This window comes from Brumicola blandensis (assembly GCF_031846165.1).
GTDB lineage: Bacteria > Pseudomonadota > Gammaproteobacteria > Enterobacterales > Alteromonadaceae > Glaciecola > Glaciecola blandensis.
On the sequence record NZ_JAVRIE010000002.1, the window covers coordinates 633,976 to 691,646 of the forward strand.

54 protein-coding genes (1 of these 54 running past the window's edge) are annotated in these 57,671 nt (G+C 42.7%); 32 read left to right on the plus strand and 22 right to left on the minus strand.

The genetic code is table 11. The features are described from left to right. Window positions 1–60 precede the first annotated feature (60 nt). Window positions 61–732, plus strand: coding sequence for a nitroreductase (locus RM544_RS07980; RefSeq protein ID WP_311361234.1), 672 nt, complete (start codon window positions 61–63; stop codon window positions 730–732). A gap of 25 nt (window positions 733–757) precedes the next feature. Here RM544_RS07980 and RM544_RS07985 read toward each other — a convergent pair whose 3' ends face one another. Together RM544_RS07985 and RM544_RS07990 are read right to left on the minus strand one after the other, a co-directional pair. Continuing rightward, window positions 758–2,269, minus strand: coding sequence for a polysaccharide lyase family 7 protein (locus tag RM544_RS07985; RefSeq protein WP_311361235.1), 1,512 nt, complete (start codon window positions 2,267–2,269; stop codon window positions 758–760). A 183-nt stretch (window positions 2,270–2,452) separates the two neighbouring features. Continuing rightward, a complete protein-coding gene (locus tag RM544_RS07990; protein ID WP_311361236.1) occupies window positions 2,453–3,166 on the minus strand; it encodes an SOS response-associated peptidase family protein in 714 nt (237 codons plus the stop codon). A 242-nt stretch (window positions 3,167–3,408) separates the two neighbouring features. Here RM544_RS07990 and RM544_RS07995 point away from each other — a divergent pair, with 242 nt between their 5' ends. The 3 genes from RM544_RS07995 to RM544_RS08005 all read left to right on the plus strand — a co-directional run bounded on the left by RM544_RS07995 (window position 3,409) and on the right by RM544_RS08005 (window position 4,993). Then, on the plus strand, window positions 3,409–3,831 hold the full coding sequence (locus tag RM544_RS07995) for a hypothetical protein (protein ID WP_311361237.1): 423 nt from the start codon (window positions 3,409–3,411) through the stop codon (window positions 3,829–3,831). A 225-nt stretch (window positions 3,832–4,056) separates the two neighbouring features. After that, window positions 4,057–4,557 carry a zf-TFIIB domain-containing protein gene (locus RM544_RS08000; protein WP_311361238.1) on the plus strand — a complete coding sequence of 167 codons (501 nt, stop codon included), beginning with the start codon at window positions 4,057–4,059 and terminating at the stop codon, window positions 4,555–4,557. 10 nt (window positions 4,558–4,567) lie between these two features. After that, entirely contained in the window at window positions 4,568–4,993 is a 426-nt protein-coding gene (locus RM544_RS08005) for a hypothetical protein (protein WP_311361239.1), read from the plus strand. Window positions 4,994–5,298: 305 nt separating this feature from the next. Here RM544_RS08005 and RM544_RS08010 read toward each other — a convergent pair whose 3' ends face one another. After that, window positions 5,299–5,691, minus strand: a complete 393-nt coding sequence (locus RM544_RS08010) for a VOC family protein (protein ID WP_311361240.1) — start codon at window positions 5,689–5,691, stop codon at window positions 5,299–5,301. Between the two features lie 115 nt (window positions 5,692–5,806). Here RM544_RS08010 and RM544_RS08015 point away from each other — a divergent pair, with 115 nt between their 5' ends. Then, window positions 5,807–6,490 (plus strand): helix-turn-helix transcriptional regulator, encoded by a 684-nt coding sequence (locus RM544_RS08015; protein WP_311361241.1) that lies wholly within the window; start codon window positions 5,807–5,809, stop codon window positions 6,488–6,490. A 72-nt stretch (window positions 6,491–6,562) separates the two neighbouring features. Here the strand turns inward: RM544_RS08015 and RM544_RS08020 are convergent, their stop codons facing one another. Genes RM544_RS08020 through RM544_RS08030 form a run of 3 tightly spaced genes read right to left on the minus strand, consistent with a single transcriptional unit; the run spans window position 6,563 to window position 8,215 of the window. After that, window positions 6,563–7,027 carry a hypothetical protein gene (locus RM544_RS08020; protein WP_311361242.1) on the minus strand — a complete coding sequence of 155 codons (465 nt, stop codon included), beginning with the start codon at window positions 7,025–7,027 and terminating at the stop codon, window positions 6,563–6,565. Between the two features lie 31 nt (window positions 7,028–7,058). Then, the gene (locus RM544_RS08025; RefSeq protein ID WP_311361243.1) at window positions 7,059–7,520 is read right to left on the minus strand and encodes an acyl-CoA thioesterase; all 462 of its coding nucleotides are present in this window, start codon (window positions 7,518–7,520) and stop codon (window positions 7,059–7,061) included. Then, entirely contained in the window at window positions 7,520–8,215 is a 696-nt protein-coding gene (locus tag RM544_RS08030; RefSeq protein ID WP_311361244.1) for a rhomboid family intramembrane serine protease, read from the minus strand. The genes RM544_RS08025 and RM544_RS08030 overlap by 1 nt, the downstream gene beginning before the upstream one ends. A 180-nt stretch (window positions 8,216–8,395) precedes the next feature. Between RM544_RS08030 and RM544_RS08035 the strand changes: the two genes are divergently transcribed. The 5 genes from RM544_RS08035 to RM544_RS08055 all read left to right on the plus strand — a co-directional run bounded on the left by RM544_RS08035 (window position 8,396) and on the right by RM544_RS08055 (window position 12,870). Further along, window positions 8,396–9,295 (plus strand): putative porin, encoded by a 900-nt coding sequence (locus RM544_RS08035; RefSeq protein WP_311361245.1) that lies wholly within the window; start codon window positions 8,396–8,398, stop codon window positions 9,293–9,295. Between the two features lie 105 nt (window positions 9,296–9,400). Continuing rightward, window positions 9,401–10,012 (plus strand): paraquat-inducible protein A, encoded by a 612-nt coding sequence (locus RM544_RS08040; RefSeq protein ID WP_311361246.1) that lies wholly within the window; start codon window positions 9,401–9,403, stop codon window positions 10,010–10,012. Next, window positions 10,002–10,631, plus strand: a complete 630-nt coding sequence (locus RM544_RS08045) for a paraquat-inducible protein A (RefSeq protein WP_311361247.1) — start codon at window positions 10,002–10,004, stop codon at window positions 10,629–10,631. The genes RM544_RS08040 and RM544_RS08045 overlap by 11 nt, the downstream gene beginning before the upstream one ends. Next, a complete protein-coding gene (gene pqiB / locus RM544_RS08050) occupies window positions 10,631–12,292 on the plus strand; it encodes an intermembrane transport protein PqiB (RefSeq protein ID WP_311361248.1) in 1,662 nt (553 codons plus the stop codon). The genes RM544_RS08045 and pqiB overlap by 1 nt, the downstream gene beginning before the upstream one ends. Further along, window positions 12,292–12,870, plus strand: coding sequence for a PqiC family protein (locus RM544_RS08055; RefSeq protein ID WP_311361249.1), 579 nt, complete (start codon window positions 12,292–12,294; stop codon window positions 12,868–12,870). Before pqiB ends, RM544_RS08055 begins: the two co-directional genes overlap by 1 nt. A 168-nt stretch (window positions 12,871–13,038) precedes the next feature. Here the strand turns inward: RM544_RS08055 and RM544_RS08060 are convergent, their stop codons facing one another. Both RM544_RS08060 and RM544_RS08065 read right to left on the minus strand, forming a co-directional pair. Then, window positions 13,039–16,077: an efflux RND transporter permease subunit gene (locus tag RM544_RS08060; protein ID WP_311361250.1), complete on the minus strand. Its 3,039-nt coding sequence runs from the start codon at window positions 16,075–16,077 to the stop codon at window positions 13,039–13,041. A gap of 5 nt (window positions 16,078–16,082) precedes the next feature. Further along, window positions 16,083–17,150: an efflux RND transporter periplasmic adaptor subunit gene (locus RM544_RS08065; protein ID WP_311361251.1), complete on the minus strand. Its 1,068-nt coding sequence runs from the start codon at window positions 17,148–17,150 to the stop codon at window positions 16,083–16,085. Between the two features lie 154 nt (window positions 17,151–17,304). On the opposite strand from RM544_RS08065, the gene RM544_RS08070 reads away from it, so the two are divergent. After that, window positions 17,305–17,919 (plus strand): TetR/AcrR family transcriptional regulator, encoded by a 615-nt coding sequence (locus tag RM544_RS08070; protein ID WP_311361252.1) that lies wholly within the window; start codon window positions 17,305–17,307, stop codon window positions 17,917–17,919. A gap of 337 nt (window positions 17,920–18,256) precedes the next feature. Here the strand turns inward: RM544_RS08070 and zapE are convergent, their stop codons facing one another. Next, window positions 18,257–19,756 carry a cell division protein ZapE gene (zapE, locus tag RM544_RS08075; protein ID WP_311361253.1) on the minus strand — a complete coding sequence of 500 codons (1,500 nt, stop codon included), beginning with the start codon at window positions 19,754–19,756 and terminating at the stop codon, window positions 18,257–18,259. A gap of 439 nt (window positions 19,757–20,195) precedes the next feature. Here zapE and RM544_RS08080 point away from each other — a divergent pair, with 439 nt between their 5' ends. The 3 genes from RM544_RS08080 to RM544_RS08090 all read left to right on the plus strand — a co-directional run bounded on the left by RM544_RS08080 (window position 20,196) and on the right by RM544_RS08090 (window position 22,015). Then, complete coding sequence (locus tag RM544_RS08080; protein WP_311361254.1) at window positions 20,196–21,152, plus strand: acyl-CoA thioester hydrolase/BAAT C-terminal domain-containing protein; 957 nt, start codon at window positions 20,196–20,198, stop codon at window positions 21,150–21,152. A 346-nt stretch (window positions 21,153–21,498) separates the two neighbouring features. After that, window positions 21,499–21,735 carry a ribbon-helix-helix domain-containing protein gene (locus RM544_RS08085; protein WP_311361255.1) on the plus strand — a complete coding sequence of 79 codons (237 nt, stop codon included), beginning with the start codon at window positions 21,499–21,501 and terminating at the stop codon, window positions 21,733–21,735. Continuing rightward, on the plus strand, window positions 21,722–22,015 hold the full coding sequence (locus RM544_RS08090; protein WP_311361256.1) for a type II toxin-antitoxin system RelE/ParE family toxin: 294 nt from the start codon (window positions 21,722–21,724) through the stop codon (window positions 22,013–22,015). The genes RM544_RS08085 and RM544_RS08090 overlap by 14 nt, the downstream gene beginning before the upstream one ends. Before the next feature lie 47 nt (window positions 22,016–22,062). On the opposite strand, the gene RM544_RS08095 is transcribed toward RM544_RS08090, so the two are convergent. Next, window positions 22,063–22,704 (minus strand): TetR/AcrR family transcriptional regulator, encoded by a 642-nt coding sequence (locus tag RM544_RS08095; RefSeq protein ID WP_311361257.1) that lies wholly within the window; start codon window positions 22,702–22,704, stop codon window positions 22,063–22,065. A 157-nt stretch (window positions 22,705–22,861) separates the two neighbouring features. Between RM544_RS08095 and RM544_RS08100 the strand changes: the two genes are divergently transcribed. From RM544_RS08100 to RM544_RS08110, 3 genes are all read left to right on the plus strand, one after another. After that, complete coding sequence (locus RM544_RS08100; RefSeq protein ID WP_311361258.1) at window positions 22,862–24,310, plus strand: NAD(P)-binding protein; 1,449 nt, start codon at window positions 22,862–22,864, stop codon at window positions 24,308–24,310. 62 nt (window positions 24,311–24,372) lie between these two features. After that, the gene (locus RM544_RS08105; RefSeq protein ID WP_311361259.1) at window positions 24,373–25,485 is read left to right on the plus strand and encodes a DUF2855 family protein; all 1,113 of its coding nucleotides are present in this window, start codon (window positions 24,373–24,375) and stop codon (window positions 25,483–25,485) included. Between the two features lie 57 nt (window positions 25,486–25,542). Further along, the gene (locus RM544_RS08110) at window positions 25,543–26,601 is read left to right on the plus strand and encodes a 2-dehydropantoate 2-reductase (RefSeq protein ID WP_311361260.1); all 1,059 of its coding nucleotides are present in this window, start codon (window positions 25,543–25,545) and stop codon (window positions 26,599–26,601) included. A gap of 19 nt (window positions 26,602–26,620) precedes the next feature. Here RM544_RS08110 and RM544_RS08115 read toward each other — a convergent pair whose 3' ends face one another. Then, window positions 26,621–27,163, minus strand: a complete 543-nt coding sequence (locus tag RM544_RS08115) for a YaeQ family protein (protein WP_311361261.1) — start codon at window positions 27,161–27,163, stop codon at window positions 26,621–26,623. Between the two features lie 110 nt (window positions 27,164–27,273). Between RM544_RS08115 and RM544_RS08120 the strand changes: the two genes are divergently transcribed. Both RM544_RS08120 and RM544_RS08125 read left to right on the plus strand, forming a co-directional pair. Next, a complete protein-coding gene (locus RM544_RS08120) occupies window positions 27,274–27,840 on the plus strand; it encodes a DUF6942 family protein (protein WP_311361262.1) in 567 nt (188 codons plus the stop codon). Between the two features lie 159 nt (window positions 27,841–27,999). Further along, window positions 28,000–28,626 carry a hypothetical protein gene (locus RM544_RS08125; RefSeq protein ID WP_311361263.1) on the plus strand — a complete coding sequence of 209 codons (627 nt, stop codon included), beginning with the start codon at window positions 28,000–28,002 and terminating at the stop codon, window positions 28,624–28,626. Between the two features lie 21 nt (window positions 28,627–28,647). On the opposite strand, the gene RM544_RS08130 is transcribed toward RM544_RS08125, so the two are convergent. From RM544_RS08130 to gorA, 6 genes are all read right to left on the minus strand, one after another. Next, a complete protein-coding gene (locus RM544_RS08130; RefSeq protein ID WP_311361264.1) occupies window positions 28,648–29,856 on the minus strand; it encodes a DUF418 domain-containing protein in 1,209 nt (402 codons plus the stop codon). Between the two features lie 127 nt (window positions 29,857–29,983). Then, a complete protein-coding gene (locus RM544_RS08135; RefSeq protein WP_311361265.1) occupies window positions 29,984–33,100 on the minus strand; it encodes an efflux RND transporter permease subunit in 3,117 nt (1,038 codons plus the stop codon). Then, window positions 33,097–36,426: an efflux RND transporter permease subunit gene (locus tag RM544_RS08140; protein WP_311361266.1), complete on the minus strand. Its 3,330-nt coding sequence runs from the start codon at window positions 36,424–36,426 to the stop codon at window positions 33,097–33,099. The genes RM544_RS08135 and RM544_RS08140 overlap by 4 nt, the downstream gene beginning before the upstream one ends. 37 nt (window positions 36,427–36,463) lie before the next feature. Beyond that, window positions 36,464–37,546, minus strand: a complete 1,083-nt coding sequence (locus RM544_RS08145) for an efflux RND transporter periplasmic adaptor subunit (protein ID WP_311361267.1) — start codon at window positions 37,544–37,546, stop codon at window positions 36,464–36,466. A gap of 139 nt (window positions 37,547–37,685) precedes the next feature. Continuing rightward, on the minus strand, window positions 37,686–38,165 hold the full coding sequence (locus tag RM544_RS08150) for an acyl-CoA thioesterase (RefSeq protein WP_311361268.1): 480 nt from the start codon (window positions 38,163–38,165) through the stop codon (window positions 37,686–37,688). Window positions 38,166–38,238: 73 nt separating this feature from the next. After that, on the minus strand, window positions 38,239–39,588 hold the full coding sequence (gorA, locus tag RM544_RS08155) for a glutathione-disulfide reductase (protein WP_311361269.1): 1,350 nt from the start codon (window positions 39,586–39,588) through the stop codon (window positions 38,239–38,241). A gap of 196 nt (window positions 39,589–39,784) precedes the next feature. Here gorA and prlC point away from each other — a divergent pair, with 196 nt between their 5' ends. The 7 genes from prlC (at window position 39,785) to ubiB (ending at window position 47,462) form a co-directional block, all read left to right on the plus strand. Continuing rightward, a complete protein-coding gene (gene prlC / locus RM544_RS08160; RefSeq protein WP_311361270.1) occupies window positions 39,785–41,815 on the plus strand; it encodes an oligopeptidase A in 2,031 nt (676 codons plus the stop codon). After that, the gene (locus RM544_RS08165) at window positions 41,812–42,540 is read left to right on the plus strand and encodes a DNA-3-methyladenine glycosylase I (RefSeq protein ID WP_311361271.1); all 729 of its coding nucleotides are present in this window, start codon (window positions 41,812–41,814) and stop codon (window positions 42,538–42,540) included. The genes prlC and RM544_RS08165 overlap by 4 nt, the downstream gene beginning before the upstream one ends. A 43-nt stretch (window positions 42,541–42,583) precedes the next feature. Continuing rightward, window positions 42,584–43,243 (plus strand): ABC transporter ATP-binding protein, encoded by a 660-nt coding sequence (locus tag RM544_RS08170; RefSeq protein ID WP_311361272.1) that lies wholly within the window; start codon window positions 42,584–42,586, stop codon window positions 43,241–43,243. Between the two features lie 35 nt (window positions 43,244–43,278). Next, window positions 43,279–44,124 (plus strand): hypothetical protein, encoded by an 846-nt coding sequence (locus RM544_RS08175; RefSeq protein WP_311361273.1) that lies wholly within the window; start codon window positions 43,279–43,281, stop codon window positions 44,122–44,124. A gap of 135 nt (window positions 44,125–44,259) precedes the next feature. Next, entirely contained in the window at window positions 44,260–45,123 is an 864-nt protein-coding gene (gene ubiE, locus RM544_RS08180) for a bifunctional demethylmenaquinone methyltransferase/2-methoxy-6-polyprenyl-1,4-benzoquinol methylase UbiE (protein WP_432264477.1), read from the plus strand. 18 nt (window positions 45,124–45,141) lie between these two features. Beyond that, the gene (locus RM544_RS08185; RefSeq protein ID WP_311361275.1) at window positions 45,142–45,810 is read left to right on the plus strand and encodes a ubiquinone biosynthesis accessory factor UbiJ; all 669 of its coding nucleotides are present in this window, start codon (window positions 45,142–45,144) and stop codon (window positions 45,808–45,810) included. Window positions 45,811–45,830: 20 nt separating this feature from the next. After that, on the plus strand, window positions 45,831–47,462 hold the full coding sequence (gene ubiB / locus RM544_RS08190) for a ubiquinone biosynthesis regulatory protein kinase UbiB (protein WP_311361276.1): 1,632 nt from the start codon (window positions 45,831–45,833) through the stop codon (window positions 47,460–47,462). 4 nt (window positions 47,463–47,466) lie between these two features. Here ubiB and RM544_RS08195 read toward each other — a convergent pair whose 3' ends face one another. After that, window positions 47,467–47,943 (minus strand): LEA/WHy family protein, encoded by a 477-nt coding sequence (locus tag RM544_RS08195; RefSeq protein ID WP_311361277.1) that lies wholly within the window; start codon window positions 47,941–47,943, stop codon window positions 47,467–47,469. A 159-nt stretch (window positions 47,944–48,102) separates the two neighbouring features. On the opposite strand from RM544_RS08195, the gene RM544_RS08200 reads away from it, so the two are divergent. Further along, the gene (locus RM544_RS08200) at window positions 48,103–49,086 is read left to right on the plus strand and encodes a catalase family peroxidase (RefSeq protein ID WP_311361278.1); all 984 of its coding nucleotides are present in this window, start codon (window positions 48,103–48,105) and stop codon (window positions 49,084–49,086) included. A 12-nt stretch (window positions 49,087–49,098) separates the two neighbouring features. On the opposite strand, the gene RM544_RS08205 is transcribed toward RM544_RS08200, so the two are convergent. From RM544_RS08205 to rhlB, 3 genes are read right to left on the minus strand one after another with little or no spacing between them, the layout of a single operon-like run. Continuing rightward, the gene (locus tag RM544_RS08205; protein WP_311361279.1) at window positions 49,099–49,491 is read right to left on the minus strand and encodes a hypothetical protein; all 393 of its coding nucleotides are present in this window, start codon (window positions 49,489–49,491) and stop codon (window positions 49,099–49,101) included. An 18-nt stretch (window positions 49,492–49,509) separates the two neighbouring features. Next, entirely contained in the window at window positions 49,510–51,018 is a 1,509-nt protein-coding gene (locus tag RM544_RS08210) for a Ppx/GppA phosphatase family protein (protein ID WP_311361280.1), read from the minus strand. Between the two features lie 12 nt (window positions 51,019–51,030). Further along, entirely contained in the window at window positions 51,031–52,335 is a 1,305-nt protein-coding gene (gene rhlB, locus RM544_RS08215; RefSeq protein ID WP_311361281.1) for an ATP-dependent RNA helicase RhlB, read from the minus strand. Window positions 52,336–52,434: 99 nt separating this feature from the next. On the opposite strand from rhlB, the gene trxA reads away from it, so the two are divergent. The 4 genes from trxA (at window position 52,435) to RM544_RS08235 (ending at window position 56,018) form a co-directional block, all read left to right on the plus strand. Next, window positions 52,435–52,761 carry a thioredoxin TrxA gene (gene trxA, locus RM544_RS08220; RefSeq protein WP_311361282.1) on the plus strand — a complete coding sequence of 109 codons (327 nt, stop codon included), beginning with the start codon at window positions 52,435–52,437 and terminating at the stop codon, window positions 52,759–52,761. A gap of 347 nt (window positions 52,762–53,108) precedes the next feature. Beyond that, window positions 53,109–54,374, plus strand: coding sequence for a transcription termination factor Rho (gene rho / locus RM544_RS08225; RefSeq protein WP_311361283.1), 1,266 nt, complete (start codon window positions 53,109–53,111; stop codon window positions 54,372–54,374). A gap of 158 nt (window positions 54,375–54,532) precedes the next feature. Further along, window positions 54,533–55,459, plus strand: coding sequence for a prenyltransferase (locus RM544_RS08230; RefSeq protein WP_311361284.1), 927 nt, complete (start codon window positions 54,533–54,535; stop codon window positions 55,457–55,459). A 22-nt stretch (window positions 55,460–55,481) separates the two neighbouring features. Then, window positions 55,482–56,018 (plus strand): GNAT family N-acetyltransferase, encoded by a 537-nt coding sequence (locus tag RM544_RS08235; RefSeq protein ID WP_311361285.1) that lies wholly within the window; start codon window positions 55,482–55,484, stop codon window positions 56,016–56,018. On the opposite strand, the gene RM544_RS08240 is transcribed toward RM544_RS08235, so the two are convergent. Beyond that, window positions 56,009–56,845: a phytanoyl-CoA dioxygenase family protein gene (locus RM544_RS08240; protein WP_311361361.1), complete on the minus strand. Its 837-nt coding sequence runs from the start codon at window positions 56,843–56,845 to the stop codon at window positions 56,009–56,011. The genes RM544_RS08235 and RM544_RS08240 overlap by 10 nt on opposite strands. A gap of 309 nt (window positions 56,846–57,154) precedes the next feature. Here RM544_RS08240 and RM544_RS08245 point away from each other — a divergent pair, with 309 nt between their 5' ends. After that, window positions 57,155–57,671, plus strand: the 5' portion of a protein-coding gene (locus RM544_RS08245) for a M20 metallopeptidase family protein (RefSeq protein ID WP_432264478.1). 701 nt of this gene lie beyond the right edge of the window; the window shows 517 of its 1,218 coding nt (coding positions 1–517); it begins with the start codon at window positions 57,155–57,157; its stop codon lies beyond the right edge, outside the window.

Sequence of the window (57,671 nt, forward strand, 5' to 3'; positions counted from 1 at the left end):
GGTCTCTTTGCAAGTGTTTGCATTAATCTGGTTTTACTTTTTACAAGCATACGAGTACTTATGAATTTTGCAGAATTTGCAGCATCACGAAAAAGCGTGAGAGGATTTAGTCAAAAACCAGTTTCCAAAGAAACGGTTGATCAAATTATCAATGCCGCGAAGTGGGCGCCTTCCTCATATAATACCCAAACATGGAAAATTCATGCTGTAACGGGTGACGTTCTTGATCAAATTAGAGATGGCAACACCAAGGATACCTTGGCAGGAAAACCTCATGTGCGTGATTTTCCTTACAAAGAAGACTATGAAGGTATTCATCGTCAGCGCCAAATAGATGTTGCGATCCAATTGTTCGACGTGATGGGAATAAAAAGGGAAGACAAAGAAAAGCGCATGGATTGGATGATGCGTGGTTTTCGCCAGTTCGATGCACCAGTTTCCTTAGTATTGACTTATGATAAGTCGCTCGAGCCAGCAGGGATTACTCAGTTTAGTCTAGGTTCGCTAGCTTACGGTATCGTGCTTGCTGCGTGGGATATTGGTCTAGGCTGCGTTATAAATGGGCAAGGGATCATGCAGTCTGACGTTGTTCACAAATATGCCAATATTCCTGACTCAGAAGCGATCATGATTTGTATTGCTTTGGGTTATCCAGACGAAAACTTTGCTGCCAATGAGGTTCGCTCAACGCGCGCCGACAATAAAGATTTTGTAAGCTACCACGGCTTTTGATTTGCCGTGATAGCTTACTTGTAACTTATTGCGGACCGTGTTCGTTACTCAAAAAGTAATAGGTAATTAGATCAAAGTCAGAGCCGACGCCATTGGCGTCGCCACTATCACCCGTATTGTTTTGTGAGTAGGCGCCAGCCTTAAAATAATTCCATTCTTCGATAACATCATAGCCACTGTTTTCTTGTTGCATATCAACAAATTGGTGGGCAATGATAGGTCCGTTCAAGTCACCACGACGGATCAGAACATCGATACGTGGGCCTTCTTGTTTAATTTCATAAGAGAAAATTTCACCCAGTGCAATCCCTTGTTCAGGGTTGTTTAGGAAAATCGGTTGATTGCTATTATTAGTGTAACGAGGCCCTAACACCATTAACCAAATATCGTCTCCGCCTCGGTATTCATGTGCAAAGTAGATGTATCCACGGTCATTGTTCGGAAACTTCTTATAGTACAGACGAATAGGCTCGTCATCATCTGCGTGAATTTGTCCAAATATCACTCTTCCCGTATGAGATGTACTTCCATCAGTCGTTACGTGATCAATTTTCAAAGTACCTTTAAGAACACCAACACGCCCGCCAATATTGCGTTGCGGGTCGGGTTGATACCCTAAAATCCAATTATTCTGGTTCACACCCTGAGTACTAATTCCGGTATTGCCACGACGGAGCATTTCTCTTAGCTCTGAACGTGTAAAGCTGGTATTCGCTGAGGTCTTAGCACCAAAAATCGTGGAACGGAACACCATACCGCCATCTTCGCCTGTATAGAAATGGTCGTCATCTTCAAAGCCGTTGTCGAGTTCGCGCTCGCTGGCTCTTTGAGAGAAACCATCATCAGGATCTGTTCTCGGAGTATCAAGTGCCCAGGTCAGTAAATCGAAATTTTCGCCAGGAGGTGCATTCGGATCTAAATTATACTGGCTAATATCAACAGTTTGCTCCTGTAAAGGTGCTACATCGACATCTAAGGGACAACCGAAAACGGCAGCTTCTAACAGAGAGGTTGTTGTATTATTACTAGTAATCCTAACAAAGCGAGCGACGGTATCGGTGATATCAAAACGTTCGAAAGAATCTGTCACTTGTGATGTCGTTTCATTACTCAAAATACTGGTATATGTCTCGCCATCTTCTGACACTGAAACATCAAAGCTATAAGTCGTTTGATCACCATTGAGCCATGCAGTACCTATTTCTTTCACTAAATGACGATAGCCTAATTCGATGGTAATGCTTGCGGCATCTGTTGTGGTTTCCCAGCGGCTTTCATCAGCTAAGTCGCCATCAATTGCTTTGCTGGCCGCAAATTCACTGCTTGAGCTTGCGTCGCTATCTACGCTAATGAGTTGCAAGAAGTCGAGACCTGAGCAGCTTGTTTTAGATAAGTCGGGCGGATAAATTGGGTCAGCAACGCCATCAACGGGTGGCGGAACAACAGGTGTTGGAAGAACCGCGTTGTCGGCTTCGGAACCGCCACCACAGCCATTGAGAATGGCCAAACAAGCGAGGGGGAAAAGTAATCGTTTCACAGATAATCCTTAGTTCTGAGAGTGAGCTTTTTGATCAATAATATTAAATTGGCTTTATTTATTGGTAATACAATTTGGGTATATTGGTAGATCAAATATCGTCATTTGGTTGAACTTAAGGTTAAATGTAATTTATGTCAATAGAATTGAAAAATAATTGTTTTAATTATGTAAAGAGAATAACTACTCGTTATCTATGAGGTCTGAAATTAAGGTGACAGGAGGAGATGATTTCATTGCAACCTTGTCCTTGTAGGTTTTGACTCTTTGAACATGTAAGGTGGGGAACAAGCTCGGGTTATTCAGTAGAAAATCTATTTTAGGGTGGCTTTGGATGGTGGGATCTAGCCAAATATCTAAAAATTTGGGCGACATCGGTAAAAACAGTGGAAAGGCCTTGTCGTGAAAAGGCGTCATTTTTGGATGAGCATCGCGGGTAATAATTGCGCAGCTATAACGATTCTTATCAAACCTTCGATATAAAGCGCCCAGTGCAAAAACCTCATCACTTTGCATGTAGTATTGATGTTTCGTTTTCCCCACTAATTTTGATTCACCAATGCCTGTAGCGAAAACGACGCCGCGTTGATGAGCGAGTGAGTGCTTCCAGAAGGGACTTTGTAAATTTCGAGCATTAAACGTTGTGCGATTGCCCACCATCAAACCCTCGCTGGTGTCGAAGCAGTCATACCACCAAGTAGCAGACACTTTCTTTAATTGGCCGGCTGCATCTTTGTCACGCAGAACCATATCGATAGTACGATTGGGGTTTTGCCCAAATGCGGGATAAAAAACTCGGGTTTCTTCAGCAGGTACAAAGGGCAAGTACTCGGAAAATTCAGGCTGCTGCATCACTGGGGCAGCGCGTTCACCATTAATTTCAACATATCCGCACATGCTCAGTTTTCCTTATTTATGAATGTCTAAGAGTATAGTCCGTAAGTAACAACTTGTGATCTATAAAGAAATCGCAACAACTGTATTCAAACAAACATAAGATACGAGATAAGCGAGTTAGTTTCTAGTGAACAGTTTTGGCGCTATATTTTCGTTTATTCTTTTCATGGTCCTAAACTTGCTATCAATCCATTCCTTATTCTAAAAATACAAAAAATTAATCTAAATAAGTGAGGAATGAAATGAAAAAAATAATAATTGTTGGAATAATGCTAGTCAGTATTGCTTCATTCGCAAGCGGCGATAACTCCGAGTCAAGCGATGCTAGAACCGCTATCAATTTAACTGCACAAGAGAAGGATTTTGTTCTCGAAAGGATGCGTAGAATGCTAGAAACTCTTGCCGGAATTCAGCAGGCAATGGTTGAGGATTCACCGCAAAAAGCCGATAACTTAGTAGGCTTACTCTTTGAATATACGAGAGAAAATCACCCAGATGGCCTACATGAAAAAATGCCAATTGGTTTCAAGCAAATGGCCAAGCAAATGAACGGTCACTGGAAAAAGTTAAAAACAGAAAGCGATGATAAAGTATTTATCCAAAAGGAAGTGGTCGCTATTATGTCAACTTGTAATGCTTGTCATCGTACGTATAAAATTCAGTAAGAAATACGATTTGTTTGCCAACAATGGAAAGTAAAGTAATAAGGGTGATGCGCCATATTTGTCGCAAGCTCTGTTATTTTTGTCATCATTGCATTGGGCAAACTGCTGATTTAGACACTGATATTGTTGTTATTATTGAGTGACTATCTTGCTGGGATCAACTAACCGTTTTCGTCGAGGGCTTAGTAAGATAGTGTTGGTTTTAAAAGAGAAGGAGTAGCGTCTATGCAATGCCCAAGAACAGACACGCCATTGAAAACAATTAATGTTGGTAAAGTGCCTGTCTATGTGAGCGAAAATTGTGGTGGCGTTTTCCTAACACATCAAACACTACACCTATTCGAATGCCCTAAAGATGCTAGAGGAAATGCACTATCGAAGCATCTTAGCCAGTTTCATGATGCAAGACTTAATGTTGACCAAAGAGTGAGGTGCCCTGAATGCAAAGATACGGTCATGTTAAGGCGATTTTATAGTCCTTTACAGGTCGTTGAAATAGATGAGTGTCCTAGCTGTGGTGGAATTTGGCTAGATACTGGAGAGCTAAGTAAACTGCAGTCTTTAATGCTCAATGAAACTGATAAAGCGCGCCTTCGTGCAGAGCTGCTAGATGAACATAGACGAGCAGAGATCAATGGACTTCCTCACTTGCACGATTTTGGCAGTCGGTCTGACAGGATTGATAATTTTATGGAGCTTACTTCATACATTGCAATGTCAATTTAAGGAAGGTAAATTGAAAGCAAATGATACGAAGCAAAATAATCAATTAGTTAAGTTTGCCGCGTACATAGTAATCACAATTTTTACGCTGATATTCGGCTATTTTAAAAGTGTCGAAAACAATGAAAAGGTCAATGAAGAATTTAGTGAACAACTCTTCGATTTAGAGGGCGTAACTACTCGCATCGTGTATTTTTCGAAATCAACACCAAACGCTGAAATCAAGTTTGAATCAAGCGGTTTGCCCAATCGAGCGGATAGCTACAAACCAGAAATTTTAGCTTATGTTTGTTCGCAGCCCGTTTTACAAAAAGAGCTGAATAATGGGAAGGTGGTAGTGTTTAATATGTCAGCATGGGATAGAGAGGATGGAAACTTTGTTAACATGAGAATTGATGCAGAGCGTTGTAGGAATGCATCTGCGGACCCTGCTCATTAACGCTTTATCTCTATTGTGTATCTTGCGGTATACCCAGTTTAAATAAAAGTGATTGAAAGTTGAACAGCCTCAGCTAACTATTAGGGTAAGTCATCACGCTACTTTGGGCACAGCCATGTTTACCGCACCCTTCTTCGGGGGTCTATTTGTGAAGCTGGGCAGGGGACACACCTCAAAAAACGGCGAGGTGATATCTTTACTTCTATGTATAGCAATTGGTCTGGTTGTGATGGCTGGTGGGTATTTGGGTTTTTTCACCAGCTAACAGCCATGACTCAAGATGCGAAACTCAATGACTGACTAAATTAGTCACCAGCAACCATGCAGAATGCATTAAGCTTATTACCATCCAAATCTCTGAAGTACCCAGCGTAAAAGCCCGAGGTTGCTCCTTCCGGCCTAAAGCCCGGCTTGCCTTCACAACTGCCGCCTAATTCCAATGCTTTCGCATAGAAAGCATCTATTTGGGCTGGAGAATCCAAAGCGACGGCAACCATAGACCCATTGCCTACTGTCGCTGTTTTTTTATCAAACGGCACAGATACAGCAATTGAGGGTTCATCAGGATTTTTTGCCCAAGCAATAAAGTAATTCGGCTCCTCCATGAATCTTTTTGCACCTATTGTGCCTAACAGTGCATCATAGAATTCGCTAGATTTTGTTAGGTCGTTTGTACCAAGTGTGACATAGCCAATCATTATGTTCTCCAGTATGTGATTGTTTAAAGCCACTGTATCTTAGCTGATTGCTACTGACAGCTTTTGTCAGTAGTCTTTCACTATACTTAAGGATGAACACTGTTGAGATTTTGGAATGATTAGAGCTGAGAGGTTGAACGACATCGTTCACTATTTACGAAGAATGCATCAAGCGGTAACGGCGGAAACATTGGCGAAAACGTTTGAAGTATCGCCAAGAACTATTTATCGCGACATTCAGAGTTTAATCGATACTGGTGTGCCAATTAATGGGGAAGCAGGTGTGGGCTATGTTATTGATAAACACTATCACCTTCCTCCCATTATGTTTGATGCTGATGAAATTGAGGCTATTGCGCTGGGCATTGGAATGGTGAGCAACTGGACGGATCAAGCGTTCGCTAACAAAGCTCAAAGTGCGTTTAAAAAAATACAAGCAACCTTACCTCCTCTCTTGTTGCATGAACTTCATCAAATAAGCACATTTTCGGAGCCAAGCCATTACAAAATACCTTGGGAAGTCAGTTTTACTGAAGTAAGAGAATGTATTCGCCGAAAACATAAAATTCAATTCAACTATTTGGATTTACAAGACCGCACTACTCAACGCACTATTTGGCCTCTAGCTCTCGTTTCATTCAGTCCTGTTTGGTTGCTTGCGGGGTGGTGTGAACTGCGACAAACATTTCGCAACTTTCGACTTGATCGTATTTCTGGGTTTGAAACATTGAAGCAGAGTTTTCCTAACGAAAGAGATAAAAACCTCAAAGCGTATTTAGCACAAGTTGAGCATGATTAAGTTAAAAAGAACCGCTTACATTTGTGTTCCACAGGGTCATAGAAGGGTATCTGATTAGCGCTTCAGCTGGCGCTATCCAGAAGATACACTATGGTTTCGAGATTTTTCGTTGAGGTAGAAGTTAAATACAAACAAGAACTCGTCAAACGCGCTTTCTTCGACGCAATGTAAAACATATTTCGTTTTGCAAACGAGCCACTTATTCGAATGGATAAACCTGCCGATAATTTTTCCATTTTTCATGACCGACTGTATTTTTGCCTTCATTCGTTTGGACGGCTCACTTAGACTCAAAGTGTTGCTTGAGTTTGTTTCGAAAACCCAGGTATCGCTATTCGTCCATTTAGCTTCGACTCTGCCTCCCTTGAAACGAAGATTGTTCAAAAAGCGAGAACCCTCATAAATCGGTCTTTTGTCGACAGATATTTCAAACTCACCTTCATGGCCGCCGATACTAAAGCGCCTTTTTTTTCTATCGTCAATGATGAGTTCGTCACCCAAGATAAAGGATTTATGTTCAATGATGATTTTACTCAAGTATTCAACTCACGTTCTATCTTGCTTTTCATTATGAAAGCTCAACGCCGGCTAGGTTCATGGTTCTTCCTGCAGCCCCTTTCAATAAGGTTGCTTTAAATTCATTGGGCACTGGTTTCTTTTCAAATGTAAGCGAATCGACCATCACATAGACAATCTCTGCCGATGCCACGGCTTGTTTAGTTTGCCAATTTTGCATGTCAATTTGCATCGTAAACGACGTATTGCCAACCTTGCTAACATGCACCGATAAGCACAATATGTCATCGAATCTAGCTGGGCTTTGCCACGATATATTGAGATTGACTACCTGGTTATCTAAGCCTTGGTTTGTTAATGCTTGATACCCGCCTATTAAGGCTCGCATGAATTCAGTTGCTGCTAAATCTGCATAGTCAGCATATCTCGCATTGAATACAACTTCTTGGGCGTCACATTCGGCATAACGGACTCTGAGTAGCAATTCAAAGGTCTTAGGTTCAGCTTTGGTCATTAATGTCTTTCCTTTTCGTTCGGGACTGTTTGTATACTATCGTCATTTTCCTCAGTTTGCCCATCAATACGCCACTGGTCACCTATCACAGGATCTTCCGATTCGGGCTCTGCTTCCCAATGATAAGCTTTGACTGTCGGTTTTGGATCTAGCGAATGCCATAAACAAGCACAGAGAACACCAGCCAAAGCACCGAATAAGTGGTATTCAAACGAAATCCCCTCTTGGCGAGGGAATATGCTCATAATCATTCCACCATACATGAAAAAAGCGACCATCATAATCACTACGGAACGCTTATCTCTGCGGAATATACTCACCACAAACAAATAAAAAAATACACCGTGAGTTAAACCGCTAGCCCCAATATGATAGCTTTCGCGTCCAAACAACCACACACCAATACCAGATAGTAACCATACTGTTATTAACACCCGCCAACGTGTTTTCGGGTAACCGTAGATGAGAAATGAGCCAAGTACTAGCATGGGCAACGTATTGTTGAAAATGTGTTCTAGTGAGCCGTGTATCAGGGGCGCAGTGATGACCCCAATCAAGCCATGCAGCGTTAAGGGATAGACACCGAGCCAACTTAGGTCGACCTTGAAGTTGAGTTCGAAAGATTTAAAGCACCAGATAAAGCCAACGGCAAAAGCGGTGATCAATATACTGTTTTTAAGTGATGACGTGTTCATCTGTATTATTTATGGGCATGTGATGAAATAGCAATGCATGTTTATTCAGACTTCATTCAGCTAATATCTTTTACCCTTATCGCTATTGCGAAACAGCCAATTAATTATCGCAATGTTCCATTTTTCAGGTAACAACAATGAATCGATATTGATTCAACATAATTTTCTTAAAGGACTAAAATGTTAACTAGAACTCTTTGTTTTGCTGCCACTACGGCCGCTTTATTTTTTACTCAACAGGCGTACGCTGAAGATTACCAAACCTTTATCGGTGCGAGCGTATTATCAAATAAAAGTTCGTTTACGCAAGATGGACAAACAACATCAGACACGCGCGAGGCATGGAGTCTAAACGGCACATATTACTTAGATGCTCGACCAACCTTAGGCCCGCTCAATGAATTTGATTATATTAACCAACAAAGCTTTGTCAGTGCCGGTCTTTTCGGCACTGGTGGAAACCGTCAGTATTCAATAGGTGGCGAATACTTAGTTAATGACTGGGTTGTTTTCGGGGATACGGTATACGAATCAGATAGTGACACTGAATTTCTGACAGTAGGGTTTGGCTATTTCCTCACAAAGGACTTTAAGTTATCTATTTCCAATACAAGTGGTGATGGAATAAGTGGTTTAGTTGATTCTGATGAGTCAGTGTTCAACTTTGCGGCCGACTATGTACTGCAACTTGATGGTAAAGATTATGTTGGCTTCTCGTACAACACGGATGAAGATTTGATTGTGCAACAGTTTCGAACCAAATATTTTGGCTCACTAGCAGGTGGACGATATCTTGTTCTGAACGCAAACCTGAGTGTTTTTGACGATGACTTTTTCTCAGATGAAACTCTCGATCTAGGCGGCGCATACTACTTCAATCAGTTTACAAGTGTTGGTGCTGATGTGAATGTGATCGGAGATACTGATTCATATAGTATTTTTGCTAAGCATTTCTTCAATACACGCTCATCGCTGCAAGTCAGTTACTCTAGCAATGAACGCAGAAATGTCGACTCGGGATTTAGTCAGTTCTCATTCGAAAATGACATCTGGCAAATTAACTACGTTTATCAATATTAAGTAAGCCCTCAATGGGCATGCCCGCGTAGTTTCATCAAGTGAGTGCACTCGCTCATGGTTTCATTGTAGAATGAATAACTACAATAACAGGGAGTGTGCACGAACATGATAGATGAACATCAACATGCATGCTTAGAATGTGATTTGTTGATTACGATGCCTGAGCAAATCTCGCATCGTAGCAATGTCGTCTGTCCTCGATGTCATCATGTTATTGCGGTGGGGCATAACAATGCCCGCCACTACGTGTTAGCTTTGTGTATAACAGCGTTAATTTTGATGCTGATTGCCTGTAGTTTCGCCTTCATTTCTTTTGCCACTAGTGGGCAGCAACGCACCATCGGTCTATTACAAACATCAACAGAATTATACTCTCAGGGATATTGGCTGATTTCGGTCTTGGTATTTGTTTTTATTTTGTTGTTGCCAATATTGTACCTGTTGTCCGTGAGTTATATCATTTTATCTTCTCGCTTCGCCTTGCGCCTAGTGCCCATCGTTTGGCTTGGAAAAGTGATAGCCTATATTTTACCTTGGTCAATGGCAGAGGTTTTTTTGATTGGCGTCTTAGTCGCGCTCATAAAAGTCATTTCAATGGCTGACATCACTTTGGAAGCGGCGTTTTGGGCCTATGTACTGTTTGCTCCTTTATTTACTCATATTGTATTCATTGTCGATAATCACCGTCTTTGGCGTTGGATAGAAGATGCCAAGTAGCCATTCAAGTCCCTACCAAAAAGATTCCGCAGCAGCCCAGGGTTTGTTGAATTGTTTGGTGTGTCAGCAGTTAGCACCCATAGGCACTCAACATTGTAAGCGTTGTGGCACGTTTTTATCACCCAGAGTTAAGAACAGTGTGCAGATTTCTCTGAGCTTATTGATTACCGCAGCAATTCTATATATCCCGGCGAATATGTATCCTATTATGGTAACTGACCTACTGGGCGATGAAACAAAAAGCACTATCATTGGCGGCATTATTCTATTTTTAGAAAGTGAGTCATACTTTATTGCCGCGGTGATTTTTATTGCAAGTGTTATTGTGCCTATCGGGAAGATGGCAGCAATTGCTTGGCTTTGTTTTAGCGCCATGCGCAATAAACCAATTCAACAGCTAGAATTAACTAAAATGTATCGAGTGACTGAGTTTATTGGAAAGTGGTCGATGGTTGATGTCTTCGTGGTCGCGATCTTAGTTGCCTTGATTCAACTCGGTGGTTTAATGTCGATTCATGTGGGCGCAGCAGCAACGTCATTTGCTAGCGTGGTGATACTGACGATGATCAGTGCACATCAGTTTGATACACGACTTTTATGGGATAAAACGGAAGAATAATGACAAGCAACGAAGCTGAAACGCCAAGCAGCCAAGCGCCAATACAAGCGCAAGAGCCTTTAGTTGTGCACAAGTCTAGGTTTTCAAAAATTTGGATTTTACCCATTATCGCCTTACTCATTGGTATCGGTATGGTTTATAACGACTGGCGTAATCGTGGAATAATGATCCAAGTTGAATTTGATACTGCAGAAGGGCTAGAAGCAAAAAAGACTGTCCTAAAAAACCGTAATGTAGACATTGGCTTAGTTGATAAGATCAGCTTCAGCAATGATAAAAGTACGATACTTGTCGATATAGAAGTAGAAAAAGACATGAGTTCTTTTCTGGTTGAAGATAGCGAGTTTTGGGTTGTAAGACCTAGAATAGGTGCCACAGGCATCACTGGTATAGGTACGCTGCTGTCGGGGGCTTACATCGAAGTCAGCCCGGGTAACTCGAATATTGAGCAGTTTGCCTTTACGGGTCTTGAGAACCCACCTGTTACTTCCTTAAACGCAGATGGTATTCATGTGAGATTGATTTCTCGGGGTAACAAGCCGTTGAAAGTGGGTAATCCTGTTATGCATAAAGGTTTTGAAGTGGGTGCGGTAGAATCAGCCCAATACGACGACCTAGAACAAGAGGCCCACTACGACATATTCATTCAGGCACCATTTCATAATTTGGTGACTGAAAATACTTCTTTCTGGAACGTCAGTGGTCTATCAGTCAAAACATCAACGCAAGGTATTAGCGTCAATATGGCGTCTCTCGATGCCTTAGTGTCTGGAGGCGTTGAGTTTGGCTTAGTTGATGGTGCTCAACCCGGCGTGGGTGTTCCGCAGAACCACGAATTTGTTGTCTATGATTCGCAAGAAAGTATCGATGAACAACGAGAATATCAATATATTCAATACGTCATTTTAGTCGAAGATAGTGTCGGTGGTTTACACAAAGGTGCGCCTGTGGAATATCGTGGCATTCGTATTGGAACTGTCGCTGAACCCTATATGGAATATTGGGAAATTATCGATATTGCTGGCGTGGGTAAAGAAGAACGTATTCCGGTGGTGGTTAACTTAGAGCCGGAACGCTTAATGAAAAATGAGTATATTTCGAATGATATCTTTCAGGGTATGGTCGATGATTGGATCCGGGAAGGTTTAACCGCAACTATCGAAAATGCGAATTTACTTACAGGAAGCCTAAAGGTAACTTTGCAGCCGGGCGGTGAGCAAATCACTGAAGTCACTCGTTTCGGAGAGTATTCGGTCATTCCTGCAGCTTCAGGCGGGTTCGCAAGTCTAAGCAAAAAATTAGACAATATTATGGGCGAATTAGAACAACTCCCTCTTAATGAAACCATAGCCAATTTAAATGAACTGATTGATAGTACAGATGAAACGATGGTTACCACGCGTTTATCTTTAAAGCGTAGCAATCAGACTCTCGATGCGCTTGAACAAACGATGCAAGAATTACAGTCTACATTAAGCGGTTTGCAACCCGATTCGCAGGTTTACCGCTCGGTTGAACAAGTCATGTTAAAGGTAGAAGCCACCCTCGACGAACTGAAACCACTTGTAAAAGAGGTGACCAACCAACCCAATTCTCTCGTCTTTGGTCAAGCAGCAAAACCCGATGAAGAACCGGTGGCGCCGAAAAAGGATAAGGAATAATGCTTAACTTTACGCTTTATAAACTATTATTATTGATGAGCATTACTATAGGATTGAGCGCCTGCGGTACCACAGTGCAAGCGCCAGATACTACCTATTATTTGTTTGATGCAAATCCAGTTGCACAGCTCAGTAAGGAAGCAAAAACGAGTGTCATGCTTGATATTGTGAGTTTGCCAGACTATCTAAAAACGAGTCAGTTGGTCATGAAAGAGGGTGATAATCAGTTGATTAAGGCTAACTACCATAGTTGGGCAGATGGTTTAGGCGAAGCTATGCAGCGAGCTCTGCTCAACGATTTGAATGCATCAATGGCGGAGACTGAATGGCTAGATTTCTGCAGGAAATGTACGAAGGTGAAAGTCACTATCGAGCATTTCTATCCCGATCGAAACGGTGAAGTATTGCTTAGCGGATCATTTCGGGTCAGTAAACGCAACGAGCAAACGCCCACTCGCATTTTTCGCTTTCATTACACCGACACACTCGAAAAGGATGGGTATGCAGGAGCAGTGAAGAAAATGAGAGCCCTATCGAAAAAGCTCAGTCATGACATTTCAAACGCAATAGTGGAATAGTGTAGCTCAGGCTGTTTCTTGCCCGTCACCACCGCGCAGGCGGTGGTCTGCTAGTTGCAGAAAGCGGTCGGTCGATATGCTCACGTCGCGATTCAGTAGCGCTCCTAACCTAAATATTCACTCCCAAATACTATTTTTTGAAGTCGAAATAAGATCGTAACATCGGAGCTATTTTCTGAATGATACTCGATACAGCAAACTATACATCACAGGAACAGCAATGAGCGTTAATACTGTAGCAAAAGCCAAACCACCCATGATAGTCACAGACATGTCTGCGAAGAATGCATCAGACAACAGAGGAGCCATGCCTAATATGGTCGTAATGGCCGCCAATGTAACAGGTCGCAATCGACTTGCTGAGGCCTCAAGAATGGCATCTTTAATGGGCTTATCTTCTTCGATTTGTAAGTCAATTTCTTCCAGTAAAACGATGGCATTCTTGATTAACATGCCAAATAAACTTAAAAAGCCGAGCAGCGACATAAAGCCAAATGGCATGTCAGTTAACAATAAACCTGAAACAACACCGACAGTTGCCATAGGTACAATGGCCCAGATAATGAGGGGCTGTCTGGCTCTGCCAAATAGCAGTACCGATATGATGAACATGACTAAAAATCCTGCCGGTAAGCCTTTACCTAGCGCTTGCTGGGCGTCTGCCGAACTTTCATACTCGCCGCCCCACTCTAGCTTATAACCATCGGGTAATTGCATGTCTTGAATGGGCTGCCATATTCTTGCTAAGGCGTCTGCAGCGGTCTCATCACTGCCTGGCTCAGCCCAAATAGTGATGGTTGGGACACGGTCGCGACGATGGATTTGTACTTCTTCGGATTCTAACTCAATGCCTTTAGATACTTGTCGAAATGGGACATATCGGCTTTGTTGAGAGCTCCAAACTTGGCTGTTACGAATCGCATCTAATGGGTCCTGCTGAGCATTCGCCATTTTAGCACGAATAGGGTAAGCGTAATCTTCATCGTATAGCTTACCAAGCTGTAAACCTGTGGTTGCGTATTCGATGGTGTCACGAAAATCAGCGCGACTCACGCCCGCAATACCTGCGTTAATGTCATCAAATTGGGTATTCAAACTCAAACCCAACTCACGCCAGTTATGACGAACCTCTTGAATTTGACCATCAGCTTCTAGGATTTCAACTGCATTGTTGGCGAGTTCTCGGAGTACATCTCCGTTATTGCCTGAGAAACGTATGCCGATTTTTGCGCCACTGCCCGGGCCAAATTGTACGCGCTGAAAATAAAAACTGGCGTCAGGACTCACTTGTGGAAGGGCAGCTTTCATATCAGCAATGATAGTATCAATCTCATCTTTATCGTTGGCCCGAACCAGCATCATGGCGTAGCTCTCATTGGCAGGCTCTGGCGCATAGGTGAGGGTAAATCTATCTGCACCACGGCCAATAAAACTAGTGATTGATTTCACTCCTTGCTCAGAAAGCACTTCCTGTTCCACTTTTTTCATGATGCTTTCAGTGCTGCGAATATCTTCGTTTTGTTGTCCCCAATAGTGGATATAAAACAAAGGTGCATTGGATGGCGGAAAAAAGCCTTGTTTCACAAAGCCAAAACTCATAAATGCAACGAGAGTGATGCATAACAATCCGAAAAGCGTTAGCCAACGATGACGTAAAAAGCCTCTCAATATTGATATGAAACCGTCTTGAAAACGAGAGCCATTTTGGTTCTGATCTGACGTAGGTGTTGTTTTGAAAACCAATTTGCCAAGCGTCGGTACCAAGGTAATTGCCATTACCCAACTGAGCATAAGTGATATCAACACTACGGCGAAAAGTGAATATAAGAATTCGCCGGTGGCGTCATCCGACAATCCAATACCTGAAAATGCCGCTATGCCAATGACGGTTGCACCAAGCAAAGGCCATTGTGTTCTTTTAACAATAAAGCTTGCTGCAGGTTGTGGTTTTGCGCCTTGCTTCATTTGCATCATCATGCCTTCGGCTACCACTATCGCATTGTCAACTAACATACCCATTGCAATGACCATTGCGCCTAGTGATATACGCTGCAATCTTAAATCCATTAGCCACATGATCAGTACGGTTCCCATTACCGTGACCACTAGCGTAGTGCCTACGACGAGTGCTGAACGCCAACCCATAAATAGCCAGAGAGTTAGGACCACAACAACCACTGACATGACTAAGTTCAAAATGAATCCATCGACCGACTCATCAACAATTTTTGCTTGATCATAAATCGCATCTAGCTCGATACCTGTCGGCAACTTACTGAGGATAAGCTCAATTTTCTGTCTGACTCGTTGGCCGACATCAACGATATTAACGCCGTCTTGCGCAGAGACAGCCAAGGTGATTGCCTCATTACCTTGGTGACGCAGATAGTTTGTTTGAATATCGGCTGGCTCAACTGCTAAGGTCGCGATATCTTTTACCTTGATTGACTGCGATGTCCCTGCCAATACAAGACTCAGGTTTTCAATAGCCTCGATCTGGCTGGAGGGTTGATCCACAAGCACTCGTAATTTTTTGCCATTTAATTGTACTCTACCGCCGTTAAACGGTCGGATGTTTTCCGTTAACAATTGAGATATTTGTGGAAAGCTCAAGCCCAAGCTCGCTAAGCGGTTTGTATCGATATAAACGGTAATTTGCTCTTCTCGCACACCACTCACTTGCACTTTTGCAACACCGTCAATCATCAACAGCTCGCGGCGAATTTGTTTAGCAAAGTGCCGCAATTCAGTGGCGCTAAAGTCAGGGGCAGTCAATGCGTAATAAAGTCCAAACACCTCACCAAAGTCATCAAAAACAACCGGGTCTTGTGCTCCTGGTGGCAATTGGCCCTGAACGTCTCGCAGGCGTTTGCGCAATTCATCCCATATTTGTGGCAGTTCACCACCATCAAAGTTTGGCTGCACCTCTACTGTGATATCTGACGTACCCGGACTGGATACTGAACTCAAGCGATATAGTTGCGGCATTTGTTGGATAGTCGTTTCGAGTAATTCGGTAACTTCATCTTCGACTTGTTTTGCGCTTGCACCTGGAAAAGAGGTAATCACTTTTACTTGCTTGATAGTGAAACTGGGGTCTTCTAGTCGCCCAATATTGCTTAATGCAATAAGCCCACCGAGCAAGCAAATAACGACAATCAGCCAGATATTAACAGGGAAGCGTAAAGCGTACTTTGCGATATCCATGAAGCTTACTCCGCCACGTATTCTGCGACGCGCAAGCCTTCACGCATTTTACTGACACCAGCGGACACAACCTTTTCTCCCTCGGATAGTTCACCTTCAATGCCGGCGTAGTCGCCACGTACACTCACAACAGAGACCGCTACTTTGTTGACTTGCTTTGTTTCTTGATTATAGCGCCACACGAAAAAGTCATCTTGTTCAGCCAGTAAGGCAGTGTAGGGAATGATAAGTTGATCAGTGCTGCCTTCTTGATCTAAGTGGACTTTTACTTTTGCTCGCGCACCTGGCGTGATTAGGTTGCTAGGGTCGGCTGACTTGCTAAAGACCACTTTATAAGTTTGAGTCACTGGATCTGGCTGAGCACTATGCTCAACATAGGAAAGATCTACCCAGTCAGTTGGTCGGGCTAAAATCGAGCCTTCCACTTTTGCTCCGTCACGGCTCGCATACAACGTGAATAAACGCTCGGGAACGTGAATATTAAAGTACACCTGTGAGCGGTCTTGTATGCTCGCAATCACTTCACCCGCTTGTACGTAACTATTGTTGTCTACGATACGTTGTGCAATTTGCCCTTTAAATGGCGCTGAAATTTGAGTATAGGCAAGATCTTGCTTGGCGTTATTGACCGCAATCTCAGCAAGTTCAAACGCGGTTTGCGCATCGTCTAAAGCAGATTGGGGAACAAGTTGCTTCTCTATTAACTGGCGAACTCTCTTTAATTCTCGATCGGCTTGAGTAAACCTTGTCTCCTGCTCCTTCACTCTCCTTTGAAATGGTTCTGGATCGAGTTTAGCAAGCACATCACCTTTATTTACTTCGTTCCCAGCTCGAAGGTTTTCTTCAATTAATCTTCCTGATACCTCAAAACGCATGTCGACGGTTTTTACCGCAGAAACTTCTGCAGGAAACTCAAAATGTTGCTCATTTTTCAATGCTTGTACTGGCGTCATTTTTACCAATACAGGCGTGATTTCATCATTAGTGGATTCGGAATTACTGTCGCTGCAGGCAGAAATGAAAAGTGCGGTTGCTAGCAGCAGACTGGTGCGAATGAAGACGTTTTTGTGCACGTTGATATCTCTTTTAAAGTAGCTTTTTTAATAACAATGATATTCAGTGTCAAATTTACGGAACACCAAAATGTAAACTATACGGTGTAGTATAATCAAAAAAATTGTAAAGTAAACTGATCAGTGTAAAATTAAACGTAATCGGAGGAAGTACATGAGCGAAGTAAAGAAGTCGCGTAGCCAGCAGAAGCGCGAAGACATACTCAATGCAGCACTGAAGACCTTTAAAGAACAAGGCGTTCAGGCAACTAGCATGGACCAATTAGCTGAAACAGCAAATGTGTCAAAGCGAACGGTGTATAACCATTTTGATAGCAAAGAAACGCTAGTATTAAGTTTGTTGCATGAAATGTGGGAGCAGTTCATGTTGCGAGCATCGGTCGAATATACGCCAAATCAATCGATTGAAAGCCAGTTGGCTTTGCTAATTGAAGTCGAGACAAACATGATGTGCGACCATGATTTTGTTACACTCGCACGCTTAGCAATGGGGCATTTCTTTTATTCTCCTGCCAAGATGAAAGATCAGATGGATCGCATGAGAGCGCAGGAAACCACTCTGCATCGTTGGCTAAAGGCCGCCATAGCTGATGGTAAGTTCGCTATTGACGACGTTGATTATGCCGCAGAGCAAATTGGCAGTTTGCTAAAGGGGACACTTTTTTGGCCAACCGTGCTGTGCAATGATGATGCACCATCATATCAAGTTCGCCAACATGCCAAAGAGCAAACGCTACAAATGTTTATGAGCCGTTATGCCATTACTTAAGTGCATCAACAATGTGATTGCGGTAGTCGTGCTAACTTTCAATTTTAACATCAGACCTTGCGTGTGAGAGATAATGCGCTAGGAATGACTATTCGTCGCGAGCCGCTCTCTATTCTAAAAGCGGATTCAACAAAAATTGGTAGGCCTGTTCAGTTTGAAATTACTGAGCAGACTCGAGAGGCAATATAGCCCTATTGTCGATGGGTGGATAAATTCAATCGGATTAGAAGGGTCGAACCAAACCTTCTTTTATCTACAGATAGACTAAAAACATTAGGGCTTGTCAGTTGTTCCTCGGTCATTCCAAATTAGAAAGTACGGTATATATCTCTCGTCATTACCGTCCCCATTCCTTTCCACCCATTTCTACCAACCGGGACGCGGCTCGTCGAAAGGAAAAGGCTAGGTCATTTGCGGCCGATAATTGTGCCAGTGACACGCCAATTAGACCCGTCGCTGACCACTCATAATATTTTCCCTCTTTGGTGCGAATCATGGTCGTCGCAAAGGAACTCGAGTTTCCCCCCTTATCATTGACAATCAATTCTTCATCTCCGTCACTGCTTTCGACTTGCGCTTCAAAATCGACAAACAATTCGTCGAGCGGGACTTGTGCCGTCAGCACCAAGCGGGTGCGAGATTCATAACATGCGTCAATGAGGGTAACGAAGCGTCGCGCTTCGTTGAGGTGATTGGCGTCCAGTTGAGGGACGCGTTCCATGATGATGACCGAAAATCGGCGGCACAGGGAAATATAATCGGCTGCCCCAAGCGGTTGGTAGCACAAATCGGAAAAGTCAAACCAGGCGCATCGGTCATTCAATCGGGCGACCTGGACGGTGCGACCAAAGAGGACAGGAATGCTCTCGCCCTCAGTTCCGGATGCAATGCCAGATACAGCGCCACCAAATATTTTTTCCAACTTAGCCTGTAAGTTGTGATTAATATTATTATCGCCGTGAACTCCTTTGTTTGACCAAAAATAGGATTGGCCATCTGCTCGATTTTCGAGTCGATAATCGTTCTGGGAATCCTCCATGGAAATAATGTCGGACGTCTGTCTCAATAGGTCGATGAATGGCAAAAAGAGGGAGCGGTTAATGCCTCTCTCATACAAGGCATCGGGGGCTCGATTCGAGGTGGCCACTATCACGACATTCCAATCCGATATTAATAGTGAAAACAGTCGTTTCAAAATCATGGCATCGGCGATTTCTGTCACTTGAAATTCATCGAAACAGAGGAGTTGTGCTTCTTGTGCCAATTGTTGCGCAACGACGGGAATCGCATCACCTCGTGGGTGCTTCTGTTTGTAGACAAAGATTCGATGATGGACGTCTAGCATGAATTCATGAAAGTGGACACGGCGTTTGGTAATTTTTGCCTGTTTGTGGCTGTCATTATTACAGCAAGAATCATCATCAGGAACAGTAACAGACGCGTAAAATAGATCCATTAGAAAGCTTTTGCCTACCCCTACCGGTCCATGAATGTACATGCCTCGCGGTGGTGGACCAAAAAGCCACAAATGGAACTTTTTTCGAAGAAAGGACTGGGCGGATGCTAGAGAGCGCGCCAGCAACAGTAATAGTGAACTGCTGCTTATATAGCTGCTCTTTGTCGGATTGTACGCACGCACGGGCACTGGTGGAAGCGAGGCAAGAGACTCGTGCAGGGCATCGAATTTTGCCGCCAGAGCGACTTGCGCTTCATCTCGTCGCGCCTCTCCCGCGTCCACCTTGAGTTCATAAGCCGCTGCCACGGGACCTTTCGAGAAGCACCGCCGAGCGAAGTGACGTTGTGCTATCATTGCCTTTATCATCATCTTCTTTATCATTATCGTTTTCATCATGGAGCTGATGAGTTTATTAACGTGATGATATGGTACGTTAGATTTCTGTATGGGTATCAAATGTTTCCACGTAATTAGGAATTCAAGACAAGCGACTTCTAGAGGTGTACAAACCAGCTTTGTATATTACTTTTATTTAAACAGACTTATCTGAGGCTAAGTTTGATTAATCGTATGATGATACTTCGCTTAATATAGTCTGATAGTTCGTATGCAATGTTGGTAACGTTATCTCCGAAAATAGCTCAATGGATCTGATAGCTATACAAAGTGTAATTATGGATTGTTGGAGGAGTTTGGACGGTTACAGCAGATTATAGCGGTACCAATAATGGTGTCTTTCAAGTGGCAGAAATGCTGATTGAAAAAAGTTAAAACGTTTTCTCGCGCTTTAAAGGACTTAAACTTAAAAAGGAGTTAGCAATTGAGTTATTCGATAAGGATTATCACGTATCTTATAATTGTATTTTTACTGTATGCTTGCGCTAGCCAACCAAAAGTTAACGGCGACATTCGGACCAACTTTTATTCAGACATGCTTCAGTGGTCTGTTAAACGAGGCACTGGTCTTCACTTTGAGCTCAGTAAAGCAGAATACATTCTTCGCGATTCAAACAACAATGCCAATAACTCGCCTATGGTTGTTATATTAGGTGGCTCCGAAGGCGGTATTTTCCAATCTCGTCCACTTGCTAAAGCGATCATTTCCAATGGCTTCTCAGTGGCATCTATTGCTTATCATAAAGCACCTGGCACACCACTTTATGTAAAAAACATTCCAGTCGAATCGGTAGTTCAACGTATTAAAAATATTTCAACAGACAACGACGGTAATCAGCGCTGTGTTGCTATTCTTGGCGTGTCTAAAGGTGCAGAGCTTGCTTTGGTAATTGCTGCATACACTGACTTTGCTGAAGCTACCGTCGCGGTGGTCCCTTCCAGTGTAGTATGGCAATCAAACCAAATTACTTTAGCTCGAAATTCTTCATGGAGTTTAAATGGTGAACCTCTTCCGTTTGTCGAGTACCCTTGGTTTGCCAGAGGAATGCTTTCCTATCTGACACAGGGAACATTAAAAGCTAGAGCCATACATGAAACTGGTATCGAGAAAACAGAAATACTAGAGGAAGCCAGTATACCTGTTGAAAGAGTAACTCAACCTGTTTTACTTCAAGGTGCTAAATTAGATACCGTCTGGCAATCACATGAAATGTCGAAAATGATAATGGAAAGAGTAGATGCCAAAAATCCAGACCATAAGTTCACAATGCTGTCTTATGAATTGGATCATTTTTTAACAGTGCATGACGAGCCTGTTGGTGATGCTATTAAATTTATTACCGATGCATTTGATAGTAAGCCGAGATGCAAGGGCAACTAGCCTCTAACTAGATAACAGTGCAGCCTTGTAGCTAGCTGGCACTAGCGAAAATTCATCGTAGTCACAATTCTGTCGGGAAAGTACGGTTTCCTTCGTGGATTTGCAGTTGCTCCTTACCATCATCATATTTTGCTCAATTAGTTGAATAAGACTAACAGCCGAATTTGGATGCAAGCAGGCCTTAATTTCCTCATCAATGTATGCTTGAGACCTGTTCTCACCCGAAAAGTATCGCTTAGACTTCTTATTTATAGTTTTTTGATTAAACAAAGCTGGACTAAGGTTCAAGTAGAATGACTAAATTGATTGGTGTATTATTGCACCAATCAAATGGGAGCAATAAAAAATGCCTAGACAAAGCGTAACTCTAACTGAAAAGAATGACGAGTGGCTCAGACGGCAAGTAGATATTGCTGGCGATTACGCCAACAAAAGTGAACTGATCAATGATTTAGTCAGACGAGCTAGACGCGCCGAATATATTAATCAAAAGTTTGACCGAGCAGAACAGAGCGATTTTGTGTACCAATCCCCTCAAGAAATGCTTGCGGAGTTTAAACAGAGCGTCAATGATAGTGACTAAGTATCGTTTAACTGAGGAAGCGAAAGAAGATTTAAGGCGAATATATGTCTATGGATATAAAGAATTTGGTGAAAAGCAAGCTGATGAATATTTCCAAAGTTTCTTTGACGCCTTTGAAAAGATAGCCGCAACTCCACAGGCTTATCAATCAGTCGACCATTTTAGGCAAGGCTATAGACGATTTCCTCATCGCGCTGATGTTATTTACTATCGTATTTATAAAGACTGGGTAGATGTTATGGCTATTCTTGGTAGTCAAGATATGGATGTCTGGCTATAGGTTGCAATCCTTCAGGCTATGTCTGCTTATGGATGTTTTTTGTCAATCTACCTCTGATACTTTTTCAGTAGTGCATCGATGTGAGTTGAAATGCCATCATTCGCCATGTCGTACCATTGCTTAGCTGATATGAGTGGACCTGTGACGTGATGTTTGAGGCTAACGTAACCATGCACAAAGGCCCAAAGCTCCAATGCTGTTTGTTGCCTTTCTATCCAATCGGCATTTTCCGGTAGTATAATTGACGTATGTTGAACCAAGCGTTTGTATGCTCTATGAGCACTCGCTTTTGCCTCTTCAGACGGTTTATATTGATTGTCGTTTTCACCAAAAATAAGGCGATAATGCCCTTCGTAATCTTGTGCAATTTGCAAATAGCCCGCGATACCTTTTAGTAAAATCTGTTTCGGCCCTAAGTTACTTTTATCAAACCCCATGGTGTCATACACCATTCCATAACCCTCAATATATAGCGCGTCGAGAATACCTTGCTTGCCTTTAAAGTGGCTATAAATACCAATCGTTGAAACCTTGGCTTGTTCTGCAATAGCGCGAACACTTAGCGCAGCCACGCCTCCTTCTGCGAATAGAGTTGAAGCGGCATTTAATATCCGACGTTTAGCTTGCTCTCTAACGCCCTTAGTCTTTATTGAAGGTTCATTTTGGTCACATGTAGTTGTACTTTCCACTACGTGCTTTTTTACAACGAGATTTTTTACCACAGAAATTTTCACCTCTGACTTTTGGTCACAGTTTATGGTTAATAGGGTTGTTTACATTTCGTTGACAAATATAACAGTGTTATGTTTAACTGCCAAGAGCTTAAATTCACAGAGTATGGAATAGATGCAAAGCGTGCAGGGTGCAAAAACAAGTGCAATACAAAGTGCAAATGAAAACGCAACAGAACTTGAAACGGACTATTTGATCGTCGGTAGCGGTGCGGTAGGAATGGCATTTGCTGATACGCTGCTGACTGAAACCGATGCTAATATCATCATGGTAGACAAACACCATAAACCGGGCGGTCACTGGAACGTGGCCTATCCTTTTGTGACTTTGCATCAACCGTCTGCATTCTATGGTGTGAGCTCTCGTGAGTTGAGTAAAGGTTATAAAGACCAAGTAGGTTGGAACAAAGGTCTCAATGAATTGGCAACAGGTGCGGAAGTGAGCGCCTACTTCGATGACGTCATGCGTGAACAATTTTTACCAACAGGTCGAGTCCAGTATTTCCCAATGTGTGACTATCAAGGTAATGGTGAGTTCGAAAACACCTTAACTGGGCAACGTTACAAAGCAAGGCCAAACAAGAAAACGGTCGACTGTACTTACCTTAAAACCACTGTGCCATCTACCCACACGCCGAATTTTGACCTTGCATCGGGCGTGCAATTTATGCCTTTGAATGACTTGCCCAAGGTGACTTCAGCGCCAAGTGCCTATGTCATTGTCGGTGGCGGAAAAACTGGCATCGATGCCGTCTTATTTTTACTCGAAAAGCATGTCGATCCAGATCGCATTACTTGGATTATGCCCCGAGATGCTTGGCTACTTGACCGAGAAAATACTCAGCCAACAGAGGAGTTTTTTGGTAGTTCGATAGGTGCCCAAGCTAGTCAGATGGAAGCGATTGCAGAATCTACCTCGATAAATGATATGTTCGAACGCCTTGAAAGAGCCGGTGTGTTTATGCGTTTGGATACGAACGTTTGGCCAAAAATGTTCCATGGTGCAACGGTCAGTAAGATGGAGCTAGAGCAATTGCGACGAGTGAAAAATGTTGTTCGTATGGGTAGAGTGACATCTATAGAACTTGATAAAATCGTACTGCAAGAAGGTGAAATACCCACAAGTACACGCCACATTCATGTCGATTGCTCAGCCAGTGCAATATCAAATTTAACAATGAAACCCATCTTTGAAGATGGATTAATTACCCCGCAAACCGTGCGCTCCTATCAACCTGTTTTCAGCGCTGCGTTCATTGCACATGTAGAAGCGAGTTATCCTAACGACCAGATTAAAAATAAAATCTGCAATGTCGTGCCATTGCCAAATACCGATCTTGATTGGCTAAGGCTAACGGCTGCGTTTATGCTGAACCAACATATATGGGGCCAAGATCCAGAGCTGCGAGAGTGGTTGTTGAATAATCGTTTAGATGGCTTTAGTCAGTTGGTTCGCAATGTCAAAGAAGATGAAATTGAAAAGAGAATGATATTAAAACGCTTAAAAGAGAATGCTCAACCGGCAATGGCGAAGTTGCAAGCTTACTTAGCAGAAATAAGCTAAATCATTAGCAATTCATTGATCGACAGAAAACACAAAAGAACAACAAGCTAAGGATTACCCGAATGATGGAATTACAAATTAGCCGCAAGAACTACAACAAAGTTCGCCTTGTACAAAGCCATACACATGAAAAGCAATTAAAAGATGGTGAAGTTTTGGTAAAGGTAGACAGCTTCGCCCTTACTGCCAACAACATCACCTATGCTGTCGTTGGCGATAAGCTCGGATACTGGCAGTTCTTTCCGCCACAACTAGGGCCTGATGAAGTGGGTCATAATGAAGCTAATGAGCATTGGGGTATACTACCTGTATGGGGGTTTGCTGATGTCGTTAAATCAAATAACCCAGAGGTTCCTGAAGGTGAGCGTTTATTTGGTTATTTTCCACCATCGAGTCACTTGATTATGCACCCGAGCGGTGTGAGTGAGTCTAGTTGGATTGATGCTAGTGAGCACCGTGCGGCCTTGCCAGTGGGTTATAATATTTATCGAAAAGTGATGTCGGAGCCTAATTATCAAAAATCAGGTGAAGCCTATCGGATGTTGCTTTACCCGCTGCATGTCACCGCGTTTGCTTTACATCACTATTTCACTAGCCATGACTGGTTTGGTGCTCAACAAGTTGTGATTACTAGCGCCTCAAGCAAAACGAGTACAGGTTTAGCTTATGGCATCAATAATGATCCTAAAGCGCCTAAACAGATTGGTTTAACCTCACTGAAAAACAAAGAGATGGTTGATAACTTGGCTGTTTACGATAAAACACTTGCTTATGATGAGTTAGACAGTATCGATGCAAGTATTCCGTCGCTTATCGTTGATATGTCTGGCAATGGCACTTTGTTAAGCGAACTGCACAAGCATCTGGGCGATAATATGAAGTTTTGTTCAAATGTTGGTGCCACCCATTGGGAGGACATGAACCCAGGGCCTCACTTCATAGCGCAGAGAAGTGAAATGTTCTTCGCGCCAAGTACCTTACAGAAAATTATTAAAGAAAGCGGTATGGACGGATTTGAAAAGCAAAGTGCTGCCTATTTAAAACACTCAATTGCACAGAGCACCAAGTGGTTAAAAGTGACTGACTTGCAAGGTTTGAAGGCGATGAGCGATGTTTTTGATGATGTCTGCAATGGTAAGGTTTCTCCAGAACTTGGATTGATTATTCATCTGTAAGTCATTACTCTAGCGCTAGGGTTTATTGGGCAGTAATGCCCTACACAGAGAATGACTTTGGAAGAAACTAGTCAAGAAGAAGTGCTTGCTTCGGGCACTGGCGAAAAGCTGAAAATTGTGGTCTTGGGCGCAGGTAGTATCGGGTGCTATTTGGGTGCGTGCTTAATAGGTCAGGGTGCTAACGTTACCTTGATTGGCAGAGAACGCATTCAAGCACAAATATCAGAAAACGGCCTCCGAGCAAGCGACTACAAAGGTCGTGACTTACTTATTCCTGCCAAAGAAGTAAAATTTACTACTTCGAACTCAGTCATGCACAATGCCGATGTGGTCCTATTGTGCGTAAAAAGTGGTGACACTCAAAGTGCCGCGCAACTGATATTCAAGCACGCGAACCCAAAAGCTATTGTTGTTAGTTTTCAAAACGGCGTTCGAAATGGCGTATTGTTGGAACAGTACCTACCTACATTCACGGTGCTACGTGGCATGGTGCCTTTCAACGTCCTTTCTAAAGGGAAGGGCCATTTTCACTGCGGTACAGAAGGTAATTTAGCCATTGAAGACCCGGATAAAGTGAGTAAAGAATTAGTCTCTTTATTTGATAAAGCGGCGTTACCCGCCACAGTGTATGATGATATTACTAACGTGCAGTGGGGAAAGTTACTGATAAACCTCAATAATTCGGTCAATGCACTATCTGGTGTGCCTTTGCTGGAACAGTTGGGCAATCCAGCTTATCGAAAAGTGATGGCGCTTGTTCTCCGAGAGGCCTTAGATGCCATGCAAGCGGCGGGAATTGAGCCTGCACGCACTGGCAAAGTTATCCCTAAATACATGCCATTTATTATGTCTTTGCCTAACTTTCTGTTTAATATGGTGGCGAGTGCAACGCTAAAGATTGACCCAGAAGCACGTTCTTCAATGTATGAGGATTTAACCTTGGGCCGAAAAACAGAAATCGATTATTTGAACGGTGAAATTGTTGCACTTGCTAAAAAGCAGGGGGTACCGGTACCGGTAAACTCTCGGATTGTTGGTTTAATTAAAAAGGCTGAAGAAGATTCGGAAGGCTCGCCCATGCTCAGCCCCGAAGAAATTATACAGACCAACGATTAGCTTTGGTCTGCACACTAACTCATTGTAAGTTGACCCAATTTAGCTCCAACTGCTCATCTTCGACAACAGCATAGATCGACTGGCCAGTAATGGTGAGCGTGATATCCATTGTGCGGCTAGCCAAACCGCTTAGGGCCTTAATTTCATCCCAGTCGAATTGAAAAACCGAAATCGGTAGGGTTGAAAGTTGTGCTTGAGTTTGTTTCCACCAGACATCAGATTTTGAATTAAAGGTATAAACTACGGTTTTTTTAGCGAGTCTACAGGCTTTTTTCATGCGCTCGAAGCTTGGCTCACCCACATCAAGCCATAGATGTAATTGATCGTCTAAGCCTTTCAACCAGATATCAGGTTCATCAACCGAGCTTAAGCCCTTTGTGAACGCCATGAGTTTATCTTTGTCATCCGCCGCATGAATACAAAAGGCCATTAGCCTAGCCATCATTCGCTCAAGGGTTTCTGAAGGATGTTGTGCGACCGTCAATTGCAAAGAATCATAGTGGTCATTATTGAAATCAGACAAGGCAATTTTGAACTTGTAGATGGTTGGCTTTAAGGCCATAAGGGATAAACTCCGGTTAGCGAATAAGTGGCTGACGCCGCAGCGTAAGGGCGTGTATGATACCTAAATATACACAACTCAACACAACTAATGAGAGAACCGTGACACTAATGGCCAAAAATCTTACCGGCTTGGGCGATACCAAAGCCCTGCTGAATGTTTATATAGCGAATATACCTACATTCGATTTTGGCGCAAAAGGGCAAAGTATGCATCCTCTGAACGAAGGTGATATTTATGCATGTGGACAGGCTTGTGGTAATGGATGGCGCAAAGTTTTCAATGTTTACGCCAAGCTAGTATATGCAGCGGCGTTACCTACTTTAGGAGCTAAGACATTCGACTCTTGGCAAGAATATCGTGACAAAAAACTACTGCAAGTGGGTAGTTCAACGAGTTTGCATTTTTTACCGCCAGCGCAAATAAGTGCTAAACATGACCAACAAACTCAGCTCGACTCATCTTCTATTCACATCGTTATGGGCAGAACTTATGCGAAAACCCTGAATTTGGGGGACCAACTTGTGTGGCTAGATGAAGAATTTGCAATTAACAACGAGCGAGGGATCATTGTTTGTCCTTATTTTGATTACCGTCAGCTATCAAATATAAAGATTGTGAGATTGGTCGGATTGATTAAGGAAGTGCAAGATAGAATCACTACTCATAGCATGTAATATTGTCAGCTATTTATACATATTAAATTGGCTTGGTTTTAAATATCTGATTTTTCGGGATATTAAATTTGGCGCACTTTTTGCTATTATTTGTGATAGATGATCTAAAGATCGCATCCTACAAACTTAAGTTTAAAGTAGTATAAAAAAGGAAATTTTATGACTCGTTCGACACCATTAAAGTTAATTATCGCTAGTATAATTTTACTCATGAGCTCGCATCTGAAAGCAAGCCTAATTGTTACGCAAGGCAACCTAAGCTTGACGTGCAATGATAGTTCAATCACGAGTGTCGATGACGGTCAATATTTAGGGTGTACAGGTGCATTTAGTGGGAACGATTCAAATCTTCTTTCGGCAGTCATGGGTTATTTAGATGATTTCTCTACAGCATACTCACTGAATGGCGTTTGGTCTCATGATGGTGCTAATAAAAGTGATGGACCAGGTTATGGAATTTTCACATCAAACCCTGAGAGTGTATCTGGAACATTAGCCTTTGATGCGCCAGTGAACGGTATTTTCGCAGTTTCATTGAAAGCGTCTGACTCTTTTAGTTTGTTCTTCTTTGAAGCTAATTCTTCTGGTGTTTCTAGCTTTGATTTCACTACTGATGGTGCTGGAGTTAATAATAAAGGAAAAGCTCAAGATCTTTCACATGCCTCATTTTTCGCATTTACAAGTGATGTTAAAGAAGCTAGCTCTCCAAGTGGTTTTTCAATAATGTTATTTATTGCGTTGCTGTTTGGTTTCACCAGTCTAAGACAAAAGCTAAAGAAGCAATAATATAAAAGCTCTCAATTTGAATTATGTGCGTTTAAATGCTTGGAATTTACACGTGCATAAGCTACGCCACAGCCATTCAAGCGGGCCTTGATAGAAGCGCTTTATCCACCAAGCCGAAAAGGCCAGTTGCAGTGCACCAATAGATATTGCGTAAAGCACTAGTTCAAATCGATTCATATACCCTACTAAGCCCCCGGCATAACCATAAAAGATCAGTGCACAAATCGCTGATTGCATAATGTAATTAGTAAAGGCTAAACGACCGGCATAACTCAATAAAGTAAATGCTTTCTGACAAAACTGCAGTTTTATCAACATACCAATCAAACCAATATAGCCCAGCGTTGTTGCATAGCTTGAAATGAGTAACAACATATCACCCTGAAAAAAGAAGTCGCTGGCCGCGAAACTTGAACTGTAAAGATAGGAAAGAGCATAGATGGAGAGGCTATACCCTAAAGTAATGCCAACTGTGGCCATTACGATGTAAAACTTGAGACTCTTTTGTATTTGCAAAACACCTGTCTTAAATAAAATCATCCCTAGCAGCATGAGTGAACATATTTTGAATAGGCCTGCCATAGCAAAAGCTACTAGGATATCGTCTCCGGCTGTGAACGTTTCCGAGGTTTCTTTCCAACTGGTTTCACTCATCACTGATAAATAGCCGCCTCTGACGCCCTCCAAAAAGGTCGCTATTTGCTCCTGGGAAGGAAGATAGAAGTACTGAACCGATGCGTATTGAGGATCACTGAAGTCTATAAAATGTGCATCAGGCTGATATCCCAGCCAGCAGCTTAGCGATATCAATAAAATCCATATAATACTGAGTGTTAGAATATAGTAGTTACGTAACCAGAAAATCAAAATGCCAATGACAGCGTAGGTTGTTAGGATGTCCCCTTCCCAGAGAAAGTACATATGCAAAGCGCCAAAAACGAACAACCAAACTAAGCGCCTTACCATGAACCATGCGGGTGATTCATCATCATTATATTTTGTAGCGAGCAGCACAATCGACGCACCAAACAGAATGCTAAATATGCCATAAAATTTCTGATTTGCAGTAACTTGCAAAATACTAAACACGATATGATTTAAGGCCTGGTCGCCATCATACGCATATGGATTTAGATAGGCTGCAAAAGGCATTGCAAAAGAGGCAATATTTAACAAAGGCAGGCCCAAAAGAGCAAGGCCGCGCAGAATGTCGAGGCTGTCATAGCGCATAAAAAATCCGTCTACTGTATTCCATTAATGTGTGCTGTTTGGCGCGCACCCTTTCAAAAAGTTAGACAATCGCGTACTTACTTTTACCTTGTTTTGTCGACAGCGGCTCGACACCAATCTCGTTACCTTATATCGGTAGTATTCTGTTAGCAAACGCTTTGGCTTTAGCAAAACGCCGGCTTGAGCGATCACCTAGCTTCACTAACATTAAATAGCAGAATGGTACTAAGAATAGGCTGGTTAAAGTAGAGAACAATAAGCCACCAATAATCGCCACTGCCATGGTGTAGGTTTGATTATCGCTCGACGCAAACGTGAGCGGTACCATGCCAATAACAGTGGTAGCAACGGTCATAAATATGGGGCGTATCCGGCTTACACAAGCGTCTACAATAGGTTGGATTAAGCTTTCGGCATTCGCTTTCAACTTATTTATTTGGTCGATAAGCACGATCCCATTATTCACTACAATGCCCATTAGAATAAGCATTCCAATGCGGCCAGTATCTCCTAGCCCTAAACCAAGAGCGGCAAAGGTCCAAAACACGCCGATAAACGCTAGGCCAATCGAAGATAATATGGCGATAGGCATTAATAAAGACTCAAATAGTGCAGCCATGACGATAAAAATTAAGGCCAGTGCCAGCGCCATGTTAATCACCATGTCTGCAGCAGCTTCTTCATCTTGAGCAAATTGACGTCCTAACTGCCAATCATAGCCAGGAGGAAGCGCAATACCGCTCATCACTTTTCTAATTTCTTTGACCGCCTCCGCTCGACTTAGCTCAGCCAAGTTAATCGATATTTCCAAAGTAGTGCGACGGCCAACACGTTGTATTTGTTGCATAATCGGCTGTGTTTCAAAACTCACTATCTGCTGCAAGGTAATGACTCGCCCTTCGCCCTGTATAATAGGCAGGTCTTTAATACGCTCAATAGGTACGGCCTGTTCGGGGTGGTAAACAACTCGAATATCCACTTCGCCTATGGTGGGATCGCGGAACGATCTTAAATTACTCCCCCTTAAGGCTGTTGATATTTGCATTGCAATATCTTGAGTATTTAGGCCCAAGCGAGACACTTTTTCTCGGTCTATGCGTAGTACCAATTCCATATCTTGGTTTGTTTCATCAACGCCCACCTGGTCAAAACCTTCGACATTACTGAGTTGAAGAATAACGCCTTCGCTTAATTCTTTTAAACGCTCTGTTGAGTTTCCATTAAGCGATACTTTGATTGATTTTTCTTTTTGACTCGACCACTCAAACGATGGCTTGGCGATGGGCGTTTCAGGAAAGCCTTCTCTGATTTTTTCTTTTAAATCGTTGTAAGGTGTCGTGTAGCCCTCGACGAGTTTGACTCTGGACATTGCAAAGCCAGGAAATATTCGACTATTTACTTGAGTAAATTCGAACTCTTCTTGCTTGCTATACAAAAACGTCTCCATCTCATCTACTAAGGCGCTCACGTCGCCTAGTCTTTGCTGACCTTGAATATGGTAAACCACAATTATCTCTGTCTCGCCTCGGCCTTGTTCACCATTTGAATCCACCAATTGTTTGGTAAACAAGCCACTTAAGATTAATAATAAAATAACCATACCGGTTGTTTTTGGGCGGCGTAATATTTTCTCTAGGCTCGGCCTATACCACTTATCTAAACGTCCTTGCGTCACAACATTCGACATTGCGTTTGCTTTCACTCGGCTAAGCATAAGAGGGATAACTGTTTTTGAAATGAGTAGTGAAGCGAATAGGGGTAAACAAATAGCTGCCGCAACTTGCTCAATCAAAATAGTAATAAAGTTCTTTTCGCCCATTAGCAGAGGCATGAATACGATGGTTGTGGTGAGAGTGCCGCAGATAATCGCGATACTCACGTTGTCGACGCCTTTCAATACCTTTTCCACAGCGCCCAGAGACTTATCTTTCTGTTGCAGTATGCTTTCGCAAATAACCACTGAGTTATCAATCAGCAAGCCCACAGCAATGAATAAGCCTGCGAGTGATAGCATGTTTAAGCTGTAGCCTAAAAAGTACATCCCAGCTAGTGCAAAGCTCAATGAGATGGGTACTGAGGCAACAACAACGAGTGTTATCTGTAAATTTCTTAGGAAGAAATACAACACAACAAATGACAGTAAAATCCCTAGCCCTCCGGCCTTTAAGAGGTCACCTAGTGATTCCTGAATCTCCTGGCCTGAGTTGCCTTCTATGTCTATACGAATATCACTAAAGTCATCATCTTCGCGCAGTAGCTCAACAAGGCCGACAATGTTGTCTGTTACATCTATAACATTGGCATCAGATTCTTTGAAAATCTCTACACCAATCGATTTCTTACGGTCGGTTCTGATTTCGCTATTGCGTGGTGGAGTAACAAGGTTAACTGTAGCAACGTCGCGTAGTTTTACACCCGATTTAACCTGAAAGTCTCGAATATCGTTAATGCTTTTATATTCGCCACTTGGCGATATGCGAAATTTACGTTCACCATTTAGAATTGAGCCCGACTTAACTAAAAAGTTGCTAGCCCGCAAATCACTCAGGAGCTGCCTCTGATTAACGCGGTTCATTGACAAGGCGGTGCTATCGAGCTGAATTTCAATGAAGGGCTGGATAACGCCGCGCATCTCTACTTGGCCGACACCTTCGATGCGCTCTATCGGTTGTTTTAGGGTACGATTCAAAAAATCATAGGACTGAGAAAGATTTTTGTCACCCGACAAAACAAGGCTAACAACAGGTAAGTCTTGTGTGGAGAATTTTTGTACGTACACTCTTTGCACGTCATCTGGAAGCAGGTTGCGCACCATATCAACCTTTTCCCGCACATCCATAATGCGGCTATCTAAGTCGGCGTCTAATTCCATGATAACCTGGATTGAGGCACCATTGGCGCGGCTTGTAGAGCGTAATTCCGTGATCCCCCCCAGAGTTGCTACGGCTTCTTCAATAGGCCGAGTGATGAGCCTTTCAACTTCATCTGGTGAAGCTCCGCTATAAGGTACGTTAATAAAAGCAACAGGTATGTTTAGCGCAGGCCAACTCTCTTGTGGTAACAATTTACTCGAAATTAAGCCGGTCATGAAGAGTGATAAAATCACCATACCTGTGGTAACCGGGCGCTTTATAGCTAGCGCGGTAAGCCATACCGTTGCAGGTAAGCTGAATAGTGATTGCTTAATGCGCTTTGTGCTCTGTTTCGGCGAGTTGCTGTGAGTGTCGCCGCTATCATTTTTCATAGCTTTGCCTCTTCAAGATCATTCTCGTCTTCACCCTCATCAGCAGTTTCTTCTTCAGTTTCATAACGTTTTCTATCGAAAACGCTATACAAGACAGGTATCACAATAAGTGTGAGTAAAGTTGCAATCAACAAACCACTCATTACGGTGATGGCGAGAGGTGCTCTGAGTTCTGCGCCTTCGCCGCTGCTAAAGGCTAGGGGGGTTAAACCCAAAATAGTGGTCATGGAGGTCATAATAATAGGTCGAAAACGCGAGCTACTCGCTGCGATAACAGCATCTATCTTTGAATGTCCTAAATGCCTTAGTTGGTTAATGCGATCAACCAATACAATCGCATTGTTAACCACAATGCCGGTTAGCATGATGACGCCGATGAGCACGATAACACTGATATTTGTAGAGCTTAGGTACAGACCCAATACTGAGCCCAGTACAGCCAATGGAATGGAGAATAAAATGATGAAAGGATTGAGAAGTGACTCAAATTGCGATGCCATCACTAAATAAACTAAAAAGACAGCCAAACCAAGTGCCATCATTAAGGATGAAAAGGAACTTTCCATTTCTTCATTTTGACCCGCAACGGTTGCCTTGATGCTTGACGGCAAATAGAGCGTGTCGATGATGCGCTGCGATTTTTCCGCCGCTTGTGCTAGATCACCATAAGCCAGAGAAGATGACACGATCGCGACACGACTTTGGTCAATGCGATTTATTTCATTAGGGCCAACGCTTTCGATAATATCAGCGACAGACGACAAGGGAAGTGATTTGTCTTGGTCAGAGTTAACCGTAAGCTGTCTGATTGCTTGCGCTGAATTTCGAGCACTCTCGTCTGCTCTTACTAGAATATCGACTTGCCTGTCTTGCAGGTTGTACTTGCTAGCTACCGAGCCAGCTACTTTCGTGACTAATTGGTTGGCAATGTCGGAACCTCGAAGCTCTAAGCTAGCGAGTCGTTCATTGTCGAATTCAATTTTCAATTCAGGTTGACCGGCTCTTAAGCTGTTGTTGAGATCAATAAACTGCTCATCTGCTGACATTATTTGTAATAAACGGTCGCTATAAAGCTTAAGTTCTTCAAGGTCAAAACCTGCAAGCACGATTTGCAATGGTCTTTCTGTGGTAAACATGTCTGTTTGATTGATTTCTGCACTGACATCAGCCATTTGAATAACGCTTTCACGCACCATATCTTTAACAGCTTCTAAGTCTTTTGGGTTGTGCACTGCAATCAACAATTGCCCCCAGTTTTCGCCGCCCTTGCTTGCAGAACTCATCATTAAACTGCCACTACCAGCCAAAGAGTACGAATGCTTAACTCTTTCGTCGTCAGCTACCTTTGCCGCGAGTTCAGAAAGCCGTGCATCGGTTACCGTTATTGGTGTGCCTTGGGTGAGAGTGAGCTCGATAGTAAATTCAGACTTTTCAACTTCAGGCACTAATTCGACAGGTATTTTAGGCAGTAAACTCATGACGACAACAGCAAAGGCCACACTAATACCAATAACAACAAAGCGTTGGTTCAAACTCTTTTTTAAGAGGACGGCATAAACGCCTGCGAACCTTTCAAAAACAGCAGAAAAGGCTTTGTGCGCCGGAACGAAAACGAGTGAAGCAATTTTCGCAAAAAGGTGCGCAATTAACATGAGGAGTTTGGTGATGAGCAGTGGTAGATGACTGAAAATAACTTTAAATGGAAAGCTAATCACCTTTCCGAGTAGACCGAATATTCTTCTAAACAGGCCCTTAGGCTTTTGCGAAACCTTACTGGTGATCTGTTCATCAGCATTTGAATTTGCATCTTGCGGGCTATCCGATTGCGTAAGCTCAGCCCCTTTGTTATCGCTTCCAAATTGGCGAGAAGCAAGCATTGGAATAAGTGTTAAGGCCACAACCAGTGACGCTAATAAAGCAAAAGTAACGGTCATCGCTTGGTCACTAAATAATTGCCCAGCAAACCCTGTCACAAATGCTAAAGGAAAGAAAACCGCAAGTGTCGTTAATGTTGAAGCTGTGACTGCACCTGATACTTCATCAGTCCCTTTCACTGCGGCCTCAATAACACTCGCCCCTTTTTCTCTATAACGAGCGATATTCTCAAGCACTACAATAGCATTGTCTACGAGTAAGCCGACAGCCAAAGCAATCCCACCTAATGACATAATATTGAGGCTGATATCATTGGCGAACATCAAGTTAAAAGTGGCTACGATGGACACGGGTATTGCGAGCGAAATAATGACAGTATTAAAGAAATTCCCTAAAAATAGGTATAGCACTAGCATGGCTAACACACCGCCAACGATAGCTGCGCTTTTTACTTCATCAACTGCGTTGACAATGAACTCGGACTGGTCATAAATCACTGTAAACGAGAGCCCTTCGGGCAAGCTTTCTTCAAGCTCACTCAGTTTATCGTTAACCGCTTTAGCAACACCCACTGTGTTAGCATCGCCTTCTTTGTAAATAGCGAGCTCAATCGCTTCATTGTTATTGACGCGTGTGATGTCACTGCGTTCTTTTTCGCCATCAACAACTTGCGCAATATCTTTCAAATAAATAGTTTTGCCATCGGCTTGTTTGACTATCATGTTGCCTAGCTGCTCTAGTGAAACAAATTGATTGAGCGTACGAACCAAGTATTCTTGCTGGCCATCGTATACTCGACCGGCCGACATATTAATATTTTCGCTTTGAATTCTGGAAACGATACTTTGTGCGGTTATTCCACGTTGAGATGCTTTGTTCTGGTCAAACACAACTTGGATTTCTTGCTGCAAGCCTCCGCCAAGTTGAGCTGCTGCAACGCCCGAAATTGTTTCTATTTGACGCTTAATTTCTTGCTCAGCAAAAGTTCTGACATTCTTCAATGCACGTGGATCAGTGTTGGTGGTGGATAAGCCTAGTCGAATAATCGGATCTAAAGATGGGTTAAAGCGCAAAATCACTGGTTTTTGTACATCAAGCGGTAAAGCGATGATATCCAATTTCTCTCGGACATTTTGGGTTGCGAAGTTCATCGCGGTACCCCATTCAAACTCTATGACGACGTCTGATTGCCCGGCTTTTGAGATTGAATGAACCTTCCGAATACCTTTTACTACACCAACAGATTCTTCAATGGGTTTACTAATCAGTTGCTCTATTTCTGCTGGTGCCGCCCCTGGGTTCTCTGTACGAACGGTGAGAGTGGGATAAGATAAATCCGGTAATAACGACACTGCTAAGCGAGAAAAACCAACCATACCAAACAGCATCACCGCGAGCGTAAACATTGCTACGGTTACTGGTCGCTTTACAACCGTACTAACAATACTCATTTACATAATCCTTTAGAGTGACAAAAAGCGTGAACACTTAGTTAAGTTTATTTGATGAATCGGCTTGGCCAACTACTTTTACTTCTGTACCCACTTTAAGGCTTTGCTGGCCTACAGTAATTATTGGCGTGTCTGGATCTATAGGACTGAGTAACTCCACAAAACCATTTTCTTCATAACCGGTCTCAACAGTCAGCTTCTTCGCTTTATTGTCTTCAACAACGAATAAGCTTGTTTCTGTGTCGGTCACCAGTATTGCTTTTAGTGGAACAAGCTGCGCATTCTCTCGTTTATCCAATGTTAAGGATACGCGGGCAAACATGCCTGGTTTGAGCGTATAGTCATTGTTTTCTACATTTAAAGTGACTTTAAATGTACCAGAATCGGTGTCGATAATTGGCGATATTAAAGCGATTGACGCCGGAATGGCTTGTTGTGTTGAAGGGAATTGTAGAAAAGCCTGCTGGCCAATATGAATGTTATTAATTTCAGATTCAGGGAGGTATACCACGCCTTGAAGGGTCTCAAGTGCAACGATACTAAACATAACGCCACCAGGGTTTGCTGTCATGTTGCCTTCTTTCACCATGCGTTCAGCAATGATGCCAGAAATTGGTGCTCTTACTTTCGTATCGCGGACCTGTATTTGAGCAACTTTCTGTTGATTGCGTCGACTTTTTACTGCAAATTCCAGTTTTTCAAAGTCTTTCGCAGCCACTAATTGACGTCCATTTACTGGTTTACTGCGATTAAATTCAGCAATCGCTGACTCTAAATCAATAGTTGCACGCTCTAGCTCCAGCAAATAGTTTTCAGAATCGATTTCTGCTAATACATCGCCTTTGTTCACCAACATGCCTTCTTCAACTAAGATTTTTTCAATCATGCCAGAGACTTTGTTGGTCACTTTACTCTCTGCTCTTGCTTCAAGAACAGCCGTTGTATTGTAGGTGTTTGAAATAGCGCCGATTTTAACTTTCGTTGCTTCAACCGGAACGCGATAGATAGGCTCTTCTTTATTTTTGTCTTGTTCTTTTTCGGCTTGCTCGCCAGAGCACCCAGTGATTAAAGTGCTTAGAGCAATCAGAGTTATCAGAGTGAATTTTTTATTGAAGCGCATAACGGTCCGTCGGGTATGATTTTTCTACATTTTACCCTTAAAGCTCAAACAGTTATATTTATGCGCTATCTTGAATTGTAACGAGATATGAATTCTTTTATTTTAAGCATAACCATAGTGCTTATTTCACGTTGTTTTTCTATTTCCAACCTAGTTTTTCTTCGAAGTCTTGATCAAGCTTTTTAGCAAAATCCTTTGCATGAATAGCAACTTCTGCCAGTCGTTTGTCTTCTTCACTCACGGGCTCATAATGTGGCACTTCAACGGGAAAACCAGCCTCATCGACAGCCATGAAAGTGATAAAGCAACGGTTAGTTACCGACACTTTTTCTTGCTTCGGATCGCTTGCACGCACAACGACATAGATGTGCATGCTGGTTTTGCCAGTATGGACTATTCGAGCATCAACACTCACCATTTGCCCTACTAAAATGGGGCGAATAAAACGTATAGCATTCGCCGATACTGTAACGCAGTAGCGTTTACTCCACTGGGCGGCGCATGCGTAGGACGCTTGATCAATCCACTTCATGACCATTCCACCGTGGACCTTTCCACCAAAATTTACGTCAGTAGGCTCTGCTAAAAAACGGAACTCGGTTTGGTTACTTTTGCTCATGCTAGCTTGTACCCCTGTACGCATTTTTTTGTTGCTGACTTTTTAGGCTTAAAATGGCTATAGACCTTAACGCTTAGGTTAAGGTCACAAACTCTTCGCCACTGGTTGGGTGAATTGCCACACAAGCGTCAAAATCAGCTTTAGTGGCACCCATTTTAATCGCTACGCCAAAGCCTTGAAGGATTTCATCCATACCAAAACCGATACCATGTAAGCCAACTACTTTTTCGTCATTACCCGCACAAACTAACTTCATCTTCGTGGCTTGACGATGCGAAGTGACTGCTGTGTACATTGCCGCAAAACTTGAATTGTAGACCTTAATATTGCCTGCACCGTATTTTTCGATGGCTTCTTTTTCAGTCAATCCCATGGTGCCGATTGCTGGGTGACTAAATACCACAGTTGGTATTAGGTCATAGTCCATGTGTGCGTCAGTTTTAAAATTGAATAGGCGTTCACTTAATAAGCGGCCAGCTTTTACTGCTACTGGTGTTAAGTCGACCTTTCCTATGTTATCGCCGACCGCGTAAATGCCGTCAGCGGTGGTATTTTGAAACTTGTCTACTTTAATATAGCCACGCTGGTCTAGTTCGACATTGGTGTTTTGAATATCTATTTTATCGTTAGCAGGTTCACGGCCGATCGCCCATACGAGGGCATCACAATCGATATGCCAGCCAGTGTTTAGATTCACTTTCAGAGAGCCATCGTCTTGCTTCTCTATTGATGTTACTTCGGTATGAGGGTGGAGTTTCGGACCGTCTTCCGCCATGATTTCAACCAATGTATCAGACAGCATATCATCAAAGTTACGCAATGGTTTCTCGCGACGTACCAGTAGGTGTGTCTCAGAACCCAATGAATGCATGACGCCAGCTAACTCAACGCCAATGTAACCAGCTCCCACTACCACAACCCTTTTGGGCTGACTTGCAAGATCGAAGAACTCGTCTGAATTAATACCTAAATCTGCACCGGGAATGGGTGGTTTGATTGGGCGTCCGCCAGTCGCAATGGTGATGTGGTCAGCGGTGTATATTTCACCATCTACATCAATCGTTTTGTTGTCAATGAATTTGGCAAATCCCTTAATGAGGGTGACGCCGTTGTTGCCTAGCACGCGATCGTATGATTGATGAATTCGATCAATATATGCACTTCGACTTTCTACTAACTTTTCCCAGCTAAAGCTATTTACGGTAACGTCAAAGCCATAATCTGGACTGTATTTATGAATTGCTTCTGCTACTTGAGCCCCAAACCACATTGCTTTTTTGGGGACACACCCTACATTCACACAAGTGCCGCCAATATCTTTTGCTTCAATAATAGCCGCTTTTTTGCCGTAGCGAGAAGCTCTGTTTGCTGATGCGATCCCGCCACTGCCGCCGCCGATGCAAATGTAGTCAAAGTGTTTCATAGTACTCCTAAAATTCGGATAAATGAGTTCTTACGTAGAACTGAATTAGTATAAATATGCCTACTGGACCGTAATTATCAAGTTTTCCTTCAAAAAACTTTGATTAAGCATTGTGATCTTCTTACTTATACCCACCTATAATAGATAAAGTTTGCCACGTATTTTGTGGCTGAATAAATAATAAAGAGACTACCACATGACCGCACTTTCTCAGGTTGATCACCTGCCAAAATTTTCAGAAATTCAAACGCAAGATATCGTACCAGACATTAAAAAAGCGATTGCCGATTGCAAGCTTGTTATCGATGAAGTTGTGGCTGCTGGCATAGCAACATATGCTGAAGTGGTCGAGAGAATTGAACATAGCGACGACGTTCTAAGTAAAATGTGGTCGCCTATTGGTCATATGAATTCGGTCGTTAGTAGTGATGCTTTGCGTGAAGCGCATGATGCTTGTTTGCCTTTTTTATCGGAATACGGCACTTGGGTTGGCCAACATCAGGGCTTGTTTGCCTTATATCAGAAGCTAAAGCAAAGTGACGAGTTTTCCGGCTTGAATGAGGCTCAACAAAAGGTTGTCAATAATGCGATTCGTGATTTCACGCTGTCAGGCGTTGCTTTGCCAGATGATCAGAAAAAACGATATGCCGAGATCAAAAGTAAGCTATCTGAGCTGTCTTCTCGTTTTGGTAATAATGTCATGGATGCGACGATGGCTTGGACCAAACTGGTTGAAGATGAGACACAACTCGCAGGCCTGCCAGATTCAGCAAAGGCAGCGGCAAAACAAGCTGCAGCAGGCAAAGAGCAAAATGGCTTTTTGTTTACCCTCGATATTCCCAGCTACTTACCCGTGATGTTGTATGCGGATAATGAAGCGTTACGTGAAGAAATGTACAAAGCATACAGCACCAAAGCATCAGACCAAGGACCCAATGCAGGAGAGTTCGATAACGCAGCCACAATTGATGAAATATTACGATTGAAGCAAGAACTCGCGGCTATCTTAGGGTTTGAAAATTATGCTGAACTGTCATTGGCAACAAAAATGGCAGAGTCGACTCAGCAAGTGACCGACTTTTTAGAAGACCTCGCAGCTAAATCTAAGCCACAGGCACAAAGTGAGTTACAGGAAATCGTTGAGTTTGCTAGTACTAACTATCAAAAAGCTGACCTAAAGCCATGGGATTACACCTATTACGGAGAAAAACTCAAACAAGAAAAGTATTCAATATCGGATGAGGAGTTACGTCCGTACTTTCCTGAAGGTAGAGTGGTGAAGGGCTTATTTGAAGTTGTTTCTCGTTTGTATAACATGCGCATTAAAGCTGTAGAAGACGTCGATGTGTGGCACAAAGACGTTAGCTTTTACGAAATCTACGATGTGAATAATACCTTGCGTGGTTCATTCTATTTAGACTTGTATGCTCGTGAGAAAAAGCGTGGCGGCGCATGGATGGATGAGTGTCGTGTGCGCAGACGTTTGCCGGATGGTTCGTTGCAACTACCCGTAGCTTATCTCACATGTAATTTTAATGGTCCTGTTGATGGTAAACCCGCTCTCTTCACTCATGACGAAGTCGTTACTTTATTCCACGAGTTTGGTCACGGTATCCACCATATGCTAACCCAAATTGAAGCTGGTGGTGTTTCCGGAATCAATGGCGTGGCTTGGGATGCAGTTGAGCTTCCTAGTCAATTCTTAGAGAATTGGTGTTGGCAGCCAGAAGCTTTGAGTTTTATCTCAGGACACTATGAGACCGGGGACGCCTTACCCAATGACCTACTTGATAAAATGTTAGCGGCGAAGAATTATCAATCAGCAATGCAAATGGTACGTCAGCTTGAATTCAGTCTGTTTGATTTCCGTTTGCACCAAGGCAAGGAGCCAAATAAGTCAGTACAGCAAGTACTAGACGATGTAAGACGGGAAGTTGCTGTCGTTATTCCACCTTCATTCAATAAGTTCCAGAATAGTTTTGGTCATATTTTTGCGGGCGGATACGCGGCTGGATATTACAGCTACAAATGGGCGGAAGTGCTCTCTGCTGATGCATTTGGTCGTTTTGAAGAAGAGGGGATTTTCAACCAGCAAACGGGTAATGATTTCTTATCGAATATACTGGAAATGGGTGGTAGCAAAGAACCCATGGAATTATTCGTTGCATTTCGCGGCCGTGAACCAAAGGTCGATGCTCTGCTGCGCCATTCAGGTATTGCTGCATGAGTAAGGCAAAACACAGCGATATTTCGGTATCAGCGGAAGCGTTTGCAAGTCTGTACGACCGGGTCTGTAAACGCAAAGTCAGTGAAGCGATGGTACAGGAACTGATTTCAAAGCCCGCATCAGATAAAGAGATCCTTTCAATTTCAGATGATCGTTTTTTGGCCGAGTTTACCAAAAAGGTCTTCCAATCTGGTTTTGTTTGGCGGGTTGTGAGACAGAAATGGCCTGACTTTGAAGAGGTATTTTTTGGCTTCGATATAGACAAAATATTATTGATGCCAGATGAAATGCTGGAACAGAAAGCCTCGAATCCAGCTATTATCCGCAATTTCAATAAGGTGAAAACGATACGTGAAAATGCCTTAATGATAGATGATGTGCGTCGTCAGCACGGAAGTTTTGCAAAATTCGTGGCTAGTTGGCCGAAGGATGATGTTGTGGGCTTGTGGGAGTTTTTGAAGAAAAACGGCGCACGATTAGGCGGCAATACAGGACCTTATGCGCTGCGAATGCTTGGTATCGATACGTTTTTACTCAGCCGAGACGTTGAAGCCTATTTTGTTGAACACGGCTTAATTACTGGATCTGTGCGCTCAAAGCGCAGCCTGAAAACCATCCAAGACACCTTTTTGACTTGGCAACAGGAAAGTGGATTATCATTTCAAGAGCTCAGTCAAATTGTGTCGTACAGTTGTGGCGATAATTATGTAGGTATGGCAAATTAGCCAATAGATCGTCAATCGTAATTTATTTGCTTAAAAGGATTTAGTGCCGGTGAAACGCGGGAACAAAGAAGTTAATCAGCAAGAACACGATCAGCAAGAAACTAATCAGCACTTGCAATTAACCTGTGTTGCCTTAACTAAATCCTATCAAAACACACTTGTATTTCGTCAACTAAACGTAGTATTTGAAGCTCAAAATAATCTGTTAGTAGGTAAAAATGGAAGTGGTAAATCTACTCTCTTACGAATTATAGCGGGTTTAGAGCAAGCAAATTCAGGTTCATTAAATTGGACTCTAAAACAGGCGCCGCGTGTCGCGCTTGCCAGCGAATCCGTGCTACCCCCCGATGTATTTACCGCCAACGAAGTTTTCGATTTACTGCTGCGCTATCAAAACTTCAATACGCAAAAGCAAGGCGAGTTAGTCGCTGCGCTTGGCTTTGAAGCATTTCTTAATCGACGTATTGATGAACTTTCTTCAGGCTCACTTAAAAAGCTTTTGCTTATCTGTGCCATTGCGCAGCAAAGTGATGTCTTACTGCTGGATGAACCCTTTGCTAACTTAGATGAGCAGAGTAAATCGGTGGTCAAAAAGGTTGTTTCAGAAGATTCTCGCTTCAAGATCATTGTCGACCATCACCAATTGCTTGAAGGTTTGCAGGTGGTTCATCTCGATGCAAACAACACCTCATCGCCTTCATGATTAGCGCCACCAAAATTCCTAGCTTTAACGCGTTAATGACGCGAAAGACAAAACGCTTTATTCAGAATAATCGCCAGTTGTACCGTTTTTTTATCGGCTTTATGTTTTTTATGGGTCCGATAGCGGGGGCTGCTATGTTGTTTTTTGCTCCCCTACTTGGATATCTGTTTGTCACTGCTGAGGGTTTTTGGGTCCACTTGGGCTTGAGTGCAATTATTGCGGCCTTCAGTTTGATCCTAGTGCAGTTCTATTTTATTTACTGGCAGAGCAGCGAACTTCAGTTTTTACATTTAAATATGAATCAGAAAGCCGCTTTTTTAGCGCACCTGAAAGCCCTTATACAACGCTCATTGATCTTCCACTTTATGATACTTGCAGCGTTTTATCGCATTGACGTTGACCTGAAATCTGCGCTCTTTGTTATTCTCGCGTATAGCATATTTATCGCTATGTTTTACTGGCGTTATCGAACTTATCTAGGCAATCAGAATCGGTTTCAAGAGACGCTAAGTGCTTATGTATTTATGTTCGCTCAGAAAATCCGCTTTGTAAGAATTAAGATTGTTTTATTGTTAATGAGCTCTGGTGGATGGTTACGATTACTGCTGGTTTTTGGCACCTATGCTCTGTTGTTTAAATTGGCGAATAGTCGTATTGCTTGGGAATATTCAATCGGGATTGGTCTGACGTTATTATTGCTGAATCTCTTCTTCGTTCGGCAAACATTCAAACTCATTCTATCGAATATTCAGCGGACCGAAATGTTTTGGCTCACTTTAGGGCCTGCAGTTCTGGCGTCTTTATATCTAAAAGCGAAGATGTTCAGCATAGCATTGGCAGTCATCAACCTTCTTATTATTGTTGTAGCAACTTCCGCATAAGCTAAGAGACCCTCAATAGTTTACGATGTCAGCTGGTTAATCAACGACTTACTACGTGTATTTATGCGCGTTTTTAGCTACACTAAAGCGATACAAAATTCAGAATTTTCACTTTCTAAAAAGATTGCAGATACCATGGTCGTTAACGATAAAGATACAGGCGCTTCAAGCGCAGAAAGCAGCGATAACTTGCTTGATCAGCTCGATCAAATAAGTGCAGAAGCCGACAAGCCAAGTGAAATAGCTAGCAGCAGCGAGGGCGAGCAAACGCATTTTGGGTTCAAGCAGGTCGATAAGCAGCAAAAAGAATCCATGGTTGCTGATGTTTTTCATTCTGTTGCAGCCAAGTATGATGTGATGAATGACCTGATGTCCCTTGGTATCCATCGTTTATGGAAACGTTATACTATTGACAGTAGTGGTATTCGACCAGGTCAAAAGGTCTTAGATTTAGCCGGTGGAACCGGCGATCTTGCTGCGAAGTTTAGTCGCATTGTGGGTGAAACAGGGCAGGTGACCCTGGCCGATATCAATCATTCTATGTTGATGGTGGGAAAAGAGAAGCTCACTAACATGGGCATTTTGTCGAACTTAAATTATGTTCAAGCGAATGCTGAAGCACTACCTTTTCCAGACAATCACTTCAACCTAGTCACGATGGCCTTTGGTTTGCGTAACGTCACCGAAAAATCGAATGCGTTAGCATCTATTTTTCGAGTGCTTAAACCTGGTGGGCGTTTGTTGGTCCTTGAGTTCTCAAAACCAACAAGTGAAGCATTAAGTAAAATATACGACACTTATTCATTTCACCTTTTGCCTAAGATGGGAAAACTAGTTGCCAATGACAGTGAAAGTTATCAGTATCTAGCCGAATCCATTCGCATGCACCCCGACCAAGAAACGCTTGAAAATATGATGAAAGAAGTTGGTTTTGAACAAACCAGCTACACCAACCTTACAGGCGGCATCGTAGCCTTGCATCGTGGCTTTAAATTTTAGATGTATCAAGCACAGCTAGTGACAAGCGCCATTGAGTTTGGCATCAACAAACTACTTTCGTTCGATGATGAGAGCGGATTACTGCTTCAGCCACTGATCGGCAAAGAGTGCACCATACAACTGCACGAACTGCCATTCCCGCTGATTTTTCATTTTTATGATAATGACGGGAAAAAAGGGGTCAGTGTTAATTCTTCAGTCGCCCAGTCAAAACAAGCTGAAGGTGATCAAAAAACCGAGAAACTGACTAATGAACAATGTCGAATTTCATTGTCACTGTTCATCGTTAACGAGCTGAAAGACACTAGCAATATCACGCGTTTGATTCGAGAAGAAAAACTCGATTTTGATGGCAACCTTCAAATCGCACAAAATCTTAGCGCATTGTTTAACGGCATTAATATCGATATTGAAGAAATTTTGTCTCAGCATCTCGGCGACCTTGCTGCCTACCATGCTGTTCAAACAGCAAACTCATTAGGTCACTTTATTAAGCACAACCATAAATTAGCAATGAACGCGTTAAGTGATGCGCTACTAGATGAAAAGCGCCTTGCTGTTCGTCCCATTATGGTTGAAAACTTTATTCAGGAAGTTTCTGAGCTGCGAGATGGTGTTGCCCGTGCAGAGGCTCGCTTGCAACGTTTAGAAAAGCAAATACTTATAACACGCTCAAAGCAGAATTAGTCAGAAGGAAAAGAATCTCAGTGCGAATCGGTCGGTTTTATCACATTGGTAAGGTTTTATTGGAGCACGGCCTAGACGAGCTGATCCCAAGTCGTTTTCGACCTTGGTATATGCGCTTTGCTCGTAGATGCTTATTCTGGCTACCGAATAAACATAAAAGTGAATCAGAAGGCCGTCGCCTACGACTGGCACTAGAAACCTTAGGCCCGGTCTATATCAAATTTGGACAAATGCTGTCGACGCGTCGAGATTTACTGACACACGATATCGCAACTGAGCTAAGCATGCTGCAAGATAGCGTGCCTCCTTTCGACTCAGCACTTGCCGAAAAAACGATCATTGAAGCACTGGCGATACCAAGCTTGTCGGTTTTGTTCAGTGACTTTGAAAGCAAACCACTTGCGTCTGCCTCTATTGCACAAGTACATACCGCCACCTTGAAAAGCGACAATAAACAAGTCGTTGTGAAGGTGCTTCGCCCTGGTATTAAGCAGACCATCGAAGCCGATGTTGACTTATTAGAGAGCATCGCAGGTGTACTGCAGCGCTGGCTACCAGATGGCAAACGTTTACGCCCAATTGAGGTCGTTCGAGAGTATAAACGTACAATACTAGATGAACTCGATTTACTAAGAGAGGCCGCCAACGGTATTCAAATTAAGCGCGCGTTTGAGGGCTCGGAAGCTTTGTATGTTCCTCATTTTTATAGTGATCATTGTCGTAAAAATGTCATAGTCATGGAACGTGTATTTGGTATTCCAGTATCGGATGTTGATAGTCTTCGCGCTCAGAATACAAACATGAAATTACTCGCTGAGCGGGGTGTGGAAGTGTTTTTCACACAAGTTTTCAGAGACAGTTTCTTTCATGCAGACATGCACCCGGGTAACATTTTCGTGAGTCGCGAGCATCCTGAAAATCCGCTATATATTGGCATTGATTACGGCATTGTTGGTACGCTAAACAAAGAAGATAAGCGTTATTTAGCAGAAAACTTCATCGCGTTTTTTAATCGTGATTATCGTAAAGTAGCCGAGCTACATGCCGATTCGGGATGGGTACCGGCAGATACTAATATCGCCGACTTTGAAATGGCGATTCGAACAGTGTGCGAGCCAATATTCCAAAAGCCGCTCGAAGACATTAGCTTTGGCAATGTGCTGTTGCAACTGTTCAATACAGCAAGACGCTTCAATATGGTGGTCCAGCCGCAACTTGTGCTCCTGCAAAAAACCTTGTTGTACGTAGAAGGCTTGGGCCGTCAACTGTATCCGCAATTAGATCTTTGGCAAACAGCAAAACCTTTCTTAGAAAATTGGATGAAGGAGCAAGTAGGACCTAAGGCGATGTTTATGAAAGTAAAAGAAAATTTACCTTTCTGGACTGAGAAGTTGCCCGAAATGCCAGATCTATTGTATGACGGAATGAGGCAGTTAAAACGCATTCCAATAGAGCAGCAAAAGCACCACGAATTGCAAATCGAAGCCTTGAAAAGCACCCAGAAAGCACGCTTCTATAGTCATTTAGCAGCAGCGTTCTCGGTTATCGCTGTGCTGATGTATTTGTTTGAAAAGCCGGCTTGGTGGAGTATATCGATAGGCGTGATTGGTACCTGTTGCTGGCTAATGTCATGGCGCAAACTGTCTAAATAAATGCTTATCGATTGTTGTTGATATTTGGCAGGCTTAACAGTCCTTCCTTAGTGATATAAATTGGAAAGAGAATGCCAGCGACATCCATTTTTGCTTCCAATACATAATTTAGGTCAGTTTTTCTTTTTTGCAGAATATCAGTGGCTAATCTCACGCCATTGAACAAGCCCGCTTGCGCTTCGATAACAATGTCATCGCTGTCGTAAGCTTTCAATGTAGGTACTTGGTTAGTAACCCCAGAAAAAACATCATAACCCTCAACACTCGCGTTATAAGATAAACCATTCACGACAATGTCAAAGTTATTCGGATTACTTACGTTTAAACCAATTTGGAAACGTAAATTGGTACCAGTGATTGGCAGTACTTTAAATGATGTCACGGTGACGACAGGCTCGTCGATGTTCGGATTAAGCGTTGCACAGCTTGAGAGGAACAAAATTGCCAACAGTACCGCAAAACTCCTTTTTGTTGTGAACATTAAATTGATTCCTTTCTCTATATGACTGCAAATGGGCGTTGATAGTAACTTATGCTTTGTTTGTGCGCAATTTGCTTCCTTAAAATCATTTTGTACCCTATTGTTAAATCACACGTAAACTTATGACAAAATAAAAATTGATAAAATCAAAGGACGCTTATGAAAACTAAAACACTTGCAGTATGCACAACTTTCGCAGTTACGCTTGGGGCAATGCCGCTTCAGGCTCAAGATAAACCAGTGCAAGCCACTGACTTAGTGGAGATATTTGAGAAGCTTGGGGGTAAGCATCCGGGTTTTCGAAAAGCACACGCAAAGGGCATGTGCGCAACCGGTACATTTACTCCTGTAGCTAACGATGAGTTTGCTGGTGCGGCTTTGCTCAATAGTGGCCAGTTGCCAGTTACCATGCGCTTTTCTCTTGGTGGTGCGAATCCAGCCAGTGATGAAAGAGCACCAGGTACACGAGGTTTGGGCGTGCAAATAAAACTACCTGACGGTCGACTACATTATTTTACAGGTAATAACTTCCCAGTTTTCGCGGGTAAAGACCCAGAAACATTTTTTGGTTTCCTGTCTACATTACTGCCGGATGAAAACGGCAAGTCTAACCCTGCAAAAACTATGGAATTTGTAAAGAATAATCCAAGTGTTCAAGCAAACGTGATGTGGAATAAAACAGCAAAAACACCTGCATCCTATGCAAATACGCAATTCTTTGGTCTACATACATTCTATTATGATAATGCAGATAAAGTTCGTACAAAATACCGCTGGGAAATTGTGCCGACGCTAGGTGTGAAAACGCTAGAGAAGGATGAAGCAGCGAAGATGCCGGAAGCGTTTTTAGCTGATACTTTTGCCAAGCAATTGGCCGATGGTGAAGTGAGTTTTTCTATAGTGGCAAATATAGGTGAAGCTGAAGATACCGATGTAGACCCATCACAACAGTGGCCGGCAGATCGTCATCAAGTGACATTGGGTAAGTTAACAGTGTCTAGTGCTGGTTCAGATGTATGCAAGAATATTAATTTTGATCCAAACATTTTATCTGCAGGATTCAAATCAAGCGATGACCCAATCTTGCGCATGCGATCTCCTGCCTATGCGGTATCATTCGGTAAGCGATTAAGTAATCAGTAGGCGAAAAAAGGGCTAGAGCTGCAAGAGCCTTTGTAAATATCGTTTCAGCGGTGTTGGCAGCACAGTGATATTATCTGTGCTTGCCAACGACTGAATATGCAATATCTGATTGGCAAATTCGGCAAAACGTTGATCATTATTACGATTCGACATTAATTCGGTATGCTTCCGCCAAAAAACAGATTGTTCCTTTTCTGGCTTTGCTTTTATAGTATGTAAGCGCTTCTTAATATAACTCGTCCACTCAGCTCGATAACTGTCTTCTAACCTTTCAGGCCAGGTGTTCAAGTCTTGTAGATCTTGTTCAAGATTGATGACGGGGTGGGGTTCATCCAAGATATAACGGAAGGCAAACAAAGTCAGGATATCTGCTGACTCAAGTTTTTTAGGTGAAGTATCTATCATAGATAAAGACTAATCAGCCTATTGGCAGATTAGCTTCCAGCCCGCTTTATGTTGTAGCCATGTTTCGTGAATCAGTTCAGCATGCACCAAGGGGTGGGCTAGAAGTACACCGTCGCCAAATGACAGCGTCCATTGACTGCCTTTTACTGCTAGCGTCGGAGCTGGGATCGTATCATCTCGGCGACGAGTGCATAAAATGACAGATATACGAACGATGCGCAGAGCATTGATAAGCATTTCTTTAAAGTCATCTTGATAATTATCAAAAACACTCAAATCAATTTCTTGACGATGCATACCCACTAAGTCGCGGATAAACATTCTTTGCAGCGTTGTAAATCCGGTGAGTTCTACATGGGTCAATATGTACGCGCCGTGTTCATGGAATTTCTTATATCCAACATGCAAGCCTAATTCGTGCAATGCGGCGGCACTGGATATCAGCGCTTCAGTATCAAAGTCGCAAAAATTACTCTGCTGACACATTTGACGACATAAACTGATAGCGACTTTTTTCACTCGATCGCTTTGTGCAGTATCAATATGGAAACGAGAAACCAATTGATTAATACCTTGCGAACGGCGGTCTGCACGTTGGTAATTATCCAGCATGCCGTAAATAATACCTTCACGAAGCGCGCCGCCAGAAATTTGCATATTGTTCAAGCGAAGTTGTTTAAACAGCGCTATCAGAATAGCTAAACCGCTTGGAAAAATAACTCGTCGGCTCTCAGCTAAGCCATTAATGCTAAGACTGTCTATATGTTTACTTGCAATAACTTCGTCTCGAAGCTTAAACAAATACTCAAGTCGAATGGCATCATTAATGCCGCGTTTTAATAATATTTCTACAATCGCTTGCGGCGTGCCTGACGCACCCAAGCATTGCTGCCAATCAAAGCATTTAAAGGTAGGTGCATGTAAAGATACTAGTGCTTCAGCTTCGGCTAAGGCTTTGTCGAAGTTGTTTTCACTTAAAACGCCACCCGGAAAATAACGTTCCATGAAGGTTACACAGCCCATATCCACACTCGTTAAGTGAAGGGGTTGCATATCTCTGCCAACAATCACTTCTGTGCTGGCACCGCCAATATCAACGACCAAGGTATTGCCTTGGTTTGCTGATGTGTAGGCGACGCCTAAATATATCTGCCGCGCTTCTTCTTCGCCGCTGATCACGCTGATCTTATGATTTAAGACTTTTTCAGCCCGAGTAATGAATTGTGCAGCATTACTTGCAATTCTTAGCGTGGCTGTTGCGACGATCTTTATATTTGACGGGGGAATATCTTCAAGCTGTTCACGAAAGGTTTTTAAACAATCTAGGCCGCGTTGAATGCTGTCTTCTGATAACTGTAATTCATCATCTAAACCAGCAGCGAGCCTGACTTTGCGTTTATTCTTACTGACTATTTGTACGCTACCGCTTAGCACCCTAACAATCACCATGTGAAAGCTGTTAGAGCCTAAATCTACGGCAGCGTAATATTCATCCTGAATAACGGTATTTGGTACTTCTTGAATCAAAGTCTATTACCTCTACTTTCTTCCTTGATGATTCCTTCTTGGTCCACTCGAGCGTTGACCGCCAGAACGACCTCCACGATTACCTGAGCGATTATCATTTCTGCCTCTTGGCTTGCGATGAAACTTTGGTGGCTCGACGTCTTCCAATAATTCGTTTGGATTGTAGTCAGTCACGGGTATCTGATGCTCAATATACATTTCGATCGCAGGTAGATTCAAGGCGTATTTCTCACAAGCAAAGCTGATAGCAATACCACTTTCACCTGCACGACCAGTTCTGCCGATTCGATGGACATAATCTTCTGCATCGTCAGGCAAGTCATAGTTGAAGACATGAGTGACTTTGTCGATATGTAAACCGCGAGCAGCAACATCGGTAGCGACCAAAATATCAATAGCACCACTTGTAAAATCTTCTAAGATGCTCAAGCGTTTCTTTTGAGGAACATCGCCACTCAGCATACCAACACGATGATTGTCGGCTTGTAACCATGCGGAAACAGTCTCACAACCAAATTTAGTATTGGCGAAAACGATGGTTTTATCTGGCCATTCATCTTCAAGCAGCGTGAGTAATAACAGCGGCTTATCTTTATCTGAAGGATAAAACAACTCTTCTGAGACACGCGTTGCTGTCTTCTTCGATGGCTCAATTTGTACGTGAGTTGGATTATTCATATGCTCATAGGCAAGTTCTTGAACTCTAAAGCTCAAGGTTGCAGAAAAAAGCATACTTAGGCGTAAAGTTGGTTCAGGCATCCGTCTAAATAAATAGCGAATATCTTTTATAAAGCCTAAATCGAACATACGATCTGCTTCATCTAACACCGCTACTTGGATATTTTTTAGCGAGAAAATGTCTTGCTTATAATAGTCAATGATACGGCCTGTGGTGCCTATAACGATATCGACACCTTTTGTTAATTTATCCCGTTGACTTTCATACCCTTCGCCCCCATATATCAAACCTAGCGACAATTCTGTGTGTTTACTCAGTAATTCAGCATCGTTATAAATCTGAACGGCAAGCTCACGCGTTGGCGCCATAATAATGGCTCTAGGGCTTGGTTTATTTGGTTCGTTGTCAGGTTTTGGATTATTTAACAGGTGGTGAAAAGTCGCCACCAAGAAAGCAATTGTTTTACCTGTGCCTGTTTGCGCTTGTCCTGCAATGTCATTACCGTCCAATAATTGGGGTAATGCCATTGATTGAATTGGCGTACAGTGGTTGAAGTTAGCTTCCTCGAGCGCCTTAATAACAAGCGGATGGATCGGAAGATCGGAAAATGACGTATCTGTTAAATGTGTTTGTGGCATAGCTTATAGCTTATCATTGCTTGCATTAAAAACGATTTCTATTAACACTATATGGCAGTGCTGAAGAATCTCAGCGAATGACCAAATCTGGAGAAAAGAATGAGCGACAAAATTATCTCGTTGAGTGACGAAAAATTTGAGGCCGATGTTATCAATGCTAGCGGTCCTGTATTAGTTGATTTCTGGGCCGAATGGTGCGGTCCTTGTAAAATGATCGCTCCAATCCTATCAGAGATTGCAGACGAGTTTGATGGCAAGTTAACAGTTGGCAAGCTTAATGTCGATGAAAATAATGAAACTCCGCCAAAATATGGTATCCGTGGCATCCCAACACTATTGTTGTTTAAAGATGGTGCTGTGGCCGCAACAAAGGTAGGCGCGCTATCTAAAACTCAATTAGAAGAGTTTTTGAACGAAAACATCTAATTAGCATTCTGCCGATGAATAATGATAAAGGTTACCCATATAGGTAGCCTTTTTTTTAAAAGTTATTTTTTTGTAAAACTGGACGATAAGCGTAATAAGTGCTAACTTTGTTCTGTGCTCATCCGAGCGAACCTTTTTAAACTTCCTGTAATGCGCCTAGTGATAAATATCTTGGTACTTTGCGACAAGCAGCCTGATAATGTTCAATGCTGTTGTGTTGTGGGAATAGTTAAAATCAAACTTCAAAACGAAAAAATTAACCAGAGACTACTTTTGACAGGGCGAAGCCGTAATACCACGTTATAAATGTGCGCCTGCGCTGAGCCTAAACATAAAGACCCACCAATATGAATTTGACCGAATTAAAAAACAAACCTATTAGCGAACTTGTGAAGCTAGCTGAAGACATGGGTTTGGAAAACCTGGCCCGTGCTAGAAAACAAGACATTATCTTTTCAATTTTAAAAGCTCACGCCAAAGGCGGTGAAGATATTTTTGGAGACGGCGTTCTCGAAATTCTTCAAGATGGTTTTGGCTTTTTACGTTCGGGTGATAGCTCTTACCTAGCTGGCCCGGACGATATCTACGTATCGCCAAGTCAGATTCGACGCTTTAATCTGCGAACAGGCGACACTATCGCTGGGAAAATAAGACCTCCCAAAGACAGTGAACGATATTTTGCCCTATTAAAAATTCGCGAAGTTAACTTCGACAAGCCAGAAAACTCCCGTAATAAAATCCTCTTTGAAAACTTAACACCATTGCATGCTAATGAACGTTTCAGACTTGAGCGTGGAAATGGCAGTTCCGAAGATATTACAGCACGTGTGCTCGATCTGGCATCACCAATTGGTCGTGGTCAGCGTGGTTTGATCGTTGCTCCACCAAAAGCGGGTAAAACCCTACTACTTCAAAATATCGCGCAGTCAATATCAGCAAATCATCCTGAGTGTCAGTTGATGGTATTGTTGATTGATGAACGTCCAGAAGAAGTCACTGAAATGCAACGCTTGGTGCGCGGTGAAGTTATTGCGTCAACCTTCGATGAACCAGCAAGTCGTCACGTACAAGTTGCAGAGATGGTTATCGAAAAAGCCAAGCGTCTTGTAGAGCATAAGAAAGACGTCGTGATTCTACTTGATTCAATCACTCGTTTAGCTCGTGCCTACAACACTGTAATCCCTTCATCAGGTAAAGTGTTAACGGGTGGTGTTGATGCTAATGCATTGCATAAACCAAAACGCTTCTTTGGTGCGGCGCGTAACGTAGAAGAAGGCGGAAGTTTAACGATTATAGCAACTGCCCTTATCGATACTGGCTCTAAGATGGATGAGGTTATCTACGAAGAGTTTAAAGGTACTGGTAATATGGAACTGCACCTGAATCGTAAGATTGCTGAAAAACGGGTATTCCCAGCGATCGACTTCAACCGCTCAGGCACGCGTCGTGAAGAGCTATTAACGACGCAAGATGAGCTTCAGAAAATGTGGATTTTGCGTAAAATCGTACACGAAATGTCTGAGATTGACGCAATGGAATTCCTTATTGGTCGCTTATCAATGACCAAAACAAATGACGAATTCTTTGATTCAATGAAACGTCAAAAAGGCTAATTAGCAGCCGAAAGATAACAAAACCGCTGGCATTAGCTCAGCGGTTTTTTTTTGCTGCTTTTTTCTTCCTGAGTTATGCTTCTAAAGTGGCTTGTGCTTTGCAATTATTGCTAGCATTTAGCCAAAACATATCATCAAAAACAACAATAAGAAAAAATATGAACCACGTCGGCAAAGCGCAAACTCAATCATTCTCCACAGCGGTTTTCGCCACTATGCGTTTGCCCTTTTTAGTATTGACGCCAGCCTGCTTACTTGTGCCTTTTGCATTGGCTAATTATCATCACGAGCCAAGGTCTTACCTATTAATGGTTTTGATTACTGCAGGTGCGCTCTGCGCTCATATCGCCGTGAACATGTTCAATGAATATACTGACTTTGTTTCTGGTTTGGATTTGAAAACCAAACGCACGTCTTTTAGTGGTGGAAGTGGCGGCCTACCGAATGAACCTAAAGCCAAAGATACAGTGTTGATATTGGCAATTATCAACTTATGTATCTGCATTGGAATTGGTTTGTATTTGGTCACTCAAGTCGGTCCTGAGCTGCTTAGCATTGGTGTAGTTGGGGTATTGATCATTATTTCGTACACAAAGTGGATAAATCGTTTCCCCTTTATTTGCCTAATTGCCCCCGGCTTTGCCTTCGGTGTGTTGATAATAAATGGTAGCTACTTTGTGCTGAGTGAAACATTCCGCTTAGATGTTTTGTTTGTCAGTCTGATTATCTTTTTCCAGACAAACAATCTCCTGCTGTTAAACCAAATACCCGATATTCAGGCTGACAAACAGCACGGGCGGAACCATATTGCTATTCAGTATGGTCTTAGCAAGGCAATTAATGCACACACCACTATGGCTTTATTGAGCTTAGTTTGTTTGTTTGCGGCGGTGATGTTGGCGTTTTTGCCGTATCTGAGTTTGTTAGCGCTATTTCCCATTGTCTTGAGTTTGGTGATCAGCTTTCAATTACAAAAGATAAAAACCGACCCCGAAATGGCTACCTTACTGCCTCTGATGGGAAAAAATGTACTCGTCACGATAAGCACACCGGTGATATTGTCACTTACGTTGATTTTTTCCTAAACTCAAAATGCAGGGATGATGTGTGACAAACCTTAAGTTGGTATCTCCTCAATCAGTTTTCAAAGCAAGCTATTTAAGCTATATCAAAGAGCTTGGCGAAGAAGAGCGTTACCCATTTCCCTTAGACTTTGATCATAGCGATTTTGAGGCTATGTTGCAGCGAAATGATGATTTTGAACAAGGTGTTCAACTACCAGCAGGCTATGTGCCAAGCTCCACTTGGTGGTTAGTTCAAGGTGCATCAATTATTGGGGTCAGTAATTTAAGGCATTTCTTAAATGATGATATTGCCTTTGTCGGTGGTCATATTGGCCTGGGCATTCGACCATCGTGCCGCAGAAAAGGGTTCAGTAAGAAACTCCTTGAGCTTACCCTTCAGCAAGCGCTTTTGCGAAATATGAGAGAAGTGCATATTCATTGCTATTCAAATAACGTAGCTTCAAAAGCCATGATTATTAGCTGTGGTGGAGTATTCCACTCGGAAGTGGAACTTGATAGTGACTTGGATGTTGAGAAAAAGACATTAGTGTTACGGTACCGCCTTTTACTTCAAGAGTAGATCCGAACAGGGCTAGCTCTCAACCAGTTATGCTCATGGTATTTTGCGTCAGCAGAGGTAATGTGGAGCGTAAAGGCGTGTCGCGACTGACTTGAACGGTTCGCTTCACTAAAATGTGGTAGTACGCCATTAAAAATCACCAATGACCCTGCTTTTACTTCTAAAGGTAATGCTCTTTCTTGGCCAGGCCATTGGATATTCTCTAACTCAACTAATGCTGTATTGTCGTCAGCGTAGCGCTTGAATTGCTCTTTTAAAGGAAAGTTTGCGCCCTGTTTATCGACTTGCAGGCAGCCGTTTTCGAGTGTTGAATCTTCAATTGCAAACCAAAAGGTGACAACAGACTGTGGTGAGGTGAAGAAGTATGTGGCGTCCTGATGCCAACGGATAACACCACCAATCTTAGGTTGCTTAAAAATATACATTGTTTGTCGTATTTCAGGTGAACTCACACCCGCATCTTCCGCTATTTTTGCGATAAGCTTTTGCTGACTGAATTCCTTGAAAACGGGATTAAGGACATGAAGTGCATGGCCAATTTTGTTGATACTCAATGCTTTTGCTTGGGCAAGTTGACCACTCTGAGTAAAGGCATCTTCTTCAAAAAAACACCTAATCTTGTTGTCAGAACTCAGAAAGTAATCGTCTCTATTGGTGTTCGATTCAGTCTCAGTAGAAAATACAGCGCGTGTTGATTCGGCATCAAATTGATCCACAATTCTCAGGGCGGCCTCTTTAAGCTCAGCAATCTGCGCTCGATCAAATAGTTTAGGCAGTACCAAGTAGCCTTGTTTTTGAAACTGTTTTTTCTGTTTGGTAGAGAGCATGAGTGACGAAATTAAGTAAACACTACTGACAGTTTGCATCAAAAATTTAGGGGTAGGCAAGTGCTTTTAGTCATTCATTCCTTCAATTGGAGTGTAACGGAAGAATATGAGGCAGAAATTGAACTGGCACTTTTCTGCGCAAAATTGCATTATAGAAGCACGTTACTCTTATAATAATAAAAACAAGCCGACTATAATAACAACAGGTGAAACTTTAATATGAAACGCTTACTACCTTTATTTACTGCAATATCTTTGACTGCACTATCCGGTGTTGCAAGTGCTCATGAGCATGACGCTGTGGCTGCGATGGCAGATAAAATCGAACCTGAAGTGATTAAGTGGCGTCACCACTTACATCAAAACCCTGAATTATCTAACCGTGAGTTTGAAACCGCTAAGTACATAGAGAAGTACCTTAGAGGTCTGGGCTTAGAGGTGACAACAGGCGTTGCAATCACCGGTGTTGTGGCTGTATTGGATTCTGGTAAGCCCGGCCCTACAGTGGCGCTACGCGCAGATATGGATGGCCTACCTGTGCCCGAACAAAATGACCTGCCTTATAAATCAACAGCCGTCGGTATGCTCGATGGTAATGAAGTACCGGTTATGCACGCATGTGGACATGATACTCACATGGCTATGCTGATGGGGGCTGCGAAGATTTTAACGGATATGAAAGGAGAGCTCACTGGTAAAGTGAAGTTCATTTTTCAGCCTGCTGAAGAGGGCGCACCTTCTGGTGAAAGAGGCGGCGCTGAAGTGATGGTTGAAGAAGGCGTCTTAAAAAATCCAGATGTTGACGTAATTTTTGGTTTGCATATTA

Bases quoted from the DNA above. Each gene is read 5' to 3' on its own strand.
- RM544_RS08055 (WP_311361249.1), top strand. From the start codon at position 12,292: ATGCTTAACTTTACGCTTTATAAACTATTATTATTGATGAGCATTACT.
- RM544_RS07980 (WP_311361234.1), top strand. From the start codon at position 61: ATGAATTTTGCAGAATTTGCAGCATCACGAAAAAGCGTGAGAGGATTT.
- RM544_RS08230 (WP_311361284.1), top strand. From the start codon at position 54,533: ATGAACCACGTCGGCAAAGCGCAAACTCAATCATTCTCCACAGCGGTT.
- gorA (WP_311361269.1), bottom strand. From the start codon at position 39,588: ATGAAACACTTTGACTACATTTGCATCGGCGGCGGCAGTGGCGGGATC.
- RM544_RS08165 (WP_311361271.1), top strand. From the start codon at position 41,812: ATGAGTAAGGCAAAACACAGCGATATTTCGGTATCAGCGGAAGCGTTT.
- RM544_RS08240 (WP_311361361.1), bottom strand. From the start codon at position 56,845: ATGCTCTCTACCAAACAGAAAAAACAGTTTCAAAAACAAGGCTACTTG.
- RM544_RS08030 (WP_311361244.1), bottom strand. From the start codon at position 8,215: ATGAACACGTCATCACTTAAAAACAGTATATTGATCACCGCTTTTGCC.
- RM544_RS08140 (WP_311361266.1), bottom strand. From the start codon at position 36,426: ATGAGTATTGTTAGTACGGTTGTAAAGCGACCAGTAACCGTAGCAATG.
- RM544_RS08045 (WP_311361247.1), top strand. From the start codon at position 10,002: ATGCCAAGTAGCCATTCAAGTCCCTACCAAAAAGATTCCGCAGCAGCC.
- RM544_RS08200 (WP_311361278.1), top strand. From the start codon at position 48,103: ATGAAAACTAAAACACTTGCAGTATGCACAACTTTCGCAGTTACGCTT.
- RM544_RS08025 (WP_311361243.1), bottom strand. From the start codon at position 7,520: ATGACCAAAGCTGAACCTAAGACCTTTGAATTGCTACTCAGAGTCCGT.
- RM544_RS07995 (WP_311361237.1), top strand. From the start codon at position 3,409: ATGAAAAAAATAATAATTGTTGGAATAATGCTAGTCAGTATTGCTTCA.
- RM544_RS08175 (WP_311361273.1), top strand. From the start codon at position 43,279: ATGACGCGAAAGACAAAACGCTTTATTCAGAATAATCGCCAGTTGTAC.
- rhlB (WP_311361281.1), bottom strand. From the start codon at position 52,335: ATGCCACAAACACATTTAACAGATACGTCATTTTCCGATCTTCCGATC.
- RM544_RS08040 (WP_311361246.1), top strand. From the start codon at position 9,401: ATGATAGATGAACATCAACATGCATGCTTAGAATGTGATTTGTTGATT.
- rho (WP_311361283.1), top strand. From the start codon at position 53,109: ATGAATTTGACCGAATTAAAAAACAAACCTATTAGCGAACTTGTGAAG.
- RM544_RS08125 (WP_311361263.1), top strand. From the start codon at position 28,000: ATGACTCGTTCGACACCATTAAAGTTAATTATCGCTAGTATAATTTTA.
- ubiE (WP_432264477.1), top strand. From the start codon at position 44,260: ATGGTCGTTAACGATAAAGATACAGGCGCTTCAAGCGCAGAAAGCAGC.
- RM544_RS08060 (WP_311361250.1), bottom strand. From the start codon at position 16,077: ATGGATATCGCAAAGTACGCTTTACGCTTCCCTGTTAATATCTGGCTG.
- RM544_RS08015 (WP_311361241.1), top strand. From the start codon at position 5,807: ATGATTAGAGCTGAGAGGTTGAACGACATCGTTCACTATTTACGAAGA.
- zapE (WP_311361253.1), bottom strand. From the start codon at position 19,756: ATGATAAAGAAGATGATGATAAAGGCAATGATAGCACAACGTCACTTC.
- RM544_RS08105 (WP_311361259.1), top strand. From the start codon at position 24,373: ATGATGGAATTACAAATTAGCCGCAAGAACTACAACAAAGTTCGCCTT.
- RM544_RS08150 (WP_311361268.1), bottom strand. From the start codon at position 38,165: ATGAGCAAAAGTAACCAAACCGAGTTCCGTTTTTTAGCAGAGCCTACT.
- RM544_RS08000 (WP_311361238.1), top strand. From the start codon at position 4,057: ATGCAATGCCCAAGAACAGACACGCCATTGAAAACAATTAATGTTGGT.
- RM544_RS08090 (WP_311361256.1), top strand. From the start codon at position 21,722: ATGATAGTGACTAAGTATCGTTTAACTGAGGAAGCGAAAGAAGATTTA.
- RM544_RS08085 (WP_311361255.1), top strand. From the start codon at position 21,499: ATGCCTAGACAAAGCGTAACTCTAACTGAAAAGAATGACGAGTGGCTC.
- RM544_RS08130 (WP_311361264.1), bottom strand. From the start codon at position 29,856: ATGCGCTATGACAGCCTCGACATTCTGCGCGGCCTTGCTCTTTTGGGC.
- RM544_RS08100 (WP_311361258.1), top strand. From the start codon at position 22,862: ATGCAAAGCGTGCAGGGTGCAAAAACAAGTGCAATACAAAGTGCAAAT.
- prlC (WP_311361270.1), top strand. From the start codon at position 39,785: ATGACCGCACTTTCTCAGGTTGATCACCTGCCAAAATTTTCAGAAATT.
- RM544_RS08135 (WP_311361265.1), bottom strand. From the start codon at position 33,100: ATGAAAAATGATAGCGGCGACACTCACAGCAACTCGCCGAAACAGAGC.
- RM544_RS08145 (WP_311361267.1), bottom strand. From the start codon at position 37,546: ATGCGCTTCAATAAAAAATTCACTCTGATAACTCTGATTGCTCTAAGC.
- RM544_RS08115 (WP_311361261.1), bottom strand. From the start codon at position 27,163: ATGGCCTTAAAGCCAACCATCTACAAGTTCAAAATTGCCTTGTCTGAT.
- RM544_RS08120 (WP_311361262.1), top strand. From the start codon at position 27,274: ATGGCCAAAAATCTTACCGGCTTGGGCGATACCAAAGCCCTGCTGAAT.
- RM544_RS08205 (WP_311361279.1), bottom strand. From the start codon at position 49,491: ATGATAGATACTTCACCTAAAAAACTTGAGTCAGCAGATATCCTGACT.
- RM544_RS08070 (WP_311361252.1), top strand. From the start codon at position 17,305: ATGAGCGAAGTAAAGAAGTCGCGTAGCCAGCAGAAGCGCGAAGACATA.
- RM544_RS08195 (WP_311361277.1), bottom strand. From the start codon at position 47,943: ATGTTCACAACAAAAAGGAGTTTTGCGGTACTGTTGGCAATTTTGTTC.
- pqiB (WP_311361248.1), top strand. From the start codon at position 10,631: ATGACAAGCAACGAAGCTGAAACGCCAAGCAGCCAAGCGCCAATACAA.
- RM544_RS08010 (WP_311361240.1), bottom strand. From the start codon at position 5,691: ATGATTGGCTATGTCACACTTGGTACAAACGACCTAACAAAATCTAGC.
- trxA (WP_311361282.1), top strand. From the start codon at position 52,435: ATGAGCGACAAAATTATCTCGTTGAGTGACGAAAAATTTGAGGCCGAT.
- RM544_RS08035 (WP_311361245.1), top strand. From the start codon at position 8,396: ATGTTAACTAGAACTCTTTGTTTTGCTGCCACTACGGCCGCTTTATTT.
- RM544_RS07990 (WP_311361236.1), bottom strand. From the start codon at position 3,166: ATGTGCGGATATGTTGAAATTAATGGTGAACGCGCTGCCCCAGTGATG.